Origin of the sequence: Fulvimarina fulva, assembly GCF_039652615.1 — a bacterium.
In the GTDB taxonomy this organism is placed as follows: domain Bacteria; phylum Pseudomonadota; class Alphaproteobacteria; order Rhizobiales; family Rhizobiaceae; genus Fulvimarina.
In genome coordinates this window covers 1-56393 of the sequence record NZ_JBDJAC010000016.1, presented here as the reverse complement: position 1 = coordinate 56393, position 56393 = coordinate 1, and the positions used below count along the sequence as shown (strand labels likewise).

General features: G+C 60.5%; 51 protein-coding genes and 3 tRNA genes (1 of these 54 running past the window's edge). 34 read left to right on the top strand and 20 right to left on the bottom strand.

What is annotated here, in order from left to right; all coding sequences use genetic code 11:
• The 4 genes from ABDX79_RS17655 to ABDX79_RS17645 form a co-directional block, all read left to right on the top strand.
• Positions 1–1358 carry the 3' portion of a Y-family DNA polymerase gene (locus tag ABDX79_RS17655; protein WP_346221623.1) on the top strand. The gene continues 208 nt to the left of window position 1, outside the view, so 1358 of the gene's 1566 nt are visible here — the last part of the coding sequence; its start codon lies off the left edge, out of view; its stop codon occupies positions 1356–1358.
• Positions 1355–4777, top strand: a complete 3423-nt coding sequence (locus ABDX79_RS17650) for an error-prone DNA polymerase (protein WP_346221622.1) — start codon at positions 1355–1357, stop codon at positions 4775–4777. The genes ABDX79_RS17655 and ABDX79_RS17650 overlap by 4 nt, the downstream gene beginning before the upstream one ends.
• A 455-nt stretch (positions 4778–5232) precedes the next feature.
• Positions 5233–5556: a thermonuclease family protein gene (locus ABDX79_RS19765; RefSeq protein WP_463671200.1), complete on the top strand. Its 324-nt coding sequence runs from the start codon at positions 5233–5235 to the stop codon at positions 5554–5556.
• Complete coding sequence (locus ABDX79_RS17645) at positions 5553–5795, top strand: hypothetical protein (protein ID WP_346221621.1); 243 nt, start codon at positions 5553–5555, stop codon at positions 5793–5795. The genes ABDX79_RS19765 and ABDX79_RS17645 overlap by 4 nt, the downstream gene beginning before the upstream one ends.
• Before the next feature lie 177 nt (positions 5796–5972).
• Here the strand turns inward: ABDX79_RS17645 and ABDX79_RS17640 are convergent, their stop codons facing one another.
• The 4 genes from ABDX79_RS17640 to ABDX79_RS17625 all read right to left on the bottom strand — a co-directional run bounded on the left by ABDX79_RS17640 (position 5973) and on the right by ABDX79_RS17625 (position 8768).
• On the bottom strand, positions 5973–7919 hold the full coding sequence (locus tag ABDX79_RS17640; protein ID WP_346221620.1) for a methyl-accepting chemotaxis protein: 1947 nt from the start codon (positions 7917–7919) through the stop codon (positions 5973–5975).
• Between the two features lie 38 nt (positions 7920–7957).
• Positions 7958–8239: a hypothetical protein gene (locus ABDX79_RS17635; protein WP_346221619.1), complete on the bottom strand. Its 282-nt coding sequence runs from the start codon at positions 8237–8239 to the stop codon at positions 7958–7960.
• A gap of 349 nt (positions 8240–8588) precedes the next feature.
• Positions 8589–8662: transfer RNA gene (locus tag ABDX79_RS17630), tRNA-Gly, on the bottom strand.
• 21 nt (positions 8663–8683) lie between these two features.
• Positions 8684–8768, bottom strand: a tRNA-Tyr gene (locus ABDX79_RS17625).
• Between the two features lie 197 nt (positions 8769–8965).
• On the opposite strand from ABDX79_RS17625, the gene rlmB reads away from it, so the two are divergent.
• Positions 8966–9781 carry a 23S rRNA (guanosine(2251)-2'-O)-methyltransferase RlmB gene (gene rlmB / locus ABDX79_RS17620; protein ID WP_346221618.1) on the top strand — a complete coding sequence of 272 codons (816 nt, stop codon included), beginning with the start codon at positions 8966–8968 and terminating at the stop codon, positions 9779–9781.
• A gap of 121 nt (positions 9782–9902) precedes the next feature.
• Here the strand turns inward: rlmB and ABDX79_RS17615 are convergent, their stop codons facing one another.
• On the bottom strand, positions 9903–10493 hold the full coding sequence (locus tag ABDX79_RS17615; protein ID WP_346221617.1) for a GcrA family cell cycle regulator: 591 nt from the start codon (positions 10491–10493) through the stop codon (positions 9903–9905).
• A 475-nt stretch (positions 10494–10968) separates the two neighbouring features.
• Here ABDX79_RS17615 and ABDX79_RS17610 point away from each other — a divergent pair, with 475 nt between their 5' ends.
• From ABDX79_RS17610 to ABDX79_RS17595, 4 genes are all read left to right on the top strand, one after another.
• Positions 10969–12183 (top strand): aspartate aminotransferase family protein, encoded by a 1215-nt coding sequence (locus tag ABDX79_RS17610; protein WP_346221616.1) that lies wholly within the window; start codon positions 10969–10971, stop codon positions 12181–12183.
• A gap of 18 nt (positions 12184–12201) precedes the next feature.
• Complete coding sequence (argF, locus tag ABDX79_RS17605; RefSeq protein WP_346221615.1) at positions 12202–13137, top strand: ornithine carbamoyltransferase; 936 nt, start codon at positions 12202–12204, stop codon at positions 13135–13137.
• Positions 13138–13150: 13 nt separating this feature from the next.
• The gene (locus ABDX79_RS17600; protein ID WP_346221614.1) at positions 13151–14164 is read left to right on the top strand and encodes an Hsp33 family molecular chaperone; all 1014 of its coding nucleotides are present in this window, start codon (positions 13151–13153) and stop codon (positions 14162–14164) included.
• A 348-nt stretch (positions 14165–14512) separates the two neighbouring features.
• Entirely contained in the window at positions 14513–14866 is a 354-nt protein-coding gene (locus ABDX79_RS17595) for an ATPase inhibitor subunit zeta (RefSeq protein WP_346221613.1), read from the top strand.
• A 93-nt stretch (positions 14867–14959) separates the two neighbouring features.
• Here ABDX79_RS17595 and glgX read toward each other — a convergent pair whose 3' ends face one another.
• The 3 genes from glgX to pcsA form a co-directional block, all read right to left on the bottom strand.
• Positions 14960–17221, bottom strand: coding sequence for a glycogen debranching protein GlgX (glgX, locus tag ABDX79_RS17590; protein WP_463671199.1), 2262 nt, complete (start codon positions 17219–17221; stop codon positions 14960–14962).
• A 136-nt stretch (positions 17222–17357) separates the two neighbouring features.
• Entirely contained in the window at positions 17358–18335 is a 978-nt protein-coding gene (locus ABDX79_RS17585; protein ID WP_346221612.1) for a quinone oxidoreductase family protein, read from the bottom strand.
• A 17-nt stretch (positions 18336–18352) separates the two neighbouring features.
• Complete coding sequence (pcsA, locus tag ABDX79_RS17580) at positions 18353–19099, bottom strand: phosphatidylcholine synthase (RefSeq protein ID WP_346221611.1); 747 nt, start codon at positions 19097–19099, stop codon at positions 18353–18355.
• Positions 19100–19276: 177 nt separating this feature from the next.
• On the opposite strand from pcsA, the gene ABDX79_RS17575 reads away from it, so the two are divergent.
• Complete coding sequence (locus ABDX79_RS17575; RefSeq protein ID WP_346221610.1) at positions 19277–20500, top strand: UbiH/UbiF family hydroxylase; 1224 nt, start codon at positions 19277–19279, stop codon at positions 20498–20500.
• Here the strand turns inward: ABDX79_RS17575 and ABDX79_RS17570 are convergent.
• Complete coding sequence (locus ABDX79_RS17570; RefSeq protein ID WP_346221609.1) at positions 20453–21415, bottom strand: AEC family transporter; 963 nt, start codon at positions 21413–21415, stop codon at positions 20453–20455. The genes ABDX79_RS17575 and ABDX79_RS17570 overlap by 48 nt on opposite strands.
• A 119-nt stretch (positions 21416–21534) precedes the next feature.
• Between ABDX79_RS17570 and hspQ the strand changes: the two genes are divergently transcribed.
• Positions 21535–21858 carry a heat shock protein HspQ gene (hspQ, locus tag ABDX79_RS17565; protein ID WP_346221608.1) on the top strand — a complete coding sequence of 108 codons (324 nt, stop codon included), beginning with the start codon at positions 21535–21537 and terminating at the stop codon, positions 21856–21858.
• Positions 21859–22016: 158 nt separating this feature from the next.
• Positions 22017–22604 carry a PilZ domain-containing protein gene (locus tag ABDX79_RS17560; protein ID WP_346221607.1) on the top strand — a complete coding sequence of 196 codons (588 nt, stop codon included), beginning with the start codon at positions 22017–22019 and terminating at the stop codon, positions 22602–22604.
• A gap of 20 nt (positions 22605–22624) precedes the next feature.
• Here ABDX79_RS17560 and ABDX79_RS17555 read toward each other — a convergent pair whose 3' ends face one another.
• From ABDX79_RS17555 to ABDX79_RS17545, 3 genes are all read right to left on the bottom strand, one after another.
• Positions 22625–23362 (bottom strand): SDR family oxidoreductase, encoded by a 738-nt coding sequence (locus ABDX79_RS17555; protein ID WP_346221606.1) that lies wholly within the window; start codon positions 23360–23362, stop codon positions 22625–22627.
• A 168-nt stretch (positions 23363–23530) separates the two neighbouring features.
• The gene (locus ABDX79_RS17550) at positions 23531–24145 is read right to left on the bottom strand and encodes an alpha-ketoglutarate-dependent dioxygenase AlkB (RefSeq protein WP_346221605.1); all 615 of its coding nucleotides are present in this window, start codon (positions 24143–24145) and stop codon (positions 23531–23533) included.
• Positions 24142–24852 carry an autoinducer binding domain-containing protein gene (locus ABDX79_RS17545; RefSeq protein WP_346221604.1) on the bottom strand — a complete coding sequence of 237 codons (711 nt, stop codon included), beginning with the start codon at positions 24850–24852 and terminating at the stop codon, positions 24142–24144. Before ABDX79_RS17545 ends, ABDX79_RS17550 begins: the two co-directional genes overlap by 4 nt.
• A gap of 427 nt (positions 24853–25279) precedes the next feature.
• Here ABDX79_RS17545 and ABDX79_RS17540 point away from each other — a divergent pair, with 427 nt between their 5' ends.
• The 10 genes from ABDX79_RS17540 (at position 25280) to ABDX79_RS17495 (ending at position 37211) form a co-directional block, all read left to right on the top strand.
• The gene (locus tag ABDX79_RS17540) at positions 25280–25660 is read left to right on the top strand and encodes a septal ring lytic transglycosylase RlpA family protein (RefSeq protein ID WP_346221603.1); all 381 of its coding nucleotides are present in this window, start codon (positions 25280–25282) and stop codon (positions 25658–25660) included.
• A gap of 529 nt (positions 25661–26189) precedes the next feature.
• A complete protein-coding gene (locus tag ABDX79_RS17535; RefSeq protein ID WP_346221602.1) occupies positions 26190–26900 on the top strand; it encodes a response regulator transcription factor in 711 nt (236 codons plus the stop codon).
• Between the two features lie 133 nt (positions 26901–27033).
• Positions 27034–28830, top strand: a complete 1797-nt coding sequence (locus ABDX79_RS17530; RefSeq protein WP_346221601.1) for a sensor histidine kinase — start codon at positions 27034–27036, stop codon at positions 28828–28830.
• A 10-nt stretch (positions 28831–28840) separates the two neighbouring features.
• Entirely contained in the window at positions 28841–29296 is a 456-nt protein-coding gene (locus ABDX79_RS17525) for an HPr kinase/phosphorylase (protein WP_346221600.1), read from the top strand.
• A gap of 169 nt (positions 29297–29465) precedes the next feature.
• Entirely contained in the window at positions 29466–29867 is a 402-nt protein-coding gene (locus ABDX79_RS17520; protein ID WP_346221599.1) for a PTS sugar transporter subunit IIA, read from the top strand.
• A 4-nt stretch (positions 29868–29871) separates the two neighbouring features.
• Complete coding sequence (locus tag ABDX79_RS17515) at positions 29872–30216, top strand: HPr family phosphocarrier protein (protein ID WP_463671198.1); 345 nt, start codon at positions 29872–29874, stop codon at positions 30214–30216.
• 337 nt (positions 30217–30553) lie between these two features.
• Positions 30554–31966, top strand: coding sequence for an adenosylhomocysteinase (gene ahcY / locus ABDX79_RS17510; RefSeq protein ID WP_463671197.1), 1413 nt, complete (start codon positions 30554–30556; stop codon positions 31964–31966).
• A 222-nt stretch (positions 31967–32188) separates the two neighbouring features.
• Positions 32189–34837, top strand: a complete 2649-nt coding sequence (locus tag ABDX79_RS17505; RefSeq protein ID WP_346221598.1) for a sensor histidine kinase — start codon at positions 32189–32191, stop codon at positions 34835–34837.
• Positions 34834–36450 carry a tRNA (adenosine(37)-N6)-threonylcarbamoyltransferase complex ATPase subunit type 1 TsaE gene (gene tsaE, locus ABDX79_RS17500; RefSeq protein ID WP_346221597.1) on the top strand — a complete coding sequence of 539 codons (1617 nt, stop codon included), beginning with the start codon at positions 34834–34836 and terminating at the stop codon, positions 36448–36450. Before ABDX79_RS17505 ends, tsaE begins: the two co-directional genes overlap by 4 nt.
• Positions 36447–37211 (top strand): nucleotidyltransferase family protein, encoded by a 765-nt coding sequence (locus ABDX79_RS17495; protein WP_346221596.1) that lies wholly within the window; start codon positions 36447–36449, stop codon positions 37209–37211. The genes tsaE and ABDX79_RS17495 overlap by 4 nt, the downstream gene beginning before the upstream one ends.
• Positions 37212–37252: 41 nt before the next feature.
• Here ABDX79_RS17495 and ABDX79_RS17490 read toward each other — a convergent pair whose 3' ends face one another.
• Both ABDX79_RS17490 and ABDX79_RS17485 read right to left on the bottom strand, forming a co-directional pair.
• Positions 37253–39154 carry an ABC transporter ATP-binding protein gene (locus ABDX79_RS17490; protein ID WP_346221595.1) on the bottom strand — a complete coding sequence of 634 codons (1902 nt, stop codon included), beginning with the start codon at positions 39152–39154 and terminating at the stop codon, positions 37253–37255.
• Positions 39151–41019, bottom strand: coding sequence for an ABC transporter ATP-binding protein (locus ABDX79_RS17485; protein ID WP_346221594.1), 1869 nt, complete (start codon positions 41017–41019; stop codon positions 39151–39153). The genes ABDX79_RS17490 and ABDX79_RS17485 overlap by 4 nt, the downstream gene beginning before the upstream one ends.
• A gap of 192 nt (positions 41020–41211) precedes the next feature.
• On the opposite strand from ABDX79_RS17485, the gene ABDX79_RS17480 reads away from it, so the two are divergent.
• The 7 genes from ABDX79_RS17480 (at position 41212) to ABDX79_RS17450 (ending at position 46855) form a co-directional block, all read left to right on the top strand.
• Positions 41212–41673, top strand: coding sequence for a tRNA (cytidine(34)-2'-O)-methyltransferase (locus tag ABDX79_RS17480; protein ID WP_346221593.1), 462 nt, complete (start codon positions 41212–41214; stop codon positions 41671–41673).
• 204 nt (positions 41674–41877) lie between these two features.
• Positions 41878–42795 carry an oxidoreductase gene (locus ABDX79_RS17475; RefSeq protein ID WP_346221592.1) on the top strand — a complete coding sequence of 306 codons (918 nt, stop codon included), beginning with the start codon at positions 41878–41880 and terminating at the stop codon, positions 42793–42795.
• Positions 42796–43117: 322 nt separating this feature from the next.
• Positions 43118–44149 carry an ABC transporter substrate-binding protein gene (locus ABDX79_RS17470; protein WP_346221591.1) on the top strand — a complete coding sequence of 344 codons (1032 nt, stop codon included), beginning with the start codon at positions 43118–43120 and terminating at the stop codon, positions 44147–44149.
• Positions 44146–45186, top strand: coding sequence for a FecCD family ABC transporter permease (locus ABDX79_RS17465; RefSeq protein WP_346221590.1), 1041 nt, complete (start codon positions 44146–44148; stop codon positions 45184–45186). The genes ABDX79_RS17470 and ABDX79_RS17465 overlap by 4 nt, the downstream gene beginning before the upstream one ends.
• Entirely contained in the window at positions 45183–45947 is a 765-nt protein-coding gene (locus ABDX79_RS17460; protein WP_346221589.1) for an ABC transporter ATP-binding protein, read from the top strand. The genes ABDX79_RS17465 and ABDX79_RS17460 overlap by 4 nt, the downstream gene beginning before the upstream one ends.
• Positions 45944–46138, top strand: a complete 195-nt coding sequence (locus ABDX79_RS17455; protein WP_346221588.1) for a hypothetical protein — start codon at positions 45944–45946, stop codon at positions 46136–46138. Before ABDX79_RS17460 ends, ABDX79_RS17455 begins: the two co-directional genes overlap by 4 nt.
• A 51-nt stretch (positions 46139–46189) precedes the next feature.
• Entirely contained in the window at positions 46190–46855 is a 666-nt protein-coding gene (locus ABDX79_RS17450; protein WP_463671196.1) for a DMT family transporter, read from the top strand.
• A gap of 26 nt (positions 46856–46881) precedes the next feature.
• On the opposite strand, the gene apaG is transcribed toward ABDX79_RS17450, so the two are convergent.
• A complete protein-coding gene (gene apaG / locus ABDX79_RS17445) occupies positions 46882–47277 on the bottom strand; it encodes a Co2+/Mg2+ efflux protein ApaG (protein ID WP_346221640.1) in 396 nt (131 codons plus the stop codon).
• 183 nt (positions 47278–47460) lie between these two features.
• Here apaG and ABDX79_RS17440 point away from each other — a divergent pair, with 183 nt between their 5' ends.
• Together ABDX79_RS17440 and ABDX79_RS17435 are read left to right on the top strand one after the other, a co-directional pair.
• Entirely contained in the window at positions 47461–48069 is a 609-nt protein-coding gene (locus ABDX79_RS17440) for a CDP-alcohol phosphatidyltransferase family protein (RefSeq protein WP_346221586.1), read from the top strand.
• Between the two features lie 82 nt (positions 48070–48151).
• Positions 48152–49228, top strand: a complete 1077-nt coding sequence (locus ABDX79_RS17435; protein ID WP_346221585.1) for an extensin-like domain-containing protein — start codon at positions 48152–48154, stop codon at positions 49226–49228.
• Between the two features lie 82 nt (positions 49229–49310).
• Here the strand turns inward: ABDX79_RS17435 and poxB are convergent, their stop codons facing one another.
• Positions 49311–51035 (bottom strand): ubiquinone-dependent pyruvate dehydrogenase, encoded by a 1725-nt coding sequence (gene poxB, locus ABDX79_RS17430; protein ID WP_346221584.1) that lies wholly within the window; start codon positions 51033–51035, stop codon positions 49311–49313.
• Positions 51036–51503: 468 nt separating this feature from the next.
• On the opposite strand from poxB, the gene ABDX79_RS17425 reads away from it, so the two are divergent.
• The gene (locus ABDX79_RS17425) at positions 51504–51728 is read left to right on the top strand and encodes a hypothetical protein (protein ID WP_346221583.1); all 225 of its coding nucleotides are present in this window, start codon (positions 51504–51506) and stop codon (positions 51726–51728) included.
• Between the two features lie 136 nt (positions 51729–51864).
• Positions 51865–51941 (top strand) — tRNA-Met (locus ABDX79_RS17420).
• A gap of 181 nt (positions 51942–52122) precedes the next feature.
• Here ABDX79_RS17420 and ABDX79_RS17415 read toward each other — a convergent pair.
• The 4 genes from ABDX79_RS17415 to ABDX79_RS17400 form a co-directional block, all read right to left on the bottom strand.
• Positions 52123–52719 (bottom strand): pyridoxamine 5'-phosphate oxidase family protein, encoded by a 597-nt coding sequence (locus ABDX79_RS17415; RefSeq protein ID WP_346221582.1) that lies wholly within the window; start codon positions 52717–52719, stop codon positions 52123–52125.
• A gap of 130 nt (positions 52720–52849) precedes the next feature.
• Complete coding sequence (locus tag ABDX79_RS17410) at positions 52850–53593, bottom strand: endonuclease/exonuclease/phosphatase family protein (protein WP_346221581.1); 744 nt, start codon at positions 53591–53593, stop codon at positions 52850–52852.
• The gene (locus ABDX79_RS17405) at positions 53580–54914 is read right to left on the bottom strand and encodes an NAD(P)H-dependent oxidoreductase (RefSeq protein ID WP_346221580.1); all 1335 of its coding nucleotides are present in this window, start codon (positions 54912–54914) and stop codon (positions 53580–53582) included. The genes ABDX79_RS17410 and ABDX79_RS17405 overlap by 14 nt, the downstream gene beginning before the upstream one ends.
• A 56-nt stretch (positions 54915–54970) precedes the next feature.
• Positions 54971–55585: a sugar transferase gene (locus ABDX79_RS17400; RefSeq protein WP_346221579.1), complete on the bottom strand. Its 615-nt coding sequence runs from the start codon at positions 55583–55585 to the stop codon at positions 54971–54973.
• Positions 55586–55930: 345 nt separating this feature from the next.
• On the opposite strand from ABDX79_RS17400, the gene ABDX79_RS17395 reads away from it, so the two are divergent.
• The gene (locus tag ABDX79_RS17395; protein WP_346221578.1) at positions 55931–56122 is read left to right on the top strand and encodes a hypothetical protein; all 192 of its coding nucleotides are present in this window, start codon (positions 55931–55933) and stop codon (positions 56120–56122) included.
• Positions 56123–56393 lie beyond the last annotated feature (271 nt).

Sequence of the window (56393 nt, the reverse complement as noted above, 5' to 3'; positions counted from 1 at the left end):
GCCAATCGCTGAGCGATGCACGCGCGATCCGGCCCGATCTCGATTGCGTGCCGCAGGATGAAGAGGCCGACCAAAACCTTTTCCGCCGCATCGCCCATTGGTGTGAACGCTATACGCCCTTCGTGGCATTCGGGCAGGACCACACGCTGTTTCTCGATATCAGCGGCTGCGCACATCTTTTCGGTGGCGAAAGCGATCTGACGCAGGATCTGGCGGTTCGCCTGAAAGCTCAAGGGTTTCACGCAGCCATCGCGCTTGCCGACACAGCCGGCGCGGCCTGGGCGCTGACGCGCCATCATGATCACGCGATCGCACCGCCGGGCCGTCAGCGCGAGAGGCTCAAACCCCTTCCGCTCTCGGCCCTCAGGCTGGAGGCCGGACAGGTTCGCGAACTTGCCCGGCTCGGCCTCAAGACCATCGGCTGCCTGTTCTCAATTCCGCGCGCTGCACTGACGGCCCGTTTCGGCCCGTCCGTATTCCAGCGGCTCGATCAGGCGATGGGCGATGTCGGTGAAGCTCTCTCGCCCCTGTCGCCGCCGGTCAGCTTCATCGCCGAGAGACGCTTCTTCGATCCCATCGTTCAGAACGAGGCGATCAAGAGCGTCATAGGCTCGCTTTGCCTCCGTCTGGTCGAACCGCTGGAGCGAAGCGGCATGGGCATGCGACGGGCCGAGCTCACGCTCTTTCGCTGCGACGGCCATGTCTCGGGCGTGTGCGTGGAGACATCGGCGCCCCTGCGCGATCCGGCCGCGATGGCGCGCCTCTTCGACGAGCGTCTTGCCGCCCTGCATAACGAATGGGACGCCGGTTTCGGCTTCGATGTCATTCGCCTGTCGGTGTCGCGGACCGATCCGTTCGATGCCGCGCAGGTCGACATGGTGTCGGGCATCCCCCCTGAAGAAGCGCTCAATCCGTTGATCGACAGGCTTTCGGCGCGTCTCGGTTCGGACCGGGTGGAAGTTTTCGTGTCGGCCGACACGCATATACCGGAACGTCGCCACGGGCTGGTGCCGGCGCTGCGCCGAAACCGGTCTCAGGAGACAGATGCGTCCATCGCCGATCCGGCGATCAGGCCTATCGTTCTTTTCGAACGTCCCGAGGGCGCGGAGGTGGTGGCCGAACTGCCGGAAGGCCCGCCTCTGAAATTTCGCTGGCGCAAGATGCTCTACGAGGTCACCCGCGCCGAGGGACCGGAGCGGATCGCCTGCGAATGGTGGGTGGATGGCCGCGCTGCGCCGACGCGCGACTATTTCCGCATAGAGACGTCCGGCGGCCATCGCTTCTGGCTGTTCCGGCAAGGCCTTTACGAGCGCGAGACGGGGCGGCCGGTCTGGTTCGTGCAAGGGCTGTTCGCATGACCGACCTGCCGCCTGAAGCGGGTTCACGAACGAAGCCCGGTTTTCGTGCAAGCCATGAGCCGCAAGAGACTGGGTATGCAGAGCTGGCGGCGGCCAGCAATTTCTCCTTCCTGCGGGGCGCCTCCCATGCGGAGGAAATGGTAGCCGAAGCAGCTAAGCTTGGCCTTTCCGCTCTTGGTCTGGCCGACCGCAATTCGGTCGCGGGACTGGTGCGCGGCCACATGGCCGCAAAAGAAGCGGGGCTTCAGTTCGTACCCGGCTGCCGGCTGGTCTTTCAGGACTCTGCGCCGGACACCTTCGTCTGGCCGATGCACCGGAAGGGCTGGGGCCGGCTCTGCGAACTTCTAAGCCTTGGCAAGCGCCGCGCACCGAAAGGCGAATGTCATATCGTCCTCGACGACCTTCTTGCCCATAGCGACGGGCTTCTCATGGCCGTCCACCCCCTGACGGGCGACACCGAAGCGCTGGAGACCTGCCTTGCGGCGCTGGCGCCCCACTGCGGAAAATCGCTCTATTGCGGTCTCGTGCGCGCCTATGGCCCCCATGACCAGCGCGACATGGCGCGAACTGCGGAGATCGCAGCCCGGCACGACGTGCCGCTTCTGGCGCTCGGCGATGTGCTTTATCACCATCCCGCCCGCCGTCCCCTTCAGGACGTTCTCACCTGCATTCGCGAGGGCGAAACGCTCAAGAGCATCGGTGCCCGGCTCGAGGCCAATGCCGAGCGGCGCCTGCGCTCGCCCGCCGAAGCCCTCGCCGCCTTCAAGGGTTACGAGGCGGCGGTTTGCGAAACGCTGCGCCTCGTTCGCAAGCTGGACTTCTCCCTGGACGAGCTGGCCTACCAGTATCCCGACGCCCCGGTGTTCGAAGAGCTCGGCGACGCGGCGATGGACGCCCAGACCGCCCTGGAGAGATTGACGGAGATCGGCCTGAAACGCCGTTTTCCGGATGGCGCGCCGCCCAAGGTTCTGGACGCCGTCGCTCACGAAACAGCGTTGATCAAGAAGCTCGATTACGCGCCCTACTTTCTGACCGTCTACGACATCGTGCGCTTCGCGCGCTCCCAGAAGATTCTGTGTCAGGGGCGCGGGTCGGCCGCCAATTCCGTGATCTGCTACTGCCTCAGCATCACCGAAGTGGACCCCTCGAAGGTCAATCTCCTGTTCGAGCGTTTCATTTCCGAGGAGCGCGGCGAGCCACCCGATATCGATGTCGATTTCGAGCACGAGCGGCGCGAGGAGGTGATCCAGTACATCTACAGGAAATACGGGCGGGAAAATGCCGGGCTGGCGGCGACCGTCATTACCTATCGCGCCCGCTCGGCCATTCGTGAAGTCGGCAAGGTCTTCGGCCTCAGCGAGGATTCCATCGCGGCGATCGCCGGCGTCAAATGGGGAAACTGGTCGCGCGAGATCCATGACGAGGATGCCCGCCGCGCCGGCCTCGACCCAACCGACAAGCATCTGAAGCAGATGCTCGATCTGGCCCGGCAAATCATCGGCTTTCCGCGCCACCTGTCGCAGCATGTCGGCGGCTTCGTCATCACGCGTGACCGCCTTTCCTCGCTGATCCCGATCGAGAACGCCGCCATGGAAGATCGCACGATCGTCTCATGGGACAAGGACGATCTGGAAAGCCTGAACATGCTGAAGATCGATATTCTGGCGCTCGGCATGCTCACATGCATCCGCAAGAGCTTCGAGTTTCTGGCAAACCATTACAATCGCCCGGAAACGCTTTCCTCTCTATCCGATGGCGATACCGCCACCTACGACATGATCTGCAAGGCCGATACGGTGGGTGTGTTTCAGATCGAAAGCCGCGCGCAGATGTCGATGCTGCCGCGCCTTCGCCCGCGTTGCTATTACGACCTCGTCATCGAGGTTGCGATCGTTCGCCCTGGCCCGATCCAGGGCAATATGGTTCATCCCTATCTGCGCAGGCGCCAGAAGAAGGAGAACGTTGCCTATCCGAGCAAGGCGCTGGAGGAAGTTCTGAAGAAAACGCTCGGCGTCCCGCTGTTTCAGGAACAGGCGATGTCGATCGCCATCGTCGCCGCGAACTTCTCGCCGGGCGAGGCCGACAAGCTGCGCCGCGCCATGGCAACCTTTCGCCGTGTCGGCACGATCGGCTCGTTCCACACCAAGATGGTCGAGGGCATGGTCGCCAATGGCTACGACCGCGATTTTGCCGACCATTGCTTTCGCCAGATCGAGGGGTTCGGCGAATACGGCTTTCCGGAAAGCCATGCGGCGAGTTTCGCCCTGCTCGTCTACGTCTCGTGCTGGCTGAAATGCCATTATCCAGACGTTTTCTGCGCGGCGCTCCTCAATTCCCAGCCGATGGGATTTTACGCGCCCGCGCAACTGATCCGTGATGCGCGGAAGCATGGCGTCGAGATACGTCCCGTCGACGTCAATTTTTCCGATTGGGACTGCCTGCTGGAGCCGGATGCAAAGATCCAGCCCATCTCGCCGCGCTTCCAGGACATGCGAGATGAGATGGGAAACACCCATGCGGTGCGTCTCGGCCTGCGGCTGGTCAAAGGCCTCGGAAAAGAGGATGCAGCCACGCTCACTGAAAAGCGAGGCCAAGGCTATGACAGCGTACGCGATCTCTGGCTGCGCTCCGGCCTGTCGCGTCGCGCCATCGAGAAGCTTGCCGACGCCGACTGCTTTCGCTCGATCGGGCTCGACAGGCGTGATGCGCTCTGGGCGGTGAAGGCCCTCGACCCGCTTTCGAGCTCGGAACGGCTGCCACTCTTCGCCGCGGTCGATCAACGGGACTTGCAGAAAGAGCCCGAAACCCATCTGCCGCCGATGATGCTCGGCGAGCACGTGATGATCGACTACCAGTCGCTCGCCTTTTCCCTGAAGGCTCATCCGATGAGCTTCATTCGCGACGAACTCCGCCAGCGCGGTTACGGCGACAATGTCGGTCTCGGCATGCTGAAGAGCGGGCGCACCGCGAATATCTCAGGGCTTGTTCTGGTGCGCCAGCGCCCCGGTTCGGCAAAGGGCGTAATCTTCGAAACCCTGGAGGACGAGACCGGCATCGCCAATATCGTCGTCTGGCCCAAGGTCTTCGAGCAATATCGCAGTCTGGTTCTGGGGGCTCGTTGCATCGGCGTCACAGGACGGGTGCAGAACGTCGACGACGTCGTTCACGTCGTGGCGCGGCATATCGAGGATCTGACGCCGATGCTGGCGGTGCTTTACGACAGCGACCGTCCGATCGACAGCCTTGCCCGCGCCGACGAGGTGCGCCGCCCGGTCGAGGATATCCGCCGCAAAATCAAACCCGCCGCGAGACTACGCCAGTTGCTGCGGGAAGCTCCGGAAACCCGCCGGAGCACTCCGAGCAAGGAGGAAGGCAAGGTCGCCAACGGCCCATGGCCGAAGGGCAGGAACTTCCACTGAGCCGAAATTCATTTGATCACTTCGCGGCGACGGATTTCAAAGATCCAATACCTCGGCTTCGCTCGTCCGGTCAGATGTCCTTGAATCGAACCGGGCTACGGCCCTTGCCCGTCAGTCTTTAAGGTCTTGACATGGCTCTGACACGAGTTAAACGCAGCGATAGCAAATGTTTGAAAAGTCTGGAGCGGGAAGCGGGAATCGAACCCGCGTATTCAGCTTGGAAGGCTCTAAAATATACGGCGATATCAATGGTCTCGTGTCACAGTTCGAGCCGCGTGTCACAAATCAGTTCCGCTTTCGTTCATGCCGTGTCAGTCGCGATCTTTCGCGATTTTCTGTGGCCTGTTACGTGGCGCCCGTAATCAGATTTGCTGCTACCGCACTTTTTCCTCTCCACTTCCCCTACCCTTGCCGCTTCGTTGCCTGTTTGCTCCGGTGGCGATCGCGCCGAGCGTATGGTTACCTGCGTCATCAACGACGATACGGGTTGGGAAAATGGCATACGGTGGCGTTCGGTAACCAAGTCCGGTGAAGTCGACACGCCCGAGATAAGCAAGCCCGAATGCCAAGCTGAAGCGAACGCGGGATACGCAGCGCGCGATCGGCTTCGCCAGATGATGGCCGGAGGCTACTCCTTGTCGCAAAGCGGCCAGGATCGCTATGGCCGCGCGCTCGTTTGGATCCAACTGAACGATGGACGCGATGCCTGCACGGTCTTGATAAATGAGGGACTGGCGCAGCCTTGGCTTAACAGTGGAAACCCATGGTGCAGCGGATGATCACTCGCATCCGCCGCTATCTTGCCGCCCGTCGCGAACTTGCTGATCGCATCGACGTGGAGACGACGGCATATCTCAATTGCATGTCGCCGCCAGAGGCATGGTTTACGGCCCGGATTAGCGAGACGAACCGGCCCCAGGACGGACGCCTCTGGTATCTCGTCAGACGCGAGATCACGAAGCGGACTGGCTATGTCCATAACCCGGATACCGCGACGCGATATCTTGAAGGTCGTTAATCCTCAGGAACCATTCAATAATTACTTTGCTGCGATTTACCGTCTAGGGGATCAAATGAACGTCTTTACCCACAGCCTGTTGCGCGTCCGCCAAATCGACTCACGCCAAAGCCGCCTTATGGAGGCGGCTTCGACGCAAAGTTCGACCGGGTAAAGATAGCGCCCTGTCAGCTGGGTTTAGAACTCTTCCCAGCTGTCGTCGTTCGCGGCAGGTTTGAGAGCGGCACCACCGGATCCGACTGCGCGCAGCTGCACCACCGCCTTGGAGGTCTGCGCGCTTGAACCGCGCGCCTTCGGCTGAGCCACCGGTTTGGACGAGACCGCGGAAGAGACATTCTCACGAGCGGCGCGCTTCGTCCTGAAGCGGCTCACCGCCTGCGCGAGACTGTCGGTTTCTGTCGCCAGCGTCTGTGCCGCCGCGGTGGACTCCTCCACCATCGCAGCATTTTGCTGGGTCACCTTGTCCATCTGGTCGGCAGCGCTCGAGACTTCGTTCAGACTGACGGCCTGTTCCCGCGCGGACTGAGCGATCTTCGTGATGACCGAAGCCATGACCCCGACTTCGGCGACGATCTCGTCCAGCGACTGGCCCGAGGCCGTGACGAGTTCGACGCCGCACTCCACCTGTTCCGACGACATGGTGATGAGCTTCTTGATCTCCTTGGCAGCTTCTGCCGAACGCTGGGCTAGCGCGCGGACTTCTTGTGCCACAACCGCGAAACCCTTGCCGGATTCGCCAGCACGCGCCGCCTCTACACCCGCGTTCAGCGCGAGGAGATTGGTCTGGAAGGCGATCTCGTCGATGACGGAGATGATCTGGCTGATCTGCTGGGACGAGCCTTCGATCTTGCCCATGGCTGTCACGGCCTGGGCGACGATCTCGCTTCCTTTCTCGGCCTTGGCGCGTGCCAATTCCGCCGTGTGGCTGGCTTCACCAGCGTCCCTGGCTGCGGAGTTCACGCCGCTCGTCACGTCGCCGAGCGCGGCGACCGTCTCTTCCAGGCTCGCCGCCTGCTGTTCGGTGCGTTTCGCAAGATCGCTGGAGGCGACGGTAATTTCGCCCAGCCCGACATGAATCGTGCCGATAGCCTCGACGACGTGGCCGATCGCTGCTTCCAGCTCTTCGATCGAGGCGTTGAACTTGGCCCTGATCGGCTCGAACTCCGGAGCCACCACGTTCTCCATGCGCACCGTGAGATCGCCCGCGGACAAACGGTCGAAGCTGCGATCGACGATGCCCATGAAGGCGCGCAGATCCTCTGCCTTGGAATGATCCAGATCGGCCTGACGCTGTTTCAACTCCGTTTCCGAAGCCCGTGCAGCCGCAGCTTCGCGTTCCAGCCGGTCGCGCTCGATCGCCTGTTCCTTGAACACCTGGACGGCACCCGCCATCTGGCCGATCTCGTCGGACCGTCCCCGTGCGGAGACTTCGACCGACTTGTCGCCGGCTGCGAGCGAGCGCATCGCCGCCGTCATCTTGTCGATCGGGCGGGAGATCGAGCGCGCAAGCGGGATCGCGCAGGCGATGAGACCGATGACCAAGGCGCCGAACCAGAGAAGCGTCTTGTAGACCTCGCCCATGAACTGCGTCTGCAGATCATCGACATAAAGACCGGTGGCCACAGTCCAGTCCCAGGGCTCGAACAGCTGCGCATAGGACAGCTTCGTGGACAGTCCGCCCGAACCGTCGAGCCGGGTTCGGTAATATTCGGTGAAGCCGCCGCCCTTGTGAGCGTTTTCGACCATCTCCTTGTTGTAGTGGAGACCAGTGGCATCTTTCGATTCGAAGGAGTCCGTTCCCATCAGTTTGGGATCGGGATGCATGACGCGCATGCCGTCTCCGTCCATCATGAACAGGTAATCGTTCTCGCCGAAGCGGATGGGCAGGGCAGCCTCGCGAGCGCGGTCCTTTGCTTCCTGTTCCGTCAGTTCGCCGGCCTCGACCCGGGCCTGGAAGCCGCCAAGCATGGTGATGGCGCTCTGGACTTGCGAGACGATCAGATTCTTGCGATCCTTCCAGATGCTCTCGTGCAGCGAGTAGAGCTGCAGGGACATCACGGCGATGCTGCAGATCGCGGCTAGGGCGATCAACGCCGCGAGTTTGCGGGTGATGGTGAAGTTCATCTGCCGAAGTCCTGTTTGAAATCAGTTGGATCGTTGCGTCACGAATTCATGGCAAGACTTTCGAAATTAACTATTAACAGATGTGACGTTCGCGGCCCCGGTGTGCCGGTCTCTGATCCCGCGAGCTCGAATTTCGCTGCAGACGGATCGATCAGATAGTTCGTCTCATAGGCGAAGTAGGCGAGGCCGCCATTGTCACCGGTCCAACCGTAGAGAGCGCGTGTCACCCCTCCATCCTGCATGTTGATGCGGTAATCGTTCCACTCGGCTGTCTTGAGTTCGAGATTGAACCCGAGGTCCCGGAGGTCCTCCGCTATCATCTCCGCGATCTGCGCGAAATGTTCTGACGACGGACAGGCGGGAAAACTACTATGCCCAGGCATGGCGTGAAATCGCGAAGAAGGCAGGGGTGCCGGATCACGTATGGTCCATGGATACGCGGGCTGGGGCGATCAGCGAAACGGGTCGGTGAGCGGAATCGAAGCAGCAAGGAAGCTTGCCACCCACTCAAATGCCAACACGACGCTTCGCTACGTCCGCAGTGACGTTCTCGAAGCCAACCGGGCCACTGCATTGGCGAGGCAGAAAATACGCCAGTGACACGCGACTGACACAGTGACACGGGGCCAAGAGCTCAATGGTAAAACAGCATATATTTCAAAGGCTTATTGGAGCGGGTAGCGGGAATCGAACCCGCGTATTCAGCTTGGAAGGCTGCTGCTCTACCATTGAGCTATACCCGCGGAACCGGACAAAGACGGCGGTGGTGGAGGGGGCTGGATTCGAACCAGCGTACGCATAGCGAACGGATTTACAGTCCGTCTCCTTTAACCACTCGGACACCCCTCCGAGCCGCCTTTCCGATGCCTTTCTCTCAGGCATCGAACCGGTGGATGCAAAAGGCAGCGCCCTTGGCATCCGGGTGGCGTTATGGTCGGACAGCGCTTGTCTGTCAACGCCTACCCGCGTCAATTTTCAGACCTTTTCACACGCACTCCTCAAGGCACCGAGTTGTCGGCGCTCTCGCGGTTCGATAAGGCAGCCCCATGACAACGGATCAGCCTTCCCGCACCCCCAAAGACACCCATTACGCGACGCTCCGGCGAGCGCACCGCGACAGAAAGCGCGAACGCGAGCCGTCGGGGCCGGAGCCGCTTCGGCTCTACGGTCTGCACACGATCTCGGCTGCTCTCAAAAATCCTGATCGCATCTGCCATCGGCTGTTCGTCACCCGCAATGCGCTGGGCCGGCTCGATATGGCGGAAGAGGCGATTCCCTGCCCCATCGAGATTGTCGAGCCAAAAGATCTGGACAAGCTCCTGGGCGGCGAGGCCGTGCACCAGGGCGCGTGTCTGGAAACAGAACCTCTGGCTCCGCTTCGCCTCGATCAACTGGGCGATGCCAGCCTCATTCTCGTTCTCGATCAGGTCACCGATCCGCACAATGTCGGGGCGATCTTGAGATCGGCGACCGCCTTCGCGGCCGATGGCCTCATCACCACCTCGCGCCATTCCCCGGCCGAGAGCGGCGTTCTCGCCAAGGCCGCGTCCGGCGCGCTGGAGCACGTCAAGCAGATCGAGGTCCGCAACCTCGCCGAGACGCTGGAAAAACTCTCGCGCCTCGGCTTTCACACGATCGGTCTCGACTCGGAAGGCGAAAGCGACTTCGAGACGGCGGTCGAGGGCGAAAAGATCGCGATCGTTCTGGGGGCTGAAGGAAAGGGGCTTCGCCAGAAGACGCGGTCCACCTGCAACGCCCTCGCCCGACTTGAAATGCCGGGCGCGATCCATTCGCTCAATGTCTCGAATGCGGCCGCCGTCGCGCTTTACGCGATCCGCAGACGGCTACCCCACCGCGCCTGACATCGAATCCGACAGACGCAGCCGGACAAGCGCTAAAGAACAAAAAACCTTCGAAAGCGGTGCCTTCGAAGGTTTTTCTGCATCATCGCATGAAGCCGCCGGCGACTTCATCCATCGCTTCTCAGCGAACCCGGCGGCGTTCCACAGCCTGAAAGGCGAGCTTTGCGTGAAACTCGCAATAGGGTGAGGAGTCCCGCGAGGAATTGCCACAGAAGTGGAAATCGTCATGCATCGGATCGCCAACCGGCCACTTGCAGGTCCGCTCCGTCAGCTGCACGAGGGTCAGCTTGCGTGCGATCGGAACCACCTCGCCGGTCTTCGCATCCGTTCGCGTTTCGGGCTCGGCGTCATATTCTTCTTCTTCCGGCTCCATCTTGAGAGCCGTCGCACCGAAGGACTGAGGGCGCGGCGCGGACGCGGCTGAAGCCGCTGCTGCAAAGCGACCGGCGACCACAGTCTCCTCGACCACCTCGACCTCGGGCTGCTGCTGCACGGCCTCGACCGCCTCGACGGTCTCTTCGACCGGCTCTGCCTCCGCCGTCACCGCTTCGACAGTCGCCGTCTTGCCGCGGGACTCCAGCTTGAGGCGATGAACCTTGCCGATCACTGCATTTCGGGTGACGCCGCCAAGCTTGTCTGCGATCTGGCTCGCGCTGAGCCCCTCCGTCCAGAGTTGCTTGAGGGTGCTGACGCGTTCGTCGGTCCAGCTCATAATCCGTGTCCTTTCGCCGCTTTCGGCCAAGTCCAGAGGGGCCAGCACATCAAAGATTGCGCCACGCACACAGCATCTGGTTAATAAGCCGAGCTTCACTACGAAATATAGTGTTGTTCTTATCAATCTATAATGCCGACGAATCGAGAGACAAGGGAAACGGCGGCTTCAAGGCCTGGACATCCTGCTTTTCCCCAACCTTTGCATCCCGGCAACACCTTCACACCAGCTTCATGTGCACCCGAGGCGGATCAGGGCCATGGGCAAACTCCGGCTCGTCTCCGGCACGGTCGAGATTGGCTCCCTGTACTCAGGCGGGCCGCGTTTCGTTGACAAAAATGCCCGTTCGCGTGAAATAGCCGCGAAATACCATCGGTTGCGACCTGGTTTTGAAGAGCCTGCCCCTCGTGGCGGGCTTGTCGCTTTTAAAGGACTGGTTCGCGCCACACCTTACCTCTGACCCCTCGTTGAGCTTATGCCGTCAACCACCGCCGAGACTTCCAACTCCATTTACCCGACCTACAGCCGCGCTCCACTTTCCTTCGAGTCGGGCGAAGGCGTCTGGCTGAATGGAAACGACGGCAAGCGATATCTCGATTGCGCGGGCGGCGTCGCGGTGAATTCGCTCGGCCACGCCCATCCGCATCTCGTCGAGGCGCTGAAGAGCCAGGCCGACAAGCTCTGGCACGTCTCCAATCTCTTCGAGATTCCGGGCCAGAAACGCCTCGCCGATCGGCTTTGCGAGGCGACGTTCGGGGATCGCGTCTTCTTCACAAATTCCGGCGCCGAGGCGCTCGAATGCGCGATCAAGACTGCGCGGCGCTACCACTATGCCAACGGTGCACCGGAGCGGGTAAACATCCTGACCTTCGAAGGCGCCTTCCACGGCCGGACGCTCGGAACCATCGCGGCGGGCGGACAGGCGAAGTATCTGGAAGGTTTTGGCCCGAAGGCTCCGGGCTTTACATCCCTGCCCTTCGGCGATCACGATGCCCTGCGCAAGGCGGCAGCGGAGCCGGATGTCGCAGCAATCCTCGTCGAACCGGTACAGGGCGAAGGCGGCGTTCGCAAACTGCCCCTGCCCTGCCTGACGGGCCTTCGCGAGCTCTGTGACGAACTGGGTATCCTTCTCATCTTCGACGAAGTGCAGACGGGCATCGGACGGACGGGCCGCCTGTTCGCGCACCAGAATGCCGGTGGTGCCGAACCCGATATCCTCGCCACCGCGAAGGGCATCGGCGGCGGCTTTCCTTTGGGTGCCTGCCTTGCGACGGAGGCTGCCGGGTCCGCGATGACGCCCGGCACGCACGGTTCGACCTATGGCGGAAATCCCCTTGCCATGGCTGTCGGCAACGCGGTCCTCGACATAGTTCTCGACGATGGCTTTCTGGAGAACGTTCGCGACAAGGCAATCCTCTTCAAGCAATCGCTTGAATCTCTCAAAGACCGCTTTCCCGATGTTCTCGAAGAGGTTCGCGGATCGGGCCTTCTGATCGGCCTGAAGATGGTCTGTCCGAATGTGGAAGCGGTCGCGGCGCTTCGCGCCGAAGGCCTTCTATCGGTTCCCGCCGGCGACAACGTCGTGCGCCTGCTTCCGCCCCTGATCATCACACCGGAGGAAATTCGGGAGGCTATGCAGCGTCTCGAAAACGCCTTCACCGCCCTCTCGGAACACAAGAAGAGCGCCTGAGCGCCGTAAGACTCGACGATGACCTCTGTGAAACACTTTCTCGATATCGCGGCCGTCGACAGCGGCGACCTTCGGACCATCATTGCCGATGCGTCGCATCGCAAGTCCCTGGGCGCCCTGCAGCCAAAGCCACTCGAAGGCAAGGTTCTCGCGATGATTTTCGACAAACCCTCCACGCGCACGCGCGTGTCCTTCGATGTGGGCATGCGCCAGCTTGGCGGCGAGACGCTGTTCCTGTCGGGCACCGAGATGCAGCTCGGCCGTTCGGAGACGATCGCGGACACGGCCAAGGTGATGTCGCGCTATGTCGATGCGATCATGATCCGAACGACGGAGCATGCGCGCCTGATGGAGCTTGCCGAGAACGCCACGGTCCCGGTCATCAACGGCCTAACCGACGACACTCATCCCTGCCAGATCATGGCCGACATTCTCACATTCGAGGAAAAGCGCGGGCCGGTGAAGGGCAAGACCTTTGCCTGGGTCGGCGACGGCAACAATGTCACGGCATCCTGGATCGAGGCGGCAGCCCGGTTCGACTTCAAGATGACCATCGCGACGCCGGAAGGATCGGAGGCCGATGCACGGTTCGTCACCTGGGCTCGAAACGAGGGCGCGGAGATCCTAACTACGAACGACCCGGTCGAAGCGGTGAGCGGCGCGGACTGCGTCATTACCGATACCTGGGTTTCCATGGGCCGCGAGGACCAAGCGCGCGGCCATAACGTGTTCATGCCCTATCAGGTCAACGAGGATCTGATGCGTCATGCGAAATCCGAAGCCCTCTTCATGCATTGCCTGCCGGCGCATCGCGGCGAGGAGGTCACCGACGCCGTCATGGACGGTCCGCAATCGGTGGTTTTCGACGAGGCCGAGAACCGGCTGCATGCGCAGAAGTCGGTGATGGCGTGGGTCTTCGGAGCGCTCGACAACAACAAGATAGGGCTCGCATAGGAGGCCTGACCATATGGCTGATCAGGAAACCACGCTCGCCGAGATGACACTCGCGGGCGACGATGCCGTCGTTCCATTCCACGTCGAGCCGCTGGATGCGCGTGGCCGCGCCGTGCAGCTCGGGCCGATGCTCGATTCCATTCTCGATCGGCATGACTATCCAGAGCCGGTCGCTCGGCTGCTTGCCGAAATGATCGTTCTCACCGTGCTTCTCGGCACCTCGCTGAAGTTCGACGGCAAGTTCATCGCGCAGACACAGACCGATGGCGCGGTCGATCTTCTCGTCGTCGATTTCACGACGCCCTCCTCGGTTCGAGCCTATGCCCGCTACAACGAGGAAAAGCTGGCCGTTGCCGTCGAAGGCGGCGCGACCTCGCCGGAAGCACTGCTCGGCCAGGGCATTCTCGCCCTCACCGTCGATCAGGGCGAATATACCCAACGCTATCAGGGTATCGTCGAGCTGAACGGCGCCTCCATGGAAGAGGTTGCGGAAGCCTATTTCCGCCAGTCCGAGCAGATCCCGACTACCGTCAAGCTTGCCGTCGCACGCATCGCGCGGCGCGGCGAAGATGGTTTCAAGGAGACCTGGCGTGCCGGCGGTATGGTGGTTCAGTTCCTGCCGGAAGCACCGGAGCGCATGCGCATGCCCGATCTTCCAGGCGGCGATGCACCGGAGGGAAGTGACGAGACGGGAGACACGATCGAGTTCGACGATACCTGGCTCGAAACCCGCGCGCTTGTCGATACGGTGGATGCCTCGGAGCTGACCGATCCCGAGATCGGCGTCGAGCGCCTGCTCTACCGTCTGTTTCACGAGCGTGGCGTGCGCGTCTTTCCGGCCAACACCGTGGCGGACGATTGCTCCTGCTCGCGTGAGCGGATCCGCAGTGTGCTCGAAAGTTTTTCGGAAGACGAGTTTCGCGAGAGCATCGAGAACGGAAAGATCGAAGTCACCTGCGAGTTCTGCTCGTCTGAATATGTGTTCGATCCCGCAGAATTCGAAGACGCTTCCGGCGCAGCATCCTGATCCTGTGCCGAGGGATATCTGAAAACACCGCTTTCAACATTCTGATACGCCGTCCGGCCGGTCCAACCGGGCAGCGTATCCGTGGTTTTTTGATCCATGAACATTTTCGAAATCGACTTTCGCCGCCATTCGAATTGAACCTCGGCATCGTCTGCTGACAGCTCGCGGGAAATCATTTCCGGCATGTCAGCCTCACACCGCATTCACAGAGAATTGACAATAACAAGAGGCGAGATATCCGGCAGCGCTGTTTCGCGGCTGATATCTAAAATTTGTCGGATAATTTTGACGGCTCAACGAAGAGATTGGCGCACATTTCCCTTGTCAACACACTTTAGGGGAAACTTCATGCAAAAGATCGTGAAAAGCCGGACCGAACTCGCTGAATTGCGTTTCGTCCTTGAGCAGCGCTGCGATTTCATCACTCGCGTCAAAGCCGATCGTCAGGTCGGGCTCTGGGCTGCCTCCCGCCTAAACCTCGATGAGGCACAGGGCGAACGTTATGCAAATGATATCGTCGATACCAGCATCACGTCGAAGGATGGACGCGGCGGGTTCCATAAAGTCGCCGCCAATCTCGCGCCTCTGGGCGTCCATATCGAGATGGTCCGCACACAGTATAGCATCGTTCTCGCCGGGCTGGCGCAGCCTGCGGTAATCCACCTACCCCATTTGGCCGCCGATGCACATCTCGTCAGCTGAGCTGGCAACCGAGAATTTTGATCTCGGCAGAAGCCTGACGACACTTCGTAAAGCGCCACCCGAGATCACGGGCGGCGCTTTTGCTTTGAGATTTTACCGAAGCGGCAGCGGATCGCCGGCGGCCTGTGCAAGAGCTTCGCGGATATACGCAAAAGAGCGGATCGCCTCTTCCTGCCCGTCTTCATTGTTATCCGGTTCGACGAGGAACATCAGGAATGACCGGCCGGTGACCATGTAGTCGTGGCCGAACTCGAACGGCTCGAACTCGAACTCCTCTGGGGCGTTCGTGTCGAAGATGCGCTGCCATTTGAGCCCGCCTGCAGCCTCTGGCAGCTTGAAGTTCACCACGTCGTCATGGGAATTCATGACGAGCAGCATGGTCGCATCCGATCCGCGTCGGCGGATACCAGTCGACTGGGCGCGACCGTCGAGAAGAACACCGAAGCATTTGGCTGTCGGGTCTTCCCAATGGTCGTCCTCGAATTCCTCTCCGTCCGGCCGTATCCAGGCGACGTCCTTGACGCCAAGTTCCTCGTCATAGGTGCCATGGAGGAATGTTCCGCGCCGTAAAATCGGCAGGCTTTGGCGCAGTTTGATGAGACGCTGAACGTAGCGGGCAAGTTGCCGAGACTCCTCGGGAGCGTCCCAATCGATCCAGCCAATTTCGTTGTCCTGGGCATAGGCATTGTTGTTACCGCCCTGGCTGCGAGCGAATTCGTCGCCCGCGAGAATCATCGGCGTGCCGCGCGAGAATAGGAGCGTCGCGAAGAAATTCCGCATCTGCCTGAAGCGGATTTCCTTGATCTCCTCGTCGTCGGTCTCGCCTTCTACCCCGTAATTATACGAGATGTTGTGGTCATGACCGTCCTGGTTGTTCTCGCCGTTCGCCTCGTTGTGCTTCTCGTTATAGGTGACGAGATCCTTCAACGTGAAGCCATCATGGGCGGTGATGAAATTGACGCTCGCCCAAGGCTTTCTCCCGCGGCTGTCGAACAGGTCGGCAGACGCTGAAAGCTTGCCGGCAAGTTTTGGAAGGAAGCCTTCGTCACCACGCCAGTAGCCGCGCACGATGTCGCGATAGGTATCGTTCCATTCCGCCCAGCCGGGCGGGAACTGCCCCACCTGATAGCCGCCGGGCCCGCAGTCCCAAGGCTCCGCGATCAATTTGACCTGGGAGAGCAACGGGTCCTGCATGCAGGCGTGGAGGAAACTCGATTCCTGCGAAAAGCCGCTCGGTTCGCGAGCGAGAATGGTGGCGAGATCGAAGCGGAAGCCGTCGACGCGCATTTCGCCGGCCCAATAGCGCAGCGAGTCCGTCACCATCTGCATCACGCGCGGATGGCTGGTATTCACCGTGTTTCCGGTACCGGTATCGTTGATGTAGTAGCGCGGCTGATCAGGCAGCAACCGGTAATAGGCAGCGTTGTCGATGCCCTTGAAGGAGAGCGTCGGGCCCTTCTCGTTGCCTTCGGCGGTGTGGTTATAGACCACATCCAGAATAACCTCGAGGCCGGCGTTGTGATAGGTCGCCACCAGTTCCTTGAACTCGTTGATGGTTGTCGAGCCCTGGTAACGCGGGTCGGGAGCAAAGAAGCCGATCGTGTTGTAGCCCCAGTAGTTCCGAAGCCCTTGGTCAACGAGATAACTGTCGTCGACGAGCGCATGGATGGGCATGAATTCGACCGAGGTCACACCCAGCGATCGGATGTAGTTGACGACGTCACGGTTCATGAGACCGGTGAATTTGCCGCGGTCCAGATCCGTCACGGATGGATGGCGCTGGGTGAAACCCTTCACATGGGTCTCATAAAATATCGTCCGGTCCCATGGCACGTTCGGCTTGCGTTCCGCACCCCAAGTGAACGCCGGATCGACGACAACGCAGCGCGGCATGAACGGCGCGGAGTCACGCTCGTCATACGAAAGGTCTTCGTCCTTGTGGCCGATCGTGTAGCCGAACAGCGCGTGGTCCCACTTCACCTCACCACGGATCTGCTTTGCGTAAGGGTCGATCAGCAGCTTGTTTGGGTTGAAGCGATGGCCCACATCAGGCTCGTAGGGGCCATGAACACGATAACCGTAAATGAGGCCCGGCCGGGCCTCCGGCAAATAGCCGTGATAAATTTCGTCCGTATATTCCGGCAGCTCGATCCGCTCGACTTCGCTCTTTCCGTCAGGTGAGAAGATGCAAAGCTCAACCTTCGTGGCATGGGCGGAAAAAATCGCGAAATTGACGCCAAGGCCATCCCACGTCGCGCCGAGTGGGTACGGCCTGCCTTCGTGAACCCGCGATGCCGGACGACCGGCACCTCGCTGGTAGGAAGCCTTGGTGTTGGGTGTGATGTGGATGGTCAACCGGGTGCCCCGTAGCGCAAGATTAGTGACTTGCCTTCAATCTCTTCTGCGGCTCGACGTTCCATGGTGCAAAGCAAAAAGATTGCCGGCGGAAGGCGTTGGACGCCCTCCCCGCACAATTTGTGGACGGCGGTCGTCAGCCGATCGTCAGAACCGTCGTTCCTGTCGTCTTGCGCGCATGCAGATCGCGGTGCGCCTGGACAGCTTCCGATAGCGGATAGGTCTGGCCGATCTCGATCTTCACCGCGCCGGACTTCACAACATCGAAGAGATGGTTCGCGCAGTCGAGAAGCTCGTCCCGCGTCGCCGTGTAGTTGAAGAGGCTCGGACGCGTGAGGAAGAGCGATCCCTTCTGGTTCAGGATACCTGTGGAGATAGGCGGAACGACGCCCGAGGACTGGCCAAAGGTGACGATCGTGCCGAGGCGCTTCACGCAGTCGAGGCTTTTGTCGAATGTATCCTTGCCGACCGAGTCGTAGACGACGTCGCATTTCTTGCCGTCGGTCAGATCGGCGACGCGCTCGGCGAAATTTTCCTCGCGGTAATTGATGACGTGGTCATAGCCATTCGCCTCAGCGAGTTCGCATTTCTCCGGGCTGCCGGCGGTGCCGATCACCGTTGCGCCAAGGTGTTTTGCCCATTGACCGGCGATCAGCCCGACGCCGCCTGCGGCCGCATGGAAAAGAAGCGTCGTGTCCTTGCCCACCTTGAAGGTGCGATTGAGCAGATATTCGGCGGTCATGCCCTTCAGCATCATTCCGGCTGCTGTCTCGTCGGAGACGCCATCCGGTATCGGAACGACGTTGGCGGCGGCAATGATCAGCTCTTCGGCGTAAGAACCATCCGCCGCCGCATAGGCAACCCGGTCACCCTCCTTGAGATCGGTGACGCCCGAGCCGACCGCGTCAACGACGCCAGCCCCTTCCTTGCCAGGCGTGAAGGGGAAACCGGGTGCGGAATAGGTGCCGTCGCGAAAATAGGCGTCGATGAAATTGACGCCGACTGCCGTCTGCCGGACCCGGATCTGCCCCTCGCCAGGTGCGGGAAGATCGATATCCTCCCACTTCATCACCTCTGGCGCTCCGGTTTCGTAAATGCGCATCGCTTTCGTCATGGTCTCTTCCCAAAGTCTCAGGTTTTGCTCGGCTCTTCCGCTTCCGGGTTCGCCCCGGTGAATTTATCGTAAAGCTGGAAAACGCCGCCTATGGCGAAGAGGTAGAGGCCGGACGCCACGAGTCCCGCCTTGACCAGGAAAGATGGCTCAAGTCCCTGAATGAGAGCGACGATGCCGAGGATCGACCAGATCGCAAAGACCGTGAGATTCACCGGGCGCCAGCGCTCAACGCGCACCGGGTGCAGGAATTTGACCGGCAGGAAGGTCGCGACGGCGCACAAGAGTACGAAGAGGAATGCCGTGAGCTCATTCGGATGGATCGCGAAAAGCGTGAAGACGAGCATGTTCCAGCACACCGGAAAGCCGCGGAAGAAGTTGTCTTTCGTCTTCATACGCAGATCGGCGTAGTAGATTGCGCTGGTGATGACGATCAGCGCCGCAGCAACGAAGGACAGCGGCCTGCCGATGATACCGGAATGGTAAAGCGCGACCGCGGGGATGAGGCTGAAGGTGGAATAGTCGATCACGGAATCGAGCATGTCGCCCGACCAGTTCGGCAAGCGGCGTTTGATTTCGAACTTGCGCGCGATCGGACCATCGATACCATCGACGAAAAGCCCGACGCCCAGCCAGAGGAAGGCATCGACGAATCGACCCTCCCCGGCGGCGATGAGGGAGAGGAACGCGAAGAAGGCACCCGTGGCCGTGAAAATGTGGACGAGGAAGGCTCGCCATTGTGCGAACCGGCTCAAATCGAATGACATAACGTAGACGGTACCCTTATCCTGGTCTCAAGCGCAGCAATCTGTCGCTGCATGAAGCATGATCTTGTTTATGGACATAGCGGCATCGGCCTGTAATTCGCAGGGTCTGGGAACGAATTTTCGGTCCTGCCTTTCAACTGAGGCAAAGACCAGACGCGTTGCAAGCAAAGGGAAGTCATGGAAAAGCGCGATATCGCAGTCGTCGGCGGTGGATTGGCCGGAACTGCCATGGCGATCGCCCTCGCCCAAGCCGGCTTCGATACGGTCCTGATTGCCCCGACCGGCAAGCCCGATACACGAACGACGGCGCTGATCGGCTCATCGATGGCGTTTCTGGAGCGGCTCGGCCTCGAAGCAGCCGTAAGCGAGAAGTCCGAGCCTCTTGCCGTGATGCGGCTGGTCGACGACACGGGCCGCCTTTTCCGGGCGCCCACGGTGGAATTCAAGTCCTCCGAGATCGAACTGCCTGCCTTCGGCTACAACATTCTGAACCGCGATATGGCGGAAATCCTCGATAAGGCAGCGGACGGCGAAAGACATCTCGAACGGCGCGATGCGAGCGCGGTCGGGTTCGAGGCAGGTGAAGACGACGCGACGGTTCGCCTCTCCACCGGAGACGAGATTCGCGTCGGCCTCGTGATCGCGGCCGACGGACGCAAATCGGCGATGCGCGAAGCCGCCGGGATCAAGGCGCGAAGCTGGCGCTATCCGCAGACAGCGCTGGTGTTGAACGTGTCCCACGCGGTCGCCCACGGTTCGATCTCGACGGAGTTTCACACGCGGACTGGCCCCTTCACGCAGGTTCCGATGCCGGGTCGCAACTCCGCGATCGTCTGGGTCGAGAAACCCGATCTCGCTGAACTCTATGTCGATCTGAAGCCCGAAAAGCTCGAGCGCGTCATTGAGGAGAAAATGCATTCGATCCTTGGGAAGGTCTCGCTCGAAAGCGCGATCAGCGCGTTTCCGCTCTCCAGTGCGACGGTCGACCGCCTCACGGACGTGCGCCTCGCGCTTGTCGGCGAAGCTGCGCATGTCTTTCCGCCGATCGGCGCGCAGGGGCTCAATCTGGGCCTTCGTGATTGCAGCGTTCTACTCGATTGTCTTGAAGAAAGCCGGGACGATCCCGGCCGGCGTTCGACGCTCCTGCGCTTCGAGGCAAAACGTCGCGGAGACGTTTCGAGCCGGACAGCCGGTGTGGACGCACTGAACCGCTCATTGCTGACGGGCTTCCTTCCAGTGCAGCTCGGGCGCTCGGCCGGACTGACAGCGATGGCGGCATCTTCTCCGTTGCGGCGCTTCGCCATGCGTGAGGGCGTTTCGCCAGGGGCTGGCCTGTTCGGTCTTCCAAGACGCCTAAAGGATTGGGCTCGTCGGCAGCAGTCCTTCGGTGATGAGATATAGAAACAGGGCAACGCTCAGCACCGAAAACGCCGTCGAGACGAGTACGGTCGCCGATGCCCGCTCGACCCAAACGTCGTATTGCTGAGCAAGTACGAACACATTCGTTGCCGCCGGGAGCGAAGCCATGATCACGGCCGTATATACCCAAACAGGATCAACGCCCGGCACGAAACCGAGCAAAAGCCAAACGATCAACGGGTGAACGACGAGCTTGATCGGGACGAGCCACGCAAGCTCGACAGGCACGCGTTTCAGACGGCGCAGTGCCAGCGTCACGCCCATGGCAAAGAGCGCGCATGGAGCGGCGGCAGCGGCCAGAAGATCAAGGAAGCGCTCGGCAGGCTCGGGTGGTTCAAAGCCAATGATCGCAGCACCGACGCCGAGGATCGTTGCGATGATGAAGGGGTGGGTAAAGATTCGCCGAAGCGCTTGGCTGGCGAGTGAAGCGAAGGACGCGCCCTTGCCGGACGCCAGCGCCATCAGAAGCGGCGCCATCGTGAAATGCAGGGTGTTGTCGAAGCAGAAGATCAGCGCAACCGGCACCGCTGCACCGCTTCCAAACGCCGCCAGCGCGAGGCCCGGGCCCATATAGCCAATATTGCCGTAGGCACCGGCAAACCCCTGAATGGTCGCGGCGGCAAGGTCGCCGCGCGTCATCCAGAGGCCGAGCGAGAGCGTTGCCGCAAATACGAAGAATGTAGCCGCCGTCGTCGCGGCGATGAAGTCGACCTGGGCCAACTCCTCCACGGGGGTCTTCGACAGGAGCTGAAAGAACAGCGCGGGCAGCGCGAGATAGACGACGAAGACGTTGAGCCAGGCGAGACCTGAAACAGGATGGTCGACCAGCCGTCCCGTGACGAAGCCGAGGGCGATGAGACCGAAGAACGGCGCGATCAGGCCGAAGATTTCGAGCATGGAGAACCGGACTGTCCAGTCGTGAGAATCGGACCGTCAAATCACCGAAAGATGTTCGGTTCTTGCGTAAGGGCCCAGAACTTGGCTAATGCGGCCGAATTAATGGAGTTGAGTTTTTGATGCAAACCGCGCGCTTTTTTATTGGGCAAATCGTCAAGCACCGGGTCTACCCCTTCCGTGGTGTCATTTTCGACGTGGATCCAGTCTTCGACAATACCGACGAATGGTATGCGGCCATTCCGGAGGAAATTCGGCCGCGCAAGGACCAGCCATTCTACCACCTGTTCGCAGAGAATGCGGAAACCGAATACGTCGCCTACTGTTCGGAGCAGAATCTCGTGCCGGACGAGAGCGGCCAGCCGGTGCGCCATCCGCAGATCAGCGAAATCTTCGAGGGGCCGGTGGACGGAGCCTACAAGCTGAGAGCGCCGATCCATAACTGATCGCGCCATAAGAAGCTGACAAAGCGTGAGATACTTGGCCAAAAGCTGGAAAATTCATCCTGCTCTCCGCGTTTTCCATGACATATTAACCATCCCAGCCGACAGTGGCCCGGCGCGTAAGTCCAATCTCAGGGCTTCAGATACGGGAGACAGCCGGGATGGCGTTTGATATCTCAAGCTCCGATGGGGACTTCAACGCGGTTTCCGTCGACATTCTCGGGCGCTTCATGCGCTCCGACGATTCCGAATATCCTTGCCGCATCAACGAAATGTCTCCGGGCGCAGCCCAGGTCCTCGCACCGATCGCGCCTGAAATGCGCGAGCGCATCATCGTCTACGCCGATCACGTGGGTCGCCTCGAAGGCGAGGTAGCCGAGGTTTTCGAAGGCGGATTCTCGCTCAAGACCCTTGGCTCCGAGCGCCGCCGGGAAAAGCTCGCCGCCAAATTGATCTGGCTCACCAATCGGCAGCTTCTCAACCTTCCGGAAGATCGCCGGCACGAGCGTATCCAACCCGAAAATCCGTTCCGCGATATCGTTCTTGATGACGGTCGCCGCTACAAGGTCAAGATCATCGATCTTTCGCTCTCCGGCGCCGCGCTCCAGGCGAAAGTACGCCCTGTCATTGGAACCCAGATCACGCTCGGCGCGATGCCGGGCCGTATCGTCCGCTATCTCGAAGATGGCTTTGCGGTGGAATTCTCAAGCTCTCTGAGCGAAGACGCGCTTCATCGACTTTTCCGCTGACAGAACCCAAGACGGCTCGATCAACCGCGCCCGATAAATGGCATTTTCGTTGCCATCACCGTCATGAACTGGACGTTGGCTTCGAGTGGCATCCTGGCCATGTGACTGACCGCGTCTGCCACATGGGACACATCCATCACGGCTTCCGCTGCGATCGAACCATCGGCCTGTGGTACGCCTTCAGCCATTTTCCGCGCCATTTCGGTGTAGGCATTTCCGATATCGATTTGCCCGCAGGCAATATCGAATTCGCGTCCGTCAAGGCTCAGCGTTTTGGTGAGGCCGGTCACCGCGTGCTTCGACATCGTGTAGAGGACCGAGCCAGGCCGAGGGACATGGGCCGATATCGAGCCATTGTTGATGATGCGTCCGCCCCGAGGGTCCTGTCGTCGCATCAGCGCGAATGCGGCCCGGGCGCAAAGGAACATCCCGGTGATGTTGATCGAGGACACCCTCATCCAGTCTTCGACCGAAATCTCGTCGATCGGCGCACCGGGTGCATTCACGCCGGCATTGTTGAAGAGCACATCGAGCCGTCCGAACCGATTGGCGACGTCGACGAACGCCGCTTCCACCGCTGCTGGATCGGAGACATCGCAGGGAAGGACGATCGCATTCTCCTCGTGACCGTCAGCAGTCCCCCAAAGCGGTTCCTCGCGCCGACCGACGAGCGCCACCCGCCAGCCGTCTTTGAGGAACGCCCGCGCACATGCCTGTCCGATGCCACTTCCGGCGCCGGTCACAAGAATGGTTTTCATCTGGTCTTGCCTCGCGATTGTTTCGGTCTGACCCGCTCGTCTTGCGCCGTGCCCGTCTGGGCAGGAGTTAGAGCCGCAAGGCGTCGCCGCCACCCGTCGGCGCGTGCGGGTTGATGGGCGGCTCTATCATTCGCTCGACAAGGCCGGCTGGATCAGGCTGCCGTATGATCAGCCGGGCCTCGTGACCCGCCGCAAGGTCAGATTGATCCGGCCGCCATTTTTCAGAAGTGTGGACGTTCCCGGATAAATCCGATCGACGCCGTGATAGCTAAGACGGCCGCCCCCGCTCAAGATCACCACGTCACCGGATTGAAGCTTTACCGACCTTGTTCGGCCGCCCCGCGTCGTCCCACCGATCCGGAACAGGCAGTCGTCGCCCAGGGAAACGGACACGACCGGAGCCGCCAGATCCTCTTCATCGCGATCCTGATGGAGACCCATCTTCGCGTTCTCAGTATAGAAGTTGACAAGACAGGCTTCCGGCGGCGCCTCATAGCCGCCGACTTCGTTCCAGAGGGACAGCAGGCGCTCGGGGATCGGAGGCCAGGGTTCGTCGGTATCGGGATGGCGGGGCTGGTAACGATAGCCGCCCTTGTCGGCGACCCAGCCGAGCTCGCCACAATTCGTCATCTTGACCGAAAGCGGCTTGCCGGAGCGCGGCATCACGGGCTGAAAAAGCGGCGCGCTCCTCACCACCGCCCTGACATCCTCGAGAAGATCGTCCTGCTCTCGTCTGGCGAACAAACCGGGGAAATGCCGCACGCCCTCCGGCAAAAGGGTCACGACAGATATCCGAGTTGAGCCGCCATCGCGACGGCATGGGTTCGGTTCGATGCCTCCAGCTTTCGTTGTGCGGAGGTGAGATATTGCGAGATCGTGTATTCCGAAAGGCCGAGTACGATGCCGATTTCCGACGAGGTTTTGCCCAGCATGGCAAGCCGGAGCGAGTCTCGCTCTCGCGGCGTCAGCGGATTGTTCTTGCGGTTTTCCTCGAAGCGCACTGCGGCAAGCATGCCGAAGAAGACGAACGCGAACGCATGAAGTTCGTCGATCACCGTCCGGGTTGGCAGCCTGCCGGGACCGGCGAAGCTCAAGGCTCCGCAGAACGACGTCAGTCCATGGACAGGCAGCAAGACGCCCTCGGACCATCCGGCCTCCGAGACCAGCCTCGCGCCTTTCGAAGGTTCGGGATCGGAGATGCCATAGAGGGTATCGATGTCCCATTCGAACGGCAGAGGATCTGTCGTAAGAGTTGCGATGACGACCTTGTGCCGATGCAGCTCGGTGGCTTCGTAGGACCGCTGAAAGGCTTTCGACCAGTTGCCCAACAGATAGCGGGTCTGCATGCCCTTCTCGTCGGTCGAGGGCAGGCTCAAGGCCGCGGCATGGGAAAACCCGCATTCTTCTGCCGCAGCACCGAGTTCGGCTTGTAGCGCGGGTTCGCTCCATGGCTGCGGCAAATGCGTGAGACGTGCATGGAAGGACGTCACCAGCTGGGTCCCACGGCATCTGGATGATGCCCGCCCCGAACTGTGTCGCATGTCTGGTGTTCGCAGTTCATTTTCGCACCGCCTTCTGATCCGCACCGCCTGCCTGTCGACGTCTCGCAGGAAGATTGAGTCCCACACGAATTCAACAAGAGATCGCGTCCTTTGCAACTCTCACTTACGATTTTGACTGCGCTATGAGCGCGGGAAGAAACCCGAAATTTCATGGAGTTGCCGGTCCTTCGAGAAAGTTCCCGCGTCGCACAAAATTACCTAACACATGACGCAAAGCGATCACGTTTCCGTCAAGAAGCTTGGCGATAGACACCTCCGTCGGCGGCCACGAGGGGCCGGGGCTCGGCCGCCGGAAAAAATGGGGTAGCGCAGATGTCCATGAAGGACCGAGCGCTTGAAATGAATGAGAATACGCATGAAAATCACCGCTAAGACCGTTCTCGCCGCAGCCGTACTGGCATTCGCCTCCGCTGGATCGACCGTCGCGATGACTGAAACCGCCACGGCTGCATCCGCCGGCGGCCATGCTTCCTACTACGGCAAGCGTTTCCACGGCCGCACGACCGCCAATGGCGAGAAGTTCAACATGAATGCCATGACCGCAGCACACAAGACGCTGCCCTTCGGCACCAAGGTGAAGGTCACCAACCGCAACAACGGCAAGTCCGTCGTCGTGCGCATCAACGATCGTGGTCCCTATGTCGGCGGCCGCGTCATCGATCTGTCCCGCGGCGCCGCCGCCAAGATCGGCATGCTGAACTCCGGCACGGCCAACGTCAGCATCGACATCCTTTAAGGACCACAGGTCTCGCCGTGCCCTTCGGCGGATCCGCCAGAGGTTCGCAGGGCCTACTCGAGATTGGATTTCATGAGTTTTGCGGTCGTGGGGCCCGCCGAACTCATATCCGGCATGATGCCGTCTCAAACGAAATTCCGAGTGACCGGTCCAACTGAGAGAGCGGCGTTTCCAATCCGGAAGCGCCGCTTTTTTCGTGCATCGGATGGCCGTTGAGCCGAGGGGACGTTTGCGGCAAAAAGCCGTCGACCTCGACGGCACTCGTTGCGGCTGTTTCGGCCAGCCCGGAAAAGCATCGGCAATCAAGGCCCTTAGGAAATCGTTCGGCTCCTTGCCTTGTTCCGAGGCCCGACATGGCATCCTTACATTGAAATCCAGTGCCACTGCCACAATTACCGGCGTTGAAAGTGGCTATCGGAATCTGCACCTTGGGACTGAAAGCCGTGCTGCCGCTCGCGCAATCCACGTCCGGCAGGGCCCGGTGCGCGAGATTCATGACCGGACAGCCAGTGAGAGGAGAACCGACCTGATGCCGACCATCGCCCTCGTCGATGACGACCGCAACATATTGACCTCTGTGTCGATCGCGCTCGAAAACGAGGGATATAAGGTTGAGACCTATACCGACGGTCTCTCCGCGCTCGACGGCCTTCAGGCGAGTCCGCCTCACCTCGCGATCTTCGATATCAAGATGCCGCGAATGGATGGCATGGAATTGTTGCGGCGGCTGCGTCAGAAATCCGATATCCCCGTGATCTTCCTGACCTCGAAAGACGAAGAGATCGACGAGCTGTTCGGTCTCAAGATGGGCGCGGACGATTATATTCGGAAACCGTTCTCTCAACGTCTTCTTGTCGAGCGGGTAAAGGCGATTCTCAGGCGGGGTGCTGCTCGCGAAGCAAGCCCGGTGCGTGCCGGAAACGTAACCAACCCGGAGACATCGCTAGAACGTGGCCAGCTCGTAATGGATCAGGAGCGGCATACCTGCACCTGGAAGAGCAAGCCGGTGACGCTGACGGTCACGGAATTTCTGATCCTGCAATCTCTGGCGCAGCGTCCAGGCGTCGTGAAATCGCGAGACGCACTGATGGACGCCGCCTACGACGAGCAGGTCTATGTCGACGACCGCACCATCGACAGCCATATCAAACGGCTTCGCAAGAAATTCAAAGCGATCGACGACGAATTCGATATGATCGAAACGCTCTATGGCGTCGGTTACCGCTTTCGCGAAATGTAAACGCGGAGCGCGCCCGGCGAGGCAGGCTCATCCACATGTTTTTGCAGCCGAAGATCGGATTTGATGCAAACTTCCGCCGTGAACATGCGACAGGTTAACGAAGGATACAAAACGCGGAGTTTCAGCGGCACATATGGCATCGGCCTCCGACGCGACTGAGCAGGACGAAACGCGCCGCCGAGAGCGCTCGCGCAGGGCGCGTTTAAGGCGATTTCCGTTTGTTCGGCGTATGCTCTTCCGTTCCAGATGGATCTTGTCGCACACGATTTTCTCGTCGCTTACGCGGCGTATCGTCTTCCTCAATCTCGTTGCCCTGATCGTTCTCGTCTCCGGCATTCTCTACCTCAACCAGTTTCGCGCCGGCTTGATCGACGCGCGGGTCGAAAGCCTTCTCACCCAAGGCGAGATCATGGCCGCGGCGATTGCGTCGTCCGCCACAATCGACACCAATTCCATTACGCTTGACCCGGAAAGACTACTGGAATTGCAGGCCGGGGATACACTGACGCCCTCATCCAACGGTGCGGAAAGTCTGGATTTTCCGATTGAACCCGAACGGGTCGCGCCGCTTCTCGCACGGCTGATTTCACCGACCCGGACGCGGGCCCGCCTGTACGATCGGGATGGCAATCTCATTCTCGATACGCGTCATCTTTACGCCCAGGGACAGGTATTGCGCTACGAATTGCCGCCGATCGAGCAGGAGGAAAATACCTTCGTCGACGATGTGGTCGGGTGGTTCGAACGGCTTTTTTCCGGCAGCACGCTTCCGACTTATCAAGAGACGCCCGGCGGCTCCGGCACGACCTATCCGGAAGTGGTCAACGCCCTTACGGGCGGGCCTGCCACGGTGGTGCGCGCCACGGAGAACGGCGAGCTGATCGTCTCGGTCGCGGTGCCCATCCAACGCTTCCGGGCCGTTCTGGGTGTGCTTCTCCTGTCGACTCAGGGCGGCGACATCGACAAGATCGTTCAGGCCGAACGCACCGCGATCGTGCGAACCTTCGCTGTGGCCGCCCTCGTCACGATCGCGCTCTCGATCCTGCTCGCCTCGACGATCGCAACCCCCCTGCGCAAGCTCTCGGCGGCGGCGGTTCGCGTCCGGCGCGGCGTCAACGTCAGAGCGGAGATCCCCGATTTCGGCGATCGCGCGGACGAGGTGGGCAATCTGGCGGTCGCGCTCAAGGATATGACCCGGGCCCTTTATGCCCGGATCGATGCGATCGAGTCCTTTGCAGCCGATGTCAGCCATGAGCTCAAGAACCCCCTAACCTCGCTTCGCAGCGCGGTTGAAACCCTGCCGCTCGCCAAGAATGAGACAAGCCGCGAGCGCCTGCTCGAAATCATCCAGCACGATGTGCGGCGTCTCGATCGTCTGATCACCGACATCTCTGACGCATCCCGGCTCGACGCCGAGCTTGCACGTCAGGAAGCCCATACCGTCGATATCGCCAAGCTTCTCGAAAATGTCGTCGAGGGTGTTCGCGGGCGTGTCCAGCCGGATCGCACGACGAAGATCGACCTGAAGATCCAGCCCATCCCCGTGAATATGAAAGGCGGCACGGAAGTCGTCGGCCACGATCTGCGCCTCAGTCAGGTCTTCACCAACCTCATCGAGAACGCCCGCTCCTTCGTGCCGAACAATGGCGGTCGCATCACGATCAATGTTCGTCGGCGCACGAGCCGTCTGGTCGTGACCGTCGAAGACAACGGTCCGGGCATTCAGGCAGAGGACGTGGATCGTATTTTCGAGCGGTTCTACACCGACCGACCGGGCGCTGAGGCCTTCGGGCAAAATTCCGGGCTCGGGCTTTCGATCAGCCGGCAGATCGTCGAGGCCCATGGCGGCACGATCCGTGCGGAAAACGTGGTCGAAAACCAGATCATGAAGGGCGCGCGTTTCATTGTGTCGCTGCCCGCCGGAAAGTGATTTCAGGGTCTTGCGCGAGAACGTTCACGGGACGGCCCTTCTGATCGGAACCGTCGGCATTCTCATTCGTGGCCCGGCACAGAGCGGCAAGACCAGCCTTTGTATCTCGCTTCTGCGGCGCGCGGGCTCGATTTCGCTTAACGCCTATCTGGTCGCGGACGACCGCGTCGATCTTGAGACGCGGGATGCCGGGATCATCATGACCGCTCCCGAAGCCATAAAGGGCTTGATGGAGATTTCCGGCATCGGCATCCTGCGCGAAGAGACGGTGGAAACGGCGCCACTCTCCCTGATCGTCGATCTCGTGACGGCAGAGAACCGCACACGGATGCCAGAGAAAAGAGATCAGCGCGAAACCGTCCTCGGCCGGTCCGTTCGGCGGATTGAATTGCCTAAACAAGACGCTGCGTTCTCTGCCGATGTGGTTTTAACGCTTCTAAGAAGTGCATACTTGGGAGAAGGCTGAGAGTCGCCTTGCATTCGCGGTCTTTACGGTGGACGTTACCGTTGGAAGCGAAGCTCACACCAGCCAAGCGCGTTAGAGTACGAGACCGGCCACCGCCACACGGCCAAGGTTTTTGAGCAGATACCGGGAGAGCGATGATGGGGATGCGGTGCAAGGATAGTTGGCCTCGATGATTGGCCTTGTCCTCGTGACCCACGGCCGTCTGGCCGAAGAGTTTCAGAATGCGCTCGAACATGTCGTCGGGCCGCAGGATGCATTCGAAACCATCTCGATTGGTCCGGAAGACGATATGGAGCAGCGCCGGAGCGATATCATCGCCGCGGTGGGCAAGGCAGAGCGGGGCAACGGTGTCATCATTCTCACCGACATGTTCGGAGGGACACCATCGAATCTCGCGATCTCCGTCATGGACGGAAGCCGTGTGGACGTTCTGGCGGGTGTCAATCTGCCCATGCTCATCAAACTGGCGAGCGTGCGTGTCGAAAAGCCGATCGCCGAAGCGCTGGTCGATGCCCAGGAAGCGGGCCGCAAATATATCAATGTCGCAAGTCGTGTACTGAGCGGAACCTGAAGCTATGAGACGCATCCAACGACAGGAAGATGAGATCGCACAATCGGTCGTGGTTGCGGAAGACATGCACGGCAACGAAAAGGCAGAGCGCGTGCTGACGATCTGCAATCGCAGAGGCTTGCACGCACGTGCCTCCGCCCGCTTCGTCCAGACCGTCGATCAGTACGACGCCGAGGTCACCGTCAAACGGGACGGGATGTCCGTGGGCGGACTTTCGATCATGGGCCTCATGATGCTGGCCGCGACAAAAGGGTCCGACATCCACGTCTACGCCACCGGACCGGATGCCGGCGCTGTGGTGGCGGCTTTGACGGATCTCGTCAATGATCGGTTCGGCGAAGACAGCTGAGAACGACGCCTGAGCTCTGAACGCCTCAGATCGCCACGCCCTTCCGAGCGAATGCTCTGCACTTCCACGCGCCTTCATTTCAAGAATCGAGGGCGTCCCTCGTTTCCTTTAGATCGTCCCATCACGAAATTGCCGATCCCGTTCAGCAACGGTGACCGGACGTTGCTTCGTTCGTGTCATTCATCAATCGTTCGCCTTCATTCCGATTTAACAATATCAACACATAAACATTTCTTTATATCGCCTTGAGATTTTGCGGCGAAATTGCTAATCAGGATCCCAACGCGTCGCTTCTGCAAAGCGAGGCGATCAGATTTTGACTGAATGGGAAATTGATATGGACACGCATCTGGATAGCCAGAACGACTATGTGGTCGCCGATATTTCGCTTGCAGGCTACGGCCGCAAGGAAATCGACATCGCCGAAACCGAGATGCCCGGCCTCATGGCCTGCCGCGAAGAATTTGGTGCGGAAAAGCCGCTGAAGGGCGCGCGCATCACCGGCTCGCTTCACATGACGATCCAGACGGCTGTTCTGATCGAGACCCTGAAGGAGCTTGGCGCCGAGCTTCGCTGGGCGTCCTGCAACATCTTCTCGACCCAGGATCACGCAGCTGCGGCCATCGCCGAGGGCGGAACTCCGGTCTTCGCCATCAAGGGTGAGACCCTCGAAGACTATTGGACCTACACCGACAAGATCTTCCAGTGGCCGGACGGCGAGCCGTCCAACATGATCCTCGACGATGGTGGCGATGCGACCATGTACATCCTGCTCGGCGCTCGCGCCGAAGCCGGGGAAGACGTGCTCTCCAATCCCGGCTCTGAGGAAGAGGAAGTTCTCTTCGCACAGATCAAGAAGCGCATGGCCGAAACGCCGGGCTTTTTCACGAAGCAGCGCGAGGCGATCAAGGGCGTTTCGGAAGAGACGACCACGGGCGTCAATCGGCTCTACCAGCTACAGAAGAAGGGCCAGCTTCCCTTCCCCGCGATCAACGTGAACGACTCGGTCACGAAGTCGAAGTTCGACAACAAGTACGGTTGTAAGGAAAGCCTCGTCGACGGCATCCGTCGCGGCACCGACGTGATGATGGCCGGCAAGGTCGCTGTGGTCTGTGGCTATGGTGACGTCGGCAAGGGTGCCGCGCAGTCGCTTCTTGGCGCGGGTGCACGCGTTAAGGTCACCGAAGTCGATCCGATCTGCGCGCTTCAGGCCGCGATGGACGGGTTCGAGGTCGTCACGCTCGAAGACGCAGGTCCCAGCGCCGATATCGTCATCACGACGACAGGCAACAAGGATATCGTGACCCTCGATCACATGCGCTCCTTCAAGGACATGGCGATCGTCGGCAATATCGGTCACTTCGACAACGAAATTCAGGTCGGCGCGCTTCGTAACCAGAAGTGGACGAACATCAAGCCGCAGGTCGACATGATCACCTTCCCTGATGAGAAGCGGATGATCCTTTTGTCGGAAGGTCGTCTGCTCAATCTCGGAAATGCCACGGGCCATCCGAGCTTCGTGATGTCCGCTTCATTCACCAACCAGGTTCTGGCTCAGATCGAGCTGTACAAGAACACGGATCAGTACAAGAATGAGGTCTACGTTCTGCCGAAGCATCTCGATGAGAAAGTTGCGCGTTTGCATCTCGGCAAGCTTGGCGCAAAGTTGACCGAGCTGAGCCAGGCACAGGCCGACTACATCGGCGTCGACACGCAAGGTCCCTTCAAGCCGGAGCATTACCGCTACTAAATCGCGCGACCTGACTGAATGACCAATTAAAAAGCCGCCGAAGTCAATTGCTTCGGCGGCTTTTTCTTTGCGTCTGTTCCTCTTTTGGACGCATTGCGAAGTCTCCGACGATCGTTAATAGTGGTTAAATTGGGGCGGCTATGGATGGCGGGGGCGCTCCGAGAGTATCGCGTTGCACGGTCAATTCGATTTCGAGAATGCGGCGATTACGGGGATCTGACAATGAACGAGGGGACATTGGTTTCACGCGGAAGCGCGTGGAAACGCACAGGGATTCGGCTCGTCACGGATAGCGATGCGATCGTCGATCGGGTGACGCCCGAGTGCAATCCGGGAACTCTTGGATCCACTGGCGGTATCTGTCTTCTCACTCTCCTTTTCGCCAATGTTGCAACTCCCGCATGCGCTCAGACGAGCCTTATCCGGGACTCCGCGCCGATTACCATCCTGGCCCTCGTGGCGGTCGCGCTCGGCACGATGATGGTGTGTGCCGTCTATCTGATGAAATATCGCGCGGCGCTCACCCGCGAGAACGATAGGCTCCGCGCGGAGATCGCCGATCGGACCCAGGACGCAACCGAATTCCAGGCACTGCTCGGTGCAAGCGACCAGCGCCTGCTCGTCTATCGCGGCGCCGAGCGACCGAGGATTTTCGGTGAAATGCCGAAACAAGCCGGCTCACCAATTTCACCCGATCGCTTTCTGACTTTCACAGAATGGCTTCCCACCGAAGGCGCCGGTGATCTTGCGGTTGCGATCGAACAATTGCGCACCGATGCCACGCCTTTCGCGCTGTCGCTTGACACACGGTCGAACGAACTGATCGAGGTGACGGGGCGCACCCATGGGGGGCTCGCACTCGTCCGCTTCACGCATACGGCCGGCCTCAGAGCCAAGCTGAAGCGCGCGGGCAACGAGCTATCGGAAGCCCTTGGCACGATCGACACGATGCAGGCGCTGCTCGACACGGCGCCGCTGCCGGCATGGCTGCGCGACCGCGACGGAAAACTCTACTGGGTCAATCAAGCCTTCTCGAAAGCCGTCGATGCAAGTTCGCCGGACGAGGTCGTTGAGAAGGGAATCGAATTTCTCGCCGAAACCGATCGGCACGAAGTGGCGGACGCGGTCTCTCAATACGGCCTCTATGCGGGCAAACTCTCGACCGTGGTCGATGCTGACCGGCATATCTTCGACGTCACAGAGCTTGCCGGTCAGATCGGCACCGCCGGCCTTGCGATCGATGTTTCGGAAACCGAGAACATCCGCCGCGAACTGCGTCAGACGATCGATAGCCAGTCGGAAACGCTCGACAAGCTGGGCACCGCCGTGGCCCGCTTCGATCCGGACACACGCCTCGCCTATTACAATGCGGCCTTCAAGAGCCTTTTCGAGCTGACGGACGCATTCCTTCAGTCCGATCCCGATCACGTTGCGTTTCTCGACCATCTGCGCCACGCTGGCGTATTGCCGACAGAAATTGCGTTTCCGAGCCAGCGACGCAAGGAGGATCTCGCCGCCTACAGCGCCAAGGATCCGACCGAGACGATGTGGCACCTCTCTAATGGCCGGACGCTCCGCGTCGTCGCAACTCCCAACCCTCAAGGCGGCGCGACGTTCGTCTTCGAAGATATTACGGAACGGCTCAAGCTGGAGATGGAAATCAAGACCGTCGCGCAGCTTCAGCGTGAGACCATCGACTATCTCAGCGAAGGCGTCGCCGTGTTCGGCAGCGATGGACGGCTGCAGCTCTCCAACCCGACATTCGGCGAAATGTTCGAGCTGGACGAGACCTTCCTCAAGTCGAAGCCCCGCATCCAAACCTTCCAGGATGCAGCTCACATTCGCATATTGGACGGAACGACGGGCGCGCCCGGCTGGACCGGACTTGCGGTTCTCGTCACCTCGATCGACGAGAATGGCCGCAAGTCCGAGACCGGCGAAATCCATTTGTCGAGCGGCATGATCCTGACCTACAAGGCGGTGCCGCTTCCCAATGCGCAAACCATGCTGACATTCTCGGATGTCTCCGATGCGAGAGCCGCCGAACGGATGCTGCGTGAGAAGAACGAAGCATTGGAAGAAGCCAATCGCATCAAATACGACTTTGTTTCCTTCATGAGCTACGAACTGCGCTCACCGCTGACGACCGTGATCGGGTTTTCGCAGCTCCTCGCCGAGCCCGAACTCGGCACGCTCAACGAGCGCCAGACCGATTATCTGGAACACATCAATTCCTCGACACGCTCGCTGCTCGCAATGGTCAACGACACGCTGGACCTTGCCACCATTGACGCCGGCATCATGGAACTGGAGGTCTCGGCGGTCGACATCGCGGCCCGCGTGGAGAATGCAGTCGAAGGCGTTCAGGAGCGCCTGCACGAAAACCAGCTGAAGCTGAACGTCGATCTCACACAGAGTGGCGGCGTTATCGAAGCCGACGGAGCGCGACTAACCCAGATCCTCTACAATCTCCTGTCGAACGCGACGAACTTCGCGCCGCAAGGCTCGCAGATTGATCTGAAAGCATGGAAGTCGCCCGATACCGCCGAGGTCTGCTTCGCGGTCACGGATCGCGGGCCGGGCATTGCGGCCGATCAGGTCGAGCGCATCTTCGAGCGTTTCGAGACCAATGCAGAAGGCGGACGATCCTCCGGACCGGGACTCGGGCTCTCGATCGTGAAGAGCCTCGTCGAGCTGCATGGTGGTGCCATTCGGGTCGAAGCCCCAGAAGACGGGGGCACATGCGTTGTCTGCACACTTCCTGCAAAACAGGAAAAGCCGGACCCCAACAGCCCTGTGGGCAGTGATGCAACAGGGGCGGGCAAACCCGTCGACCGAAAGAAGTCCACCTATCGGGACGCCGCAGAATGAACCATATGATATCGCCGACCAAAGCTGGCGATATTGAATATGGCACTCTTCACATGGTGACCGAGGAACATGACACGGCGATGACCGCGCTTCAGACGATCAAGATCGTCGATCTTCCCGATGCGACCGCAACTGAACGCCTTGGCGAAGATATCAGTCTCGTTCTGAAGCCGGGCGATGTGGTTGCGCTGCTTGGCGATCTGGGGGCCGGAAAAACGACGTTGGCCCGTGCCGCCATCCGGGCAATCACCGGAGACGACGAGCAGGACGTTCCCTCGCCCACCTTTACGCTCGTGCAGAGCTATACCGGCAGACTTCCCGTTTCGCATTTGGATCTCTATCGTCTGGCCGATGCCTCCGAGATGGATGAACTCGGCCTCGATGAAGCGCTCGCGACCGGAGCGATCCTCGTCGAGTGGCCCCAGAAGGTCGACAGCGTCCTGGCGCGCGCCAATATCATCGTCGAGCTTCAAACAACCGAACCGGGTGGCCGCCGTGCTGCGATCGCCGCCTCAGGCGATGCGATTGCGCGGATCGAGCGAACCCTCGAAATTCGCGATTTCCTCTCCTCTTCCGGCATGGCCGGCAATCGCCGGAAATACTATATCGGCGATGCTTCGTCGCGCCGCTATGAGACCATCGACATCGAAGGTGGATCCCTTGTCCTGATGGACTCACCCAACCAGCCGGATGGACCGCCGATCCGCGATGGCCTGCCCTATAGCCGGCTCGTTCATCTGGCCGAGGATGTTCGTCCCTTCGTCGCGGTCGCCCGCGCTCTGGGTGAAGCCGGCTTCTGCGCACCGAGGATCCGCGAACAAAACCTCGATCGCGGCCTTTTGCTGACCAGCAATCTCGGCACCGGATCGCTTCTTCGGGCGGACCGAACCCCCGACCCCGAGCGCTATCGGGCAGCTGTCGAATGTCTGGCGCGGATGCACGAAATCGAATGGCGGTCCGATGTGCCGATCGAAGCAGACGAGGTCCATCATGTTGCACGGTTCGATGCCGACGCGATGATGACCGAGGCCAATCTCCTGATCGACTGGTACGTTCCCGAAGCACTCGGCCGCCAGCCGACGGACGACGAGAGGGACCGCTTCCACGAAGCTTGGTCGCTTGTGTTTCAGGAAATCGCCGATGCGGAGACAACCCTCGTGCTGCGCGACTTCCATTCACCCAACATCATCTGGCAGCCCGATGCGATCGGAACCGCGCGGATCGGCCTGATCGATTTTCAGGACGCGCTTATCGGCCCGACCGCATACGATGTCGCATCGCTTGCACAGGATGCGCGCGTCAACGTCCCTCCAGAGCTCGAAGCATCGCTGGTCTCGGCATATGTCGCGGCGCGGCGCGCAAGCGATCCGGACTTCAAACCGTTCCTCTTCGAACGCGATTATGCGGTGATGGCTGCTCAACGCGCGACGAAGGTTCTTGGAATTTTCGTGCGTCTCTCCATGCGCGATGGAAAACCGCAATACAGACGTCACATTCCGCACGTACGCGGCTATCTTGGACGCGCCCTGGACCATCCGACTCTGGCGGCCGTCAAATCGCTCTATGCCGATTGGGGCATCGTCGGAAACAACCTGACATCAAGACGCGCATGAACAACCGAACGACGACCCCTACCCTGACGAGGGCGGACAACCGCTTTCGACCGAAGACCGCCATGATGCTCTCGGCCGGTCTCGGCAAGAGGCTGCGGCCCATCACATCCACCGTCCCCAAACCCCTGGTCGAAGTGCGCGGCAAGGCGCTGATCGACTACGGCCTGGATGCGCTTGCGAGGGCCGGCGTCGAAAAGGTCGTCGTCAACGTCCACTACCTACCGGATCTGATGCGGGCCCATCTGCGCAGACGCAAGGACATGGAGATCGTCATCTCCGACGAAAGCGATCTGCTGCTCGATTCAGGCGGAGGGATCATGAAGGCCCTGCCCCATCTGGGCTCCGAACCCTTCTTCGTGCTCAATTCGGATACATTTTGGATTGAAAGCTACCGCGCCAATCTGGACATTCTCTCAGATCTCTGGCGTCCGGCCGATATGGATGTCAGCCTTCTGATCGCGGACATGGCCCAATCGACCGGCTATGACGGACGCGGCGATTTCGTGATGGATGCGACGGGACGGCTGGTTCGCCGCGAAGAGCGGGACATGTCGCCGTTCATCTACGCCGGCGCCGGCATCTTTACGCCGGAGATCTTCGAGGGCTATCAAGTCGAGCCCTTCTCGCTGAACCGGATCTTCGACGCGGCAATCGAAGCTGAACGGCTGAACGGCGTCCGCCTGAGCGGGCTGTGGCTGACGGTCGGTACGCCGCAAGCGATCAAAGAGGCTGAAATGGCCTATCTCTCAAGCGCCGCCTGAACCGTCAGATACGAGATACAGGTCCATCGCACGCGGCAGCGTTATTCAGCGGCCTCACGTTCGAGATCGCCGATGAAGCCGCCGGACTGCCGGTTCCAGAGCTGAGCATAGAGCCCGCCCCGCTGGATCAGATCCGCATGGCGCCCCTCCTCGACGATCCGGCCCTGATCGATGACGATCAGCCGGTCGAGCGAAGCGATGGTCGACAGACGGTGGGCGATGGCGATCACCGTCTTACCATCCATCATCTGGTTGAGATTATCCTGAATCGCTGCTTCGACCTCGGAATCGAGAGCGCTCGTCGCCTCGTCGAGAAGGAGGATCGGCGCATCCTTCAAAAGCACACGCGCGATCGCGATACGCTGGCGCTGGCCGCCCGACAGTTTGATTCCGCGCTCGCCGACCGTTGCCTGATAACCGGCGTTGCCCTTCGGATCGCGCAGGGTCGGAATGAACTCCGCCGCGTTGGCGCGCGCGGCCGCATCGAAAACCTCCTCGTCCGATGCATCGCTGCGCCCATAGGCGATGTTCTCACGGATAGAACGATGAAGCAGCGCGGTATCCTGCGTAACGACGCCGATGGCGGCGCGTAGCGACGACTGGGTCACTTCGGAAATCGCCTGTCCGTCGATGGTGATGCGACCGTCTTCCACATCGTAAAGCCGCAGGAGAAGGTTCACGAGAGTCGTCTTGCCGGCGCCCGAACGCCCGACAAGGCCAACCTTTTCACCCGGCTTGATATCGAGAGAGAAGTCCTCGATCACGCCTTCGCCCTTGCCATAGTGGAAGGTGATGTTCTCGAAGGCGACCGCCCCCTTCTCGACCTTGAGCGGCAACGCGTCCGGCTTGTCGATGAGATTTGGCAGCGGGCTGATGGTCGCCACGGCATCCTGGATCGTGCCGTAGTTCCGGACCAAACCATTGATGTTGAACATCATCCAGCCCGACATCTGGTTGAGCCGCAGAACGAGACCGAGGGCTGCTGCCACCCCGCCCGTCGATACCACCCCCGATTGCCAGCCCACGATCGCGACCCAGCCGACGCCGGTCATCATGAGCCCGTTCAGCACCGCAATCGCCGTACGGATCGTCGTCAGCGCCCTGCAAAGCCGGCGAACGGCATCGACATATTTCGCAAAGCCCTCCTTCACGAAGGCGTCTTCCTTGCGCGTCGCATCGAAAAGCTTCACCGAAAGGATGTTGGTGAAGCTGTCGACGACGCGGCCGGTCCAGACCGAATTTGCATTCGCCCGTTCGCGGCCGAGAATACGGATCTGCGGCAGGAGGTTGCGGATCATCCAGATGTAGCCGAGCGACCAGATCGCCAGCACCACCGACATTCGCCAGTCGATCGCGCCCAGGATCGAGATCGTCAACACGACGAAAGTGATGAAGGACCAGAAGGTTTGTAGGACCGTCGTGACGAAATCGCCCGTCGCTTGCCCCGCCTGCTGAACCTTCTGGGCAAGCCTGCCCGCGAAATCGTTCTGGAAGAAGGTGTAGCTCTGGTCGATGATCCGCCGATAGCTCTGCCAGCGAATGCGGTTGAAGAAGCTCGGCGCGATCATCTGCTCTTCAAGGACGGAAGCGGCAAAGAGAACCAGAGCCCGGCCGATCAACGTCACGAAGAGAAGGCCGGCGATCAGCCAGAAATGCTCGGCGATAAAGGTGGAAGGTGACGTCGTGTCCATGGCGTCGACAAGCCAGCCGACGCCGGTGAACATCACTGCTTCGACAAGGCCGGTCAGACCGCCGCAAACAAGAAGCCCGATCAGCGGCCATTTCGCCTGCTTGGCGAAATGCCAGATGAACCGGTTGGCATCGTTCGGCAGAGGATCGAGATGGCCGACGCGATTGAACCGCGCGTGTTCTTCGGCCTCGCCCTTGTCTTCGAACGGATCGAGAACGTTTTCGAAACGCTTTAGGAAACCGTCCATCATCATTGGGCTGCCCTCGCCTCTCTTGTCTCTGTCGGCTCGCCATCAATGAGGAACCCGCCGACTTGCCGATCCCAGAGCTGTGCGTAGAGACCGCCGGCCGCGACCAGCTCGCTATGGGTCCCTTCTTCGACGATCCGTCCCTCGTCGAGAACGATCAGCCGATCGAGCGCTGCGATGGTGGACAGGCGGTGGGCAACGGCGATGACGGTCTTGTTCTCCATGAGCCGGTAGAGATTGTCCGAGATCGCGGCCTCGACCTCGGAATCAAGCGCGCTGGTCGCCTCGTCGAGGAGGAGGATCGGCGCGTCCTTCAGCATAACGCGCGCGATCGCGATCCGCTGACGCTGGCCGCCGGACAATTTGACGCCCCTCTCGCCGACCTCGGCCTCAAGACCGCGCTGTCCCTTGTGGTCGACGAGCTCGGCGACGAAATCGGCGGCCCTGGCAGACTTCAGGGCTGCTTCGATCTCCGCCTCGGTTGCCTCCGGTTTTCCATAGAGGATGTTCTCGCGGATGGAGCGATGGAGCAGCGAGGTATCCTGCGTGACCATGCCGATGCGCTCGCGCAACTCGTCCTGTCCGGCCTCGGAGATATCGACGCCGTCGATGGTGATGCGGCCCTTTTCCACGTCATGGAAGCGCAGCAGGAGATTGAGGATGGTCGATTTGCCCGCGCCGGATCGGCCCACCAGACCAATCTTTTCACCGGGCCGGATGCGAAGTGAAAAGTCCTCCAGAACGCCGCCTTCCTTGCCATAATGGAAGGTGACCTTCTCGAAATTGATCTCGCCGCGCCGTACGTCGAGGGTGGCCGGCGCACGCTTGTCGACCACCTGATGAGGGCGTTTGAACGTCTCCATGCCGTCGCGGATCGTGCCGAGGTTCTCGAACAGCGAGGACACTTCCCACATGATCCAGTGGCTCATGCCCTGAACGCGCAGGACAATGCCGATTGCAGCGGCGATCGCGCCGGCCGTGACGAGGCCACCGGTCCAGTTGGCAACGCCCACTGCGCCCACGCCGAAGAGCAGGAGTGAATTCAGGAACTGCAAGACGACGATGAACTGCGTAATCAAACGCGATTGATCGTAGACCGGATTGAGGAAGATGCGCATCGACTGGCGGGCATAGTCCGCTTCGCGCCTTGTATGGGCGAAGAGCTTTACGGCCTCGATATTGGCATAGGCGTCGACGATGCGCCCCGTCATTTCCGCTCGCGCATCGGCCTGGCGCTGGGACACCCTGTCGAGCCGCGGAACGAAATAGGCCAACATTGCGACATAGAGAACGACGTAGCCGATGAAAGGCAGCGTCATGCGCCAGTCGGTCGATCCGACGACCACCAGAATGCCGGTCATGTAGACGACGATATAGAGGAAAACGTCGATCGCTTTGATGATGACCTCGCGCACCGCGAGCGCCGTCTGCATGAGTTTCTGCGAGACCCGGCCGGCGAATTCGTCCTGAAAGAACGAAACGGAATGACCGAGCAGCCAGCGATGCATCGTGTAGCGGAAGCGCATCGGCAGGTTGCCGAAAATCGCCTGAAAGCTGATGAAGCCGTCACACAGCATGATCGCCGGCATAACGACCAGAATAAGGACGCTGAGGCCCGCCAACTGCCATCCGTACTCCGCAAGGAAGGTCTCGCGATTGGCGCCCGCGAACCAGTCGATGAGGTCACCCAGAAAGGCGAACAGAGAGACTTCGATCGCGGAAAACGAGAAGGTGATGATGACGAGGACCGCCAGCAGGCGCCATGCCGGCCTGGCGAAATGCCAGATAAAGGCACCGACCGAATGGGTCGGCGGCGCCGAGACGGGCACTTCAGGAAACGGATTGAGGAGCCGTTCGAAACGAGCAAACATCGGGAAACCAAGGTGTGAGGCCGCATCGCATCGATGCGAGGCATGAGAAGCTTGAACTGAACGCTGCAGCGTTCTTACACGTCGAGCGTCGCGCTTCTGCGACTGTTCCGATATAGGCGCTCATCCCGGCGATCACACCGGCAGTTCCAGAACCTTCGACCGATGGCAATTTCACCAGGGAGCAACTCCGCCATGGCGATCTCGATCGCGCTCTATCAACCGGACATTGCCGGAAACACCGGGGCCGTGATGCGAACGGCAGCCTGCCTCGACCTCGGGATCGAGATCGTCGAACCAACGGGTTTCGAACTCTCCGACCGCTCGTTGAAGCGTGCGGGCATGGATTACCTCTCGCTCGCAAACCTCACAAAACATGCAGATTTCGACGCGTTCGAGCGCTGGCGAACCGAAAAGAACCGCCGCCTGGTCCTCCTGACGACAAAGGCCGACAGCGTGGTCTGGGATTTCGAATTTCGCGATGACGACGTCGTGATGTTCGGGCGTGAAACCGCTGGCGTTCCCGAAGAGGTTCACGCAGCGGCGGATGCGCGGCTGACGATCCCCATGCAGCCGGGCGCGCGCTCCATGAACCTGTCCGCATCGGTGGCGCTGGTCGCGGGCGAAGCAGTGCGCCAGCTACGTCATCGCTCGTGAAATGGATCAACGCATGAAGGAATGAGAGAACGACCCGCTGGTCACGAAAGTCCGGCGACACCCTCGATAACCATGGATCCAGGTCCCAATTAAGATCTGTCGCAACCGCACGAATCGATCCGATCATCGTTTCATTTGGCCGACGAACGACTCTAGGGTCCGTTGGTACAAAGCACCACATCGAACGACACGGGTAGGCTCTCAATGCTCAGGAACTTCACCGCCGAGGACGTAACCGATCAATCGGGCCGCACCTTTTTCGTCACCGGTGCCAATTCCGGCCTTGGACTCGAAACTGCGCGTGTTCTCGCAGGCAAGGGGGCTCGCGTTCTTCTTGGTTGCCGTTCTGAGGCCAAGGCGCAGTCTGCCATGGCCGAGATCCGCTTGACCCATCCGAACGCCGATCTCGCTTTCGTCCCGATCGATCTCGCCGATCTTGGCTCCATCCGCGGCGCAGCCGCAAAGTTGGCGTCCGAGGAAAAACTCGACGTCCTCGTTAATAATGCCGGCGTCATGGTGCCGCCGCTCGGGCACACAAAGGATGGCTTCGAGCTGCAGTTCGGCGTCAACCACCTCGGAGCCTTCGCGCTTACAGGGCTCCTCATAGACCAGTTGATCGAACGGCCCTATGCGCGGATCGTCCTCACCAGTTCGATTGCGCATCGAAAGGCAAAGATCGACTTCGACGATCTCAACGCCGAAAAGGGCTATAGTCGGCTGGAACGCTACCAAGCGAGCAAGCTCGCCAATCTTCTGCATATGTACGAACTGGACCGCCGGCTCCGGCGCGCAAAGGCCGAAGCCATCGCCGTCGCCTGCCATCCTGGTATCGCTGCAACCAATCTCATGCGCTTTCTCCCTGGTCCTGCGCAATATCTGATGCTGCCCGGCAAGCTGTTTCTCAACTCCGCGGCCGAAGGCGCATGGCCCACCCTCGCCGCCGCGACGTCGCCAAGGCTCGACGGGGGTGCCTATGTCGGCCCGAGCAAGCGCGGCGAGACCGCAGGTCCCGCGACACTTGCCAAATCGACCGATCGCGCGCGTGATCCAGATCTTGCAAAACGGCTCTGGGAAGTCTCGGAAGAGATGACCGGCGTTCGATATCCGTTGCAGGCCTCTTGAGCCTGCAGCCGACTTCGATTGCTGGAGGCCTGAACAAACGAAACCTGACAACAGTCTTCGGATTTTGGTCGCGCACGTCCCCTTGATTCTCTGGGCGTTGGTCTGCCATTCGAATCTGGATTCGTGCCGAGCGTCATAATCCGGCAGTTTCGCCTGGATTGGCAGCGACCTTCATTCAGACCTTTTTCCTTTCGGCAGATATCGCGCTCGCCGAAACTCTGCGTTCACCCGTAGGTCTTTATCTGGATAAAAGAACTCTTGTTTTATGCTGGACGCAGGATTACGACGCGCTCGAATTCGTTTCCGAACATGGGACAAGAACATGCTGAACAGGTGCCTGATCGCACTCACCGGCCTTGCGGTCATTGTTTGTACGCCAGCGCGGACCGAACCGACGTCCTACCCCCTGACGATCGAAAACTGCGGCCGCGAGGTCACCTTTGAGAAGGCGCCGGAGCGCGCCGTAGCCCTCGGCCAGAACAGCGCCGAGGTCATGTTCATGCTTGGTCTCGAAGACCGGATGGCCGCTACCGCCTTCTGGCCGAACAAGGTGCTGCCAGAACTTGAAGACGCCAACGACAAGGTCGAGGTTCTGACCGTCGAATTCCCGACGCTGGAATCGATCCTGTCTAAGCAGCCGGATTTCGTCGCCGCGATGCTCACCACGCTGCTAGGTCCCGATAGCAAGGTGGCCAAGCGCGAGGATTTCGAGAAATTCGAAATTCCCACCTATCTGTCGCCAAGCGCCTGCACTGTGGAAACCGACACGGATAATGCCAGCAACAGCGCCGCGACAAGCGTCTATGGCCTGCGAAAGAATCTGTGGTCGATGGATCTTCTCTACCAGGAGATCGAGGACCTTGCGCGCATCTTCGATGTCGCTGATCGCGGTGAGGCTCTGATTGCCGACCTGAAAGCCCGCGAAGCGGCGCTAAAAGCCGAATTTCCCAAACGCGATGACCTGACCTTCCTCTTCTGGTTCTCCAGCCCCTCGCCCGCCGACGACGCCTATCTGGCCGGGGGCAATGGCCCGTCGGGCTATATCGCCCATCTGCTTGGTGGCTCGAACGCGCTCAAGACCGAAGCGGAATGGCCGGCGCTCGGCTGGGAGGGCATCATGGCTTCGAACCCGACCGTCATCGTCGCTGCGCAGGTCGATCGCAAGCGCTGGGGCCTCGACGAGGCCAAGAACAAGATCGAGTTTCTGACGACCGATCCCACCGTGAGCCAGATGGAAGCGGTGAAGGCGGGGCGCATCGCCGTGATGAGCGGGGCCGCGACCAATCCGAGCATTCGCACCCTGTACGGTGCTGAGGAAGTGGCAAAGCAGCTCAAGACATTCGATCTTCCGTGACGACCCGCGCCCAGACCGGAAGCGGGGCCGGCTGGCTGGCCCTGTTTCTGGTGCTCTCACTTCTTTTGCTCGGCTTCGTGGTCGCCGTGGCGACCGCCATTGGCGATTATGCCATCAGCCTTCATACGGTGTTTCTTGCCGTCACGAACGGGCTTGATCTGACAAGCGCCGAGATCCCGCCAATCGAGCAAAGCGTCGTCTGGGACCTGCGCCTCAGCCGGGCGTTGGTGGCGGCACTCTCCGGGGCAGGTCTCGCCCTTTGCGGCGCGATCCTGCAGGCGCTCCTTCGCAATCCCCTTGCCGAGCCTTTCGTGCTCGGTGTGTCGGCGGGCGCGTCAACCGGCGCGGTCTGCGTCATCGTTCTGGGCATAGGCGGCGGAGGCCTTTCCCTCTCGATGGGTGCCTTTGCCGGTGCCTTCAGCGCTTTCGCGCTGGTCGCGCTTCTCTCCAACGGAGCGACGAGCGGCCCAAACCATACGATCCTCGCCGGCGTCGCGGCAGCGCAACTCTTCAATGCGCTCACCTCCTACATCGTAACCACCTCCGGCAATGCGCAGCAGGCGCGCGACGTCATGTTCTGGCTGCTCGGCAGCTTCGGCGGCGTGCGCTGGCCCGATTTTCATCTCCTGATCGTCGTCGTGGCGCTGGGGCTGGGTGTCTGCCTGTGGATGGCTCGGGCGCTCGATGCCTTCACCTTCGGCGACGAGGATGCGGCGGCGCTCGGCGTTCCCGTGGCGCGCATTCGTCTGGTCCTGTTCGCGCTGACCGCCATGATTACCGCGACGATCGTCAGCATGGTCGGGGCAATTGGCTTTGTCGGTCTCGTGGTGCCCCATGCGGCCCGCTATATCGTGGGGCCGATGCATCTGCGCTTGCTCCCCGCTTGCGCTGCCATCGGTGCCGTCTTCATGGTGCTGGCCGACATCGCATCGCGCGTCATCGTCAGCCAGCAGACAGTGCCAATCGGCGTGGTGACCGCCCTGGTCGGCGTGCCCTTCTTCGCCCTCATCCTTTATCGCTCACGGCCACAGACATGACGATCGATGCACGAAATCTCGTCTGGGGTGTTGGGCGCAAGACCATCGTCCGCGAAGTGTCTGTGTCGGTCGAGCGGGGCGAAACCCTCGGGCTGATCGGCCCGAACGGTTCGGGAAAGTCCTCGCTCCTGCGGCTGCTGGCGGGCCTGAAGCGACCCCGATCCGGTACGATCGAGATCGAGGGCCGGAACATTGCCGGCATGTCGCGCCGCGCGCTCGCCCGCCAGATAGCATTCGTGCATCAGAGTTCGGCAACAGACACGAATGTCTCAGTGCGCGACGTGGTGAAGCTCGGTCGCACCCCGCACCGGTCTGCTCTTTCCGGCTGGTCTGCCGCGGACGAGGAGGCGGTCACCAGCGCGCTGACCCGCGTCGACATGATGGGGCATCGGGCACAGGCCTGGCAGACGCTTTCCGGCGGCGAACGCCAGCGGGTCCATATCGCCCGGGCGCTTGCCCAATCGCCCAGCATTATGTTTCTCGACGAGCCGACCAACCATCTCGACATCCATCACCAGATCGAGATCCTGCGAATGGTGCGCGACCTCGACCTGACCAGTGTCGTGGCGCTGCACGACCTCAACCTCGCGGCCATGTTCTGCGACCGGATCGCCGTGATGCAGAACGGCAGTCTCGTCGAATGCGGTCCTCCAGCAACGGTGCTGAACGAAAGGCTCCTGAAGGACGTTTTTCGCATCGACGCGCATATTAGCGCCCTCGACAACACGTCCCGTCCGCATATCCGGTTTCTCAGCGAATGAGCTCATCAAGCGAAGACATTCGCAGCCCGTTGCCGAGCGAAGCCCTCGGCGTCGTGCTGCGCATCGGCTCCACCCTCGCCTTCGCCGGAATGGGCGTCTGCATCACGGCTCTCGGCCAGTCGGTGCCGCTTGGCCAGGTGGTCTTCTTTCGCTCCGCCGTCGCGCTGTTACCCCTCGTCCTCTTCTTGTAGTGGACGGGCGATTTTCCACGGGGTCTCGGGACAAAGCGTCCTTTTGGTCATATGGCGCGCTCGCTTCTTGGAGCGACGGCCATGTTCACGTCCTTTGCCACCATCCGCATGCTCCCGCTCGCGGAGGCGACACTCCTGTCCTACCTGTCTCCGGTCATGCTGGCACTTCTCGGCTGGCTTTTTCTACAAGAAAACCTGAACGCCAAGAGAATCAGCGGGATCGCCCTTGGCCTTTGCGGCGGGGCTGCCTTCGCCCTTCCGGCCCTGTCGGGAAACCTCCCTGAGGGATCGTCGCTAGGTCTCTTCATGGGGCTGGCGACGGCGCTTTTAACCGCCGGCGCGCTGATCCAGGTTCGGCGGCTATCGAAGGCGGGTGAAAAGGCCGGCGCGATCGCCCTCTGGTTCGCCGTCGTTTCCGCCGTTGCGGGGCTTGCGACCTTGCCATTCGGCTGGACGATGCCGACCCCGGCAGAGGCGATGCTCTTGGTCGGGGCAGGTCTCTTTGGCGGGATCGCGCATATCCTGATGACGCTCTCGTTCCGCCATGCAGACGCGGCAGCCCTCGCGCCGTTCGAATATCTCTCGATCCTCTGGGCTGCGCTTGCCGGTCTGCTCGTCTTCGCCGAAATGCCGAACGAATCCTTCCTGATTGCCACGCCGCTCATTATCGCCGGATCTCTCGTGGCCCTGCCGAGGGGCAGAAAGGCGCGGACATAGGCGAATATTGACCGCGCCCTGAGCGATCAATTCAGGGTTCGGCGGCCTTTCTGGGGTATGTCGAGCGAAAACGCCGGCACCTCGGCCATAAAGCGCGTGCCGTCACTGTCGAGCATTCCGTAATGGCCCTGCATGATGCCGGACGGAGTCGGAAGCGGGCAGCCGGACGTATAGGTGTAGCTGTCGCCAGGCGCGATCACCGGCTGATCTCCAACGACACCAGCCCCTGCCACTTCCTGCACGTTTCCCTTCTCATCTGTGATCCGCCAGTAGCGATCGATCAGCTGCACGGTCTTCTCGCCAAGGTTCTCGATCGAGACCGTGTAGGCCCAGACATAGCGGCTCTCTTCCGGCTCGGACTGTTCAGGCAGAAAGTTCGGGGTCACAGAGATGAGAATGTCGTCGGTTCGCAGCTGATACATCGGTTCGCTCGTTGGCAGCGAGATTTGGAGGCTGGTCGCTGAACTTCCGAGATAGGGGCTTTGCGCCATCTGGCGAGCATCTTCGTTCGCAGTTGCGGCATTCAGCGGGAAAACGACAATGACGTGGATGTGCTGCTGGGATAGGGTGCCACAGACATCACCCACCGGATCGCGCCTCCCGACATGTTCGATATCCGCTTGCGCAAACGAATTGATCCGCTCGTCGATCGCATCGCAAGCATGCTGGTCGCATCAGGCGTGACAGCGAACACGGTGACGCTCGTCGGACTTGCGATCGGTCTCGTCGCCGCCGGGCTCATTGCCTCGGAACACTACACTGCAGGCCTCGTCGTCGGCGCACTGTCCCGCCTCTGCGATGGCCTCGACGGAGCCGTCGCCCGGGCAACACGCAAGACCGATTTCGGCGGCATGCTCGATATCGTTCTCGATTTCGTCTTTTACGGTGCCATCCCGCTCGCCTTTGTTATCGCCGATCCCGATCGAAACGCCGTCGCTGGCGCGGTCCTGTTGCTCGCCTTCTATGCGAATGGCGGCAGCGTTCTGGCTTTCGCCCTGATGCTGGAAAAACAGGACAAGGCCGACGAGACCGCTCGGGGCGGAAAGGCGCTCGCCTTCACCGAAGGGCTCATGGAGGGAACGGAGACCTTCGTGTTCTTCGCCCTTTTTTGTCTGTTTCCCGGCGTCTTCCCGGTTCTCGCCTGGCTCTTCGCGAGCCTGACCGCCATCACCTTTCTCGCCCGGATCCTGCGCGCAAGGCGAACGCTCGATTGAGCCCGCTCTGACTTTAAGCGCCGCAAAAGCAACAACAATTGAGCGGAGCGTCTGGCGGCCGACCACTGGAAGCGAGCATCCCATGCGCCTGACCCTGCCGTGCCTTCTTCTGCTGCTCACCGTGCCGGGTTGGAGCCTTGCACAGGAGGTGGGCGACCCGGTGCCTCGCCCAGAGGCGAGGCCGGACGCAGCGACGAGCGAAGGCGGCGACGCGGTGGATGGGGCCGCTAAACCCGAAACGGTCAGCCCTGCATCCGTCAACGAGGCAAACAGCCGGAAGACCAACGATCCAGAAGCGGGTGAGCGAGAACCCGCATCCCCTGAAGGCGGCGCGCTACGCAAAGAAGGTGCTGACGCGGAGCCGACAGCGGCCCCTTCTTCGATCGGGACGGAGCAGCCCAACCAGCCGGACGCTGAGCAGAAGTCGATATCTGCAAAGGCCGATGCCGTGCCGCTGCCGGAAGCACGCCCGGATAATGGCGAAGCGCCTGAAGACGCTGCGTCCTCATCCACCGACGCCTCTCCGTCGAAAACGGCGCCGCAAGATGATTCCTTGCCCAGTCCATCTCGAACCAAGCTCAAATCGGTAACGCCAGCCACCGCCGTGCGCGCAGCCGGTGCGCTCCTTGCCTCCGAGGAATGCGAAGCCCGGCTTGAAAAGCTCGGTGTGATATTCGCAACAGGCAAGTCGATCAACACTGGAAGCTGCGGCGTACTTCGGCCTGTCTCGGTTACAAGACTCTCCAATGGCATTGCCGTGAGGTCCGAGACGCAGATGTGGTGCCCGGTCGCCGACGCTTTGGAGCGCTGGGTGACATCGGCGGTCGAGCCCGCCGCGAAGACCTATTTTCCGGACCGGACCCTGACCGGATTGGCGCGTGTCTCAACCTATGTCTGCCGCAATCGCGGCTCAGGAGAAAAGATCTCCGAACATGCTCGCGGCGCCGCGATCGATATCGGCGCCTTCGTATTCGAGGATACCGAGGTTCCGGTTTCGAACGCAGATCCGCAGTCACCGGAAGGCAAGTTTCTTCAAGAGGTCAGGGAAGCAGCTTGTGGTCCTTTCACCACGGTTCTGGGACCGGGGACGGACGCGGACCACGCAAGCCACTTCCACTTCGATCTCGCTGCCCGCTCCAACGGTCCGTATTGCCGCTGAAGCGTCAAACCGAAAAACAGTGCCGATTCCGGTTCGACGCAATAACGATGGCTGAGAACTTCAGGCCTCTATGCGCCGCAGCTCACCGGAAGAGATTGGTTTCCGCCAGTTCGAGGATTTCGTCGCCTCGTCCCGACATGATCGCGCGCAAGGTATAGAGGCTGAAGCCCTTGGCCTGTGCGGCCTGGATCTTCGGCGGCATCGAGAGTTCGTGCCGCGCCACCGAAACGTCGACCAGGGCCGGACCATCGTATGAATATGCCTCGCGGAGCGTATTCTTCAGATCGTCCGAATTCTCGACGCGCCAGCCGCCGATGCCGCAGGACTTTGCGAGCTGCGCGAAATCGGGACTGTCGAGCGCCACGTTCGTCGGCAGATAGCCAGCGCCCTTCATCTCCATCTCGACGAAGCCGAGGGAGCCGTTGTTGAAGACGACCATCTTGATCGGCAGCTTCATCTGCTTTGCCGTCAGAATGTCGCCGAGAAGCATGGTCAGTCCGCCATCGCCCGAAAGAGAGATGACCTGACGATCCGGATAAGCACCCTGGGCGCCGAGGGCCTGCGGCATCGCGTTGGCCATGGACCCGTGCGAGAAGGAGCCGACCAGCCGCCGCTTGCCGTTCATCTTGAGATAGCGTGCAGCCCAGACGGCAGGCGTCCCGACATCTGCCGTGAAAATGGCGTCCTCTGCGGCCAGTTCATCGACGATTCGTGCCACATATTGCGGATGAAGCGGCTTGCCGGCCTTGCGTGGCTCGGCGAGCTCGTCGAGACCCTGCCGCGCGCTCTTGTAGTGCTGAATCGCCGTCTTGAGAAAGGCATCGGATCGCCCTTCGCGGATTTTGGGCAGCAGCTGGTCGATCGTCGCCTTCACATCGCCGTGGATCGCCTGGTGAAGATTGGCCCGCCGCCCAAGCGCCGACGGATCGCGATCGACCTGAATCACTTTCGCCTTCTTGGGAAGGAAGTTGCGATAAGGGAAGTCCGTCCCGAGCATGACGAGCGTGTCGCATTCCATCATGGCGTGATAGCCAGAGGAAAAGCCGATCAATCCGGTCATGCCGACATCGAAGGGATTCTCCCATTCGATATGTTCCTTGCCGCGATAGGCGTGGACCGTCGGGCTGTTGAGCCGTTCCGCCAGTGCGACGACCTCATCATGAGCGCCGGCGCAGCCCGCGCCGCACAGAAGCGTGACCGCCTCGGATCCGTCGAGGGTCTCCGCAAGGCGATCGATTTCCTGAACAGGCGGCGTCACCGCAGGTCGCGCCAGCGGCGCAATCGTGGACTTTACGCCCTCCTCGACCTCCTGCAGGGACACGTCGCCCGGAATGACGAGAACCGCCACGCCCTGCCGACCGATCGCGGTGCGGATCGCACGATGAAGAATTTCGGGCATCTGCTTGGCGTTCGAGACGAGTTCGACGAAATCCGAGCACTCCTTGAAGAGCTCTGTCGGATGCGTCTCCTGGAAATAGTTGAGACCGATCTCGCTGGACGGAATATGGCTCGCGATCGCCAGCACGGGGACATGATTGCGCTGACAGTCGAACAGACCGTTGATCAGGTGAAGATTGCCCGGCCCGCAGGAGCCAGCACAGACAGCAAGTTCCCCGGTCACCGCCGCTTCGGCACCCGCTGCGAAGGCTGCGACCTCTTCATGCCGGACATGCATCCACTTTATGGACTTCTGCTTCTCCAGACTTGCCGCGATGCCATTCAGGCTGTCGCCCGTCACGCCCCAGATGCGGCTCACACCGCAATCTGCGAGCGTTTCGGTCAAAAGATCAGCGATTGTCTTGGCCATGCCGAAACCCTTCCGTCATTCAGCGCGTTGCAACGCCATTCTGCTAACCCCCAAGATTTAGCGCGAAAGCCGCTCGGCAAGACGTGAATGACAGCAATGTGCGCGCGGCATGGTCCATCGTCGACGAAACACCGAGCGAGCCCCCTTCGTTGGACAGGAACGAAGGACATCGCCGGCAATGCAGGGCTTCAGAACTGCCAGACCATCTTGTCATCACATCAGAATCAGCATGAAGATGCCTGCTGCTGGACCGCGCAGAAAGGCGCTTCAAAGCCTTTCGAACACCGCATTTGAACCCATGCAAGAATCAATGAAGATCAGGTTAACGCGCCCGATCAAGAGCGATGAATTGAGTGCATAGGACCTATGCATTCTTCGCGATGGCGTGGGCGAGATCGGACGAATAGATGCGCGTTTAGAAGGCAGCTAGCTGCTCATTCGGCAAGCACACAGCTAGGGAAAACGGCAATGTGGTTCAATCATAAGACGGTCATCTTCGGTGGCTTTAACGCCACTGCCCAGAAAAAGGCAAATGCGAGCAATCGCGCTCGCGAAACCCGCGATCTCGACAAAAATCAGCTTGCCGATATCGGGATGGACGCAAACGCGGCGGAGTCGCGTCTGACGGCCGCCATGAGCAAGTTGATCCACGAAACCCGTTTCACCGGATATCGTGGCGAAGTAGTCGCCTGAGATCGTTAGTTTTCGGGCCCTTGAAAGAAAGTTTCATCGGCCCGGAATTTTCCTGTCATAGGGGGTTCACATTCGCTGAGTCCTCGCATAGATAGGGTTCACCGAACGCAGCGAAGAAGACGCGGTTCGGAATTGGCGCGGGGTGGAGCAGTCCGGTAGCTCGTCAGGCTCATAACCTGAAGGTCAGAGGTTCAAATCCTCTCCCCGCAACCAACCTTCCAAGATATTATCAAGAATTAAGCCGTTCAGGCCGACCGCACGTCGGCCAGATTTGTTTTGAGGCGGCTTCGATGCCGCGATCAACGGCTTTGCGGTAACCGCAATTTCTATCTCACCCAGATAAACATCTTTGTCCCGGCCATCGCCGCCGACAGCTTTGTGCGGCCATCGACGCTCAATAGAGTGTTTTGCGATAGCGCGCCTCGACATCGGATTGATCCACGCTTTCGACCTCGACACGTGCATGGTCCCGGATCATCTCGTTCAAAGTCGCGACCGGCCTGGAAGGCGGCCAGGTCTCAGGGCACCAGAGGCCTGCCCTCATGGGCGCCTTTCCGCAGTGAATGAAAATCTCGTCGGCGGTAATCCGAAGCACGGTCTTGGGCGTACGCCCGCCCACGCTGAAGCGTTCGCATAATTCTGGGTCGTCGAGGATCTCGGCATTTCCGTTGACGCGCAGCGTCTCGCTGACCGTTGGAATCAGGAGGCAAACGGCGACCTTCGGGTGAGCCAGAATGTTCAGGAGACCGTCGATGCGGTTGTTGCCTGGACGATCGGGAATCAGCATCGTCGTATCCGATTCGATTTCGACGAAACCGGCCGGATCGCCTTTGGGCGATGCATCGAGATTCGTTCCGTCCGAGGTTGCGAGCACCAGAAACGATGCTTGTTCGACAAAACGTCGACAATGCGCGTCGAATTCCGTGATGACCTTGGCCGCCGCGCGCGGGGATATCTCGCCATAGATCTCGCGAAGCTTGTCCGGGGTCATGTCTGTCCCTTTTCAATTGTTTGCATTCCGCCATTTCGGACGAACATCAAAACACGCGCCCAAAAGCATGGATAGAAATCCATCAGGCCGGTTCAGCTCCGCCTTTTCGTCAGAGTGCGGGTGCACCAACTCAAACGCGGATATCGACGAAGATCGCACGGTGATCGGAGGCAGCGCCTGCCCGCGCGTCGGTTCCGCGAGCAACCACCTGAACATCGCCTGTCATATAGAACCTGTCGAGGGGAGCGATCGGAACGCGCTCGGGCCAGGTTCTCGGCGCAAAACCTTGCGGCAATCGGCGCGACAGTGTCGAATGCACCCATCCCTTGGGAAGCCACTCGTTGAGATCGCCCCCGAGAACGGTCGGCATATCCGGTCTTGTTTCGATATGTTCGACGATCGCCCGGGCTTGTTTCAGCCGCGTCGTGGGCAAAAGTGCAAAATGCGTTCCGACGACGCGCAACCTCCGATCCCCGAGATCGATCTCAGCGATAATCGCCTTCCGATTTTCGATGTCCGGTCCCGGCAGATCCAGAACCTTTAAATTAGAAAGCGGAAATCGCGACCAGAGAAGATTGCCCACATCGTCGCTCGGCCAATCAGCCGTCCGCGCTTCTGCCAAATGGCAGGATCTTTCATCGCTTACCCGCGGAAGCCGCTTCCAGAGCCCATCGGTGAAAAATTCGAACGCATTCGCCGCACGCCCGAACATGGTCCGACCGTCCACTTCCTGAAGGATCAGGATGTCCGGCGCCATCCGCTCGATCTCGCCCATCGTCCGCTCTGGATCGGGACGGCGTCGACGGCCGATCGCACCATGAATGTTCCAGGAGACGATACGGATCGTGTCGGCCGGGCGATCAGGCGGGCTCATGCGCCGCAGCCTGCGCCCAGCCGTCAGCTGCATCGAGTTCGTTCCGCATGCGCGTCACGGTAAGCGTTGCATCGGGCTCGCAATTGTCGCGCGTCAGAAGCTCGCCGCGCTTCACCGGCTTCAGCACTTTCGAATGCTCGGCAAGGCCCAGCGGCAAGGCGCGCTTTTCACGCCCGTGCTCCCAGGTCATGGAGAAGCCGCGATACTGCGTCTCGCCGATCTTGCCGAGGGTTTCGCCCGCTTCCAGATCGCGCTTTGCGACCGCGCCGCATTCCGCAACCGGTCTGTCGACCGGGACCATGTCAGGCTCGCCGCGCATGACCGCGCGAATGGCCGATAATGGCGTTTCCAGACTGGTCAGATGAAACGGCCGGATCAGCCCGAAGCACGGTCCCGGCCCGACCTTGAGATCAGCCATGCGCTCGATGGCGCGCGGATGACGCGGCTTGACGATGCAGAAGACACCCGGCGCAACGCCCTTTCCGATCGTGTAATCGACGCAGCCTGCCTTGGAGAGAAGGCCGCCGTCCTCCTTCGTTGCCAGAACCTGACCCAGCGTGTCGGCAGTCGCTTCCGGTCCATGCATGCCGGGAACATCCGGCACGAGCCCCGTGCAATTGGCGATCGCGGTCATCTCGACCATGGTTTTCGAACCATCGATGAATTCGACCAGCATGCGCGCGTTCATGTCCCGCTCGCGCGCTTCTTCCTCGTATTCCTCGGGCACGGCGTCGTGGCGAAGCGGATTGTTCTTGCCCTTGCCTGCGGCGATCACATCCATTCCGAGGGTCTGGGCAAAGGAGATGAGCTCCAGCGTCGACGCGGGCTCGTCACCGGCCGAGCCGGTGTAGACGACACCGGCTTGCCTCGCTTTTCGCGCAAGCATTCGCCCGACGGTGATATCCGCCTCAACGTTCAGCATGACGATATGCTTGCCGTTTCGGATCGCAGCCAGCGCCAGCCGGGTGCCGATTTCCGGGCTACCGGTTGCATCGACGATCACGTCGACGCGCCCCGCCGCACAGAGGCTCTCGATATCGCTGGTGACCGCGATCTTTCCGCGCTCGATCGCCGCGTCGATTGCGTCCGGTGTCGCTGCTGTTACGCCATGCCCCTCATCGAAGCCGGCAATCGCGATGGCCTCCATTGGCCGCTTCGGAGAGTTTGCCGCGATGGCTCCGACCCGGCAGCCGACCATCAGCGCGGTCTGGACGACGATATCGGTTCCCATCTGCCCGGCGCCGGCAAGACCGATCGTAATCGGGCCGTTCGCATCGGCATAGGCGGCAAGTTCGGCAGCAAATCCGACCCGATCAATCATGAATTTCGTCTCTCAACTTTCATCTCGCACTTGGCGAAGCGGGTCTCTCTCGCCGGTCATTTCGCCTGCTCGTTTGTCATATCGCCATCAGGACCCGGCTGCACCGGCATCGCCTCGAGAGCGACACGATCGCCGCGCCCCGAACCGAAGACAGTGGCGAGGATGAGCTTCAGATCCTCACCGAAGGTCCGTTCGCGTGCATAGGCGCCGTCGATTTCGGCAAGACGCTCCGGTTCCGACATGTCGATACCCGCCACCTGGGCCCGGCCTGTGATACCCGGACGTACATCGAAGGCGCCGTTCTTTTCGCGGGCCGTGACCAGCAAGGTCTGCATGGGCAGGCAGGGACGCGGCCCAACGAGGCTCATCTCACCCTTTAGAACATTCCAGAGCTGCGGAAGTTCATCGAGCTTGTAGCGGCGGAGCTTCGCACCAAGCGGGGTGACGAAGGTTGCGGGCGTATCGTGCGAGGCACCCGCCGGTGTTTCCCGCTTCATCGTCCTCAACTTGTAGCAAAGGAACGGCTTGCCCCGATAGCCGACGCGGGTCTGGCGAAACAGGCCATCGCCTTCGCTTTCACGCTTGATCAGAAAAACCAGCAACGCGATCAGCCAGCCAGTGAAGAGGAGCCCCGCCGCGCTGGCGACAATATCGAATAAGCGTTTCATCATGGCCCTGCTAGCATGGCTGGGATCGGTTTGCATGTGGATTTCAGTACGCCGACAATCGGACTGGCGACCATGTACCCCGAGGAGGCGCCGGCCCCCAATTAGTCTTGCCTGCTTCCCGTCTCTTCAAAAGACAAAGCCATGGAAGTCGCATCGAACCGGGCCGTCCCCGCGTTGCGGCAATTCCGCTCGATTGCGCGCCAATGATTGGAAAGTATCCAAAAATTAAGCCTCCTGAACTGGAGCACGCGCGTATCGAAGACCAAATGGACACCTGAACAGGATAAAATTCGGCGCTGCTGCGCGGCAAGATCGCGCGTCTCAATGAAAACTTGAGTTGAAAACACTATGGTCAGATCTGCAGGCAACGGCAATTCAGAGCGCCAGGCGCGCCTCCAGCGCGAACTTCGCGCCAATCTGAAGCGGCGCAAGGAACAGGCGAAAGCGCGGCGCGATCGCTCGACATTGATCCAGGACAAAGCGCCCGCCCCCGAACCAGGCGATGAAGGCGGCGACAGTGCCGAGACGGAACGTGGCTGAGCGTCTTTGTGTCGGGTCGATCGGTTCAAAGAGCTGAAAGCAGAGCGTCCGCAAGGACTGGACTTCGCAGCATCTGGCGCTGCCGGCGTTGTGGACTTGGAAAGGGTGCGGCCTAGAACCGTTCCAGAGTAAGGAGTTTTGCATGATCGATTACGCTCGCCATTTTTCGCAAGCGATCGAGGCCCTTCACGCCGAAAAGCGCTACCGGGTGTTTGCCGATCTGGAACGGATCGCGGGCCGCTTTCCGCAGGCGATCTGGCGTAACGAGGGT

Excerpts from the sequence above, each read along its gene's own strand:
- apaG (WP_346221640.1), bottom strand. The coding sequence starts at position 47,277 with ATGTATCAGCTGCGAACCGACGACATTCTCATCTCTGTGACCCCGAAC.
- ABDX79_RS17570 (WP_346221609.1), bottom strand. The coding sequence starts at position 21,415 with ATGCTCGAAATCTTCGGCCTGATCGCGCCGTTCTTCGGTCTCATCGCC.
- ABDX79_RS17410 (WP_346221581.1), bottom strand. The coding sequence starts at position 53,593 with ATGAGCCCGCCTGATCGCCCGGCCGACACGATCCGTATCGTCTCCTGG.
- ABDX79_RS17460 (WP_346221589.1), top strand. The coding sequence starts at position 45,183 with ATGACGATCGATGCACGAAATCTCGTCTGGGGTGTTGGGCGCAAGACC.
- ABDX79_RS17490 (WP_346221595.1), bottom strand. The coding sequence starts at position 39,154 with ATGATGATGGACGGTTTCCTAAAGCGTTTCGAAAACGTTCTCGATCCG.
- ABDX79_RS17475 (WP_346221592.1), top strand. The coding sequence starts at position 41,878 with ATGCTCAGGAACTTCACCGCCGAGGACGTAACCGATCAATCGGGCCGC.
- ABDX79_RS17635 (WP_346221619.1), bottom strand. The coding sequence starts at position 8,239 with ATGATAGCGGAGGACCTCCGGGACCTCGGGTTCAATCTCGAACTCAAG.
- ABDX79_RS17535 (WP_346221602.1), top strand. The coding sequence starts at position 26,190 with ATGCCGACCATCGCCCTCGTCGATGACGACCGCAACATATTGACCTCT.
- ABDX79_RS17455 (WP_346221588.1), top strand. The coding sequence starts at position 45,944 with ATGAGCTCATCAAGCGAAGACATTCGCAGCCCGTTGCCGAGCGAAGCC.
- ABDX79_RS17650 (WP_346221622.1), top strand. The coding sequence starts at position 1,355 with ATGACCGACCTGCCGCCTGAAGCGGGTTCACGAACGAAGCCCGGTTTT.
- ABDX79_RS17585 (WP_346221612.1), bottom strand. The coding sequence starts at position 18,335 with ATGACGAAAGCGATGCGCATTTACGAAACCGGAGCGCCAGAGGTGATG.
- ABDX79_RS17505 (WP_346221598.1), top strand. The coding sequence starts at position 32,189 with ATGAACGAGGGGACATTGGTTTCACGCGGAAGCGCGTGGAAACGCACA.
- ABDX79_RS17595 (WP_346221613.1), top strand. The coding sequence starts at position 14,513 with ATGCAAAAGATCGTGAAAAGCCGGACCGAACTCGCTGAATTGCGTTTC.
- ABDX79_RS17495 (WP_346221596.1), top strand. The coding sequence starts at position 36,447 with ATGAACAACCGAACGACGACCCCTACCCTGACGAGGGCGGACAACCGC.
- ABDX79_RS17615 (WP_346221617.1), bottom strand. The coding sequence starts at position 10,493 with ATGAGCTGGACCGACGAACGCGTCAGCACCCTCAAGCAACTCTGGACG.
- ABDX79_RS17425 (WP_346221583.1), top strand. The coding sequence starts at position 51,504 with ATGTGGTTCAATCATAAGACGGTCATCTTCGGTGGCTTTAACGCCACT.
- ABDX79_RS17540 (WP_346221603.1), top strand. The coding sequence starts at position 25,280 with ATGAAAATCACCGCTAAGACCGTTCTCGCCGCAGCCGTACTGGCATTC.
- argF (WP_346221615.1), top strand. The coding sequence starts at position 12,202 with ATGACCTCTGTGAAACACTTTCTCGATATCGCGGCCGTCGACAGCGGC.
- ABDX79_RS17520 (WP_346221599.1), top strand. The coding sequence starts at position 29,466 with ATGATTGGCCTTGTCCTCGTGACCCACGGCCGTCTGGCCGAAGAGTTT.
- pcsA (WP_346221611.1), bottom strand. The coding sequence starts at position 19,099 with ATGTCATTCGATTTGAGCCGGTTCGCACAATGGCGAGCCTTCCTCGTC.
- ABDX79_RS17530 (WP_346221601.1), top strand. The coding sequence starts at position 27,034 with ATGGCATCGGCCTCCGACGCGACTGAGCAGGACGAAACGCGCCGCCGA.
- poxB (WP_346221584.1), bottom strand. The coding sequence starts at position 51,035 with ATGGCCAAGACAATCGCTGATCTTTTGACCGAAACGCTCGCAGATTGC.
- ABDX79_RS17640 (WP_346221620.1), bottom strand. The coding sequence starts at position 7,919 with ATGAACTTCACCATCACCCGCAAACTCGCGGCGTTGATCGCCCTAGCC.
- ABDX79_RS17405 (WP_346221580.1), bottom strand. The coding sequence starts at position 54,914 with ATGATTGATCGGGTCGGATTTGCTGCCGAACTTGCCGCCTATGCCGAT.
- hspQ (WP_346221608.1), top strand. The coding sequence starts at position 21,535 with ATGCAAACCGCGCGCTTTTTTATTGGGCAAATCGTCAAGCACCGGGTC.
- tsaE (WP_346221597.1), top strand. The coding sequence starts at position 34,834 with ATGAACCATATGATATCGCCGACCAAAGCTGGCGATATTGAATATGGC.
- ABDX79_RS17575 (WP_346221610.1), top strand. The coding sequence starts at position 19,277 with ATGGAAAAGCGCGATATCGCAGTCGTCGGCGGTGGATTGGCCGGAACT.
- ABDX79_RS17485 (WP_346221594.1), bottom strand. The coding sequence starts at position 41,019 with ATGTTTGCTCGTTTCGAACGGCTCCTCAATCCGTTTCCTGAAGTGCCC.
- ABDX79_RS17395 (WP_346221578.1), top strand. The coding sequence starts at position 55,931 with ATGGTCAGATCTGCAGGCAACGGCAATTCAGAGCGCCAGGCGCGCCTC.
- ABDX79_RS17435 (WP_346221585.1), top strand. The coding sequence starts at position 48,152 with ATGCGCCTGACCCTGCCGTGCCTTCTTCTGCTGCTCACCGTGCCGGGT.
- ABDX79_RS19765 (WP_463671200.1), top strand. The coding sequence starts at position 5,233 with ATGGTTACCTGCGTCATCAACGACGATACGGGTTGGGAAAATGGCATA.
- ABDX79_RS17560 (WP_346221607.1), top strand. The coding sequence starts at position 22,017 with ATGGCGTTTGATATCTCAAGCTCCGATGGGGACTTCAACGCGGTTTCC.
- ABDX79_RS17415 (WP_346221582.1), bottom strand. The coding sequence starts at position 52,719 with ATGACCCCGGACAAGCTTCGCGAGATCTATGGCGAGATATCCCCGCGC.
- ABDX79_RS17555 (WP_346221606.1), bottom strand. The coding sequence starts at position 23,362 with ATGAAAACCATTCTTGTGACCGGCGCCGGAAGTGGCATCGGACAGGCA.
- ABDX79_RS17470 (WP_346221591.1), top strand. The coding sequence starts at position 43,118 with ATGCTGAACAGGTGCCTGATCGCACTCACCGGCCTTGCGGTCATTGTT.
- ABDX79_RS17400 (WP_346221579.1), bottom strand. The coding sequence starts at position 55,585 with ATGATGAAACGCTTATTCGATATTGTCGCCAGCGCGGCGGGGCTCCTC.
- ABDX79_RS17440 (WP_346221586.1), top strand. The coding sequence starts at position 47,461 with ATGTTCGATATCCGCTTGCGCAAACGAATTGATCCGCTCGTCGATCGC.
- ABDX79_RS17450 (WP_463671196.1), top strand. The coding sequence starts at position 46,190 with ATGGCGCGCTCGCTTCTTGGAGCGACGGCCATGTTCACGTCCTTTGCC.
- ahcY (WP_463671197.1), top strand. The coding sequence starts at position 30,554 with ATGGACACGCATCTGGATAGCCAGAACGACTATGTGGTCGCCGATATT.
- ABDX79_RS17515 (WP_463671198.1), top strand. The coding sequence starts at position 29,872 with ATGAGACGCATCCAACGACAGGAAGATGAGATCGCACAATCGGTCGTG.
- rlmB (WP_346221618.1), top strand. The coding sequence starts at position 8,966 with ATGACAACGGATCAGCCTTCCCGCACCCCCAAAGACACCCATTACGCG.
- ABDX79_RS17600 (WP_346221614.1), top strand. The coding sequence starts at position 13,151 with ATGGCTGATCAGGAAACCACGCTCGCCGAGATGACACTCGCGGGCGAC.
- ABDX79_RS17480 (WP_346221593.1), top strand. The coding sequence starts at position 41,212 with ATGGCGATCTCGATCGCGCTCTATCAACCGGACATTGCCGGAAACACC.
- ABDX79_RS17610 (WP_346221616.1), top strand. The coding sequence starts at position 10,969 with ATGCCGTCAACCACCGCCGAGACTTCCAACTCCATTTACCCGACCTAC.
- ABDX79_RS17645 (WP_346221621.1), top strand. The coding sequence starts at position 5,553 with ATGATCACTCGCATCCGCCGCTATCTTGCCGCCCGTCGCGAACTTGCT.